This is a genomic window from Rosettibacter primus, assembly GCF_036860675.1.
Lineage (GTDB): Bacteria > Bacteroidota > Ignavibacteria > Ignavibacteriales > Melioribacteraceae > Rosettibacter > Rosettibacter primus.
Genome location: NZ_JAYKGK010000007.1, coordinates 57672 through 115342, shown reverse-complemented (window position 1 = coordinate 115342; position 57671 = coordinate 57672). Strand labels below are relative to the sequence as shown.

Annotated in this window: 43 protein-coding genes (2 of these 43 cut by a window edge); 19 read left to right on the top strand and 24 right to left on the bottom strand. The window is 30.8% G+C overall.

Annotated features, from left to right (window positions below; genetic code table 11):
* The 5 genes from VJY32_RS10175 to VJY32_RS10155 all read left to right on the top strand — a co-directional run.
* Positions 1-102: the final stretch of a TPM domain-containing protein gene (locus tag VJY32_RS10175; protein ID WP_353677804.1), read on the top strand. 363 nt of this gene lie to the left of the window's left edge; only the last 102 of its 465 coding nucleotides appear in the window; the start codon falls outside the window, past its left edge; its stop codon occupies positions 100-102.
* Positions 103-172: 70 nt separating this feature from the next.
* Positions 173-1120 carry an MBL fold metallo-hydrolase gene (locus VJY32_RS10170; RefSeq protein WP_353677803.1) on the top strand — a complete coding sequence of 316 codons (948 nt, stop codon included), beginning with the start codon at positions 173-175 and terminating at the stop codon, positions 1118-1120.
* Positions 1121-1230: 110 nt separating this feature from the next.
* Positions 1231-2067, top strand: a complete 837-nt coding sequence (locus tag VJY32_RS10165; RefSeq protein ID WP_353677802.1) for a glycoside hydrolase family 16 protein — start codon at positions 1231-1233, stop codon at positions 2065-2067.
* A gap of 5 nt (positions 2068-2072) precedes the next feature.
* Positions 2073-3983, top strand: coding sequence for a CotH kinase family protein (locus VJY32_RS10160; RefSeq protein WP_353677801.1), 1911 nt, complete (start codon positions 2073-2075; stop codon positions 3981-3983).
* 21 nt (positions 3984-4004) lie between these two features.
* Positions 4005-4658: a DNA alkylation repair protein gene (locus VJY32_RS10155; protein ID WP_353677800.1), complete on the top strand. Its 654-nt coding sequence runs from the start codon at positions 4005-4007 to the stop codon at positions 4656-4658.
* A 44-nt stretch (positions 4659-4702) separates the two neighbouring features.
* Here the strand turns inward: VJY32_RS10155 and VJY32_RS10150 are convergent, their stop codons facing one another.
* The 8 genes from VJY32_RS10150 to VJY32_RS10115 form a co-directional block, all read right to left on the bottom strand.
* A complete protein-coding gene (locus VJY32_RS10150) occupies positions 4703-7039 on the bottom strand; it encodes a spermidine synthase family protein (RefSeq protein ID WP_353677799.1) in 2337 nt (778 codons plus the stop codon).
* A gap of 59 nt (positions 7040-7098) precedes the next feature.
* Complete coding sequence (locus tag VJY32_RS10145; protein ID WP_353677798.1) at positions 7099-9648, bottom strand: glycoside hydrolase family 9 protein; 2550 nt, start codon at positions 9646-9648, stop codon at positions 7099-7101.
* Between the two features lie 44 nt (positions 9649-9692).
* The gene (locus tag VJY32_RS10140) at positions 9693-11459 is read right to left on the bottom strand and encodes a peptidylprolyl isomerase (RefSeq protein ID WP_353677797.1); all 1767 of its coding nucleotides are present in this window, start codon (positions 11457-11459) and stop codon (positions 9693-9695) included.
* Between the two features lie 38 nt (positions 11460-11497).
* Complete coding sequence (locus VJY32_RS10135; protein WP_353677796.1) at positions 11498-13027, bottom strand: T9SS type A sorting domain-containing protein; 1530 nt, start codon at positions 13025-13027, stop codon at positions 11498-11500.
* Between the two features lie 218 nt (positions 13028-13245).
* On the bottom strand, positions 13246-14985 hold the full coding sequence (locus VJY32_RS10130) for a T9SS type A sorting domain-containing protein (protein WP_353677795.1): 1740 nt from the start codon (positions 14983-14985) through the stop codon (positions 13246-13248).
* Between the two features lie 109 nt (positions 14986-15094).
* A complete protein-coding gene (locus tag VJY32_RS10125) occupies positions 15095-18088 on the bottom strand; it encodes a TonB-dependent receptor (RefSeq protein WP_353677794.1) in 2994 nt (997 codons plus the stop codon).
* A gap of 385 nt (positions 18089-18473) precedes the next feature.
* Entirely contained in the window at positions 18474-19046 is a 573-nt protein-coding gene (locus VJY32_RS10120; RefSeq protein ID WP_353677793.1) for an MvaI/BcnI family restriction endonuclease, read from the bottom strand.
* A 1-nt stretch (position 19047) separates the two neighbouring features.
* Positions 19048-20346, bottom strand: a complete 1299-nt coding sequence (locus tag VJY32_RS10115; RefSeq protein WP_353677792.1) for a DNA methyltransferase — start codon at positions 20344-20346, stop codon at positions 19048-19050.
* Between the two features lie 380 nt (positions 20347-20726).
* Here VJY32_RS10115 and VJY32_RS10110 point away from each other — a divergent pair, with 380 nt between their 5' ends.
* Positions 20727-22049, top strand: coding sequence for a TrpB-like pyridoxal phosphate-dependent enzyme (locus tag VJY32_RS10110; protein ID WP_353677791.1), 1323 nt, complete (start codon positions 20727-20729; stop codon positions 22047-22049).
* Between the two features lie 96 nt (positions 22050-22145).
* Here VJY32_RS10110 and argH read toward each other — a convergent pair whose 3' ends face one another.
* Genes argH through argC form a run of 6 tightly spaced genes read right to left on the bottom strand, consistent with a single transcriptional unit; the run spans position 22146 to position 28308 of the window.
* On the bottom strand, positions 22146-23516 hold the full coding sequence (gene argH / locus VJY32_RS10105) for an argininosuccinate lyase (RefSeq protein ID WP_434968537.1): 1371 nt from the start codon (positions 23514-23516) through the stop codon (positions 22146-22148).
* Entirely contained in the window at positions 23517-24743 is a 1227-nt protein-coding gene (locus VJY32_RS10100) for an argininosuccinate synthase (protein ID WP_353677789.1), read from the bottom strand.
* Position 24744: 1 nt separating this feature from the next.
* Positions 24745-25206 (bottom strand): arginine repressor, encoded by a 462-nt coding sequence (gene argR / locus VJY32_RS10095; protein WP_353677788.1) that lies wholly within the window; start codon positions 25204-25206, stop codon positions 24745-24747.
* Positions 25207-25226: 20 nt separating this feature from the next.
* Positions 25227-26075: an acetylglutamate kinase gene (argB, locus tag VJY32_RS10090; RefSeq protein ID WP_353677787.1), complete on the bottom strand. Its 849-nt coding sequence runs from the start codon at positions 26073-26075 to the stop codon at positions 25227-25229.
* Positions 26072-27295, bottom strand: a complete 1224-nt coding sequence (gene argJ / locus VJY32_RS10085) for a bifunctional glutamate N-acetyltransferase/amino-acid acetyltransferase ArgJ (RefSeq protein ID WP_353677786.1) — start codon at positions 27293-27295, stop codon at positions 26072-26074. The genes argB and argJ overlap by 4 nt, the downstream gene beginning before the upstream one ends.
* Positions 27262-28308: an N-acetyl-gamma-glutamyl-phosphate reductase gene (argC, locus tag VJY32_RS10080; protein WP_353677785.1), complete on the bottom strand. Its 1047-nt coding sequence runs from the start codon at positions 28306-28308 to the stop codon at positions 27262-27264. Before argC ends, argJ begins: the two co-directional genes overlap by 34 nt.
* A gap of 239 nt (positions 28309-28547) precedes the next feature.
* Between argC and VJY32_RS10075 the strand changes: the two genes are divergently transcribed.
* The 12 genes from VJY32_RS10075 to VJY32_RS10020 all read left to right on the top strand — a co-directional run bounded on the left by VJY32_RS10075 (position 28548) and on the right by VJY32_RS10020 (position 46217).
* Entirely contained in the window at positions 28548-31766 is a 3219-nt protein-coding gene (locus VJY32_RS10075; RefSeq protein ID WP_353677784.1) for a ligand-binding sensor domain-containing protein, read from the top strand.
* Positions 31767-31768: 2 nt separating this feature from the next.
* Complete coding sequence (locus VJY32_RS10070; protein WP_353677783.1) at positions 31769-32131, top strand: response regulator; 363 nt, start codon at positions 31769-31771, stop codon at positions 32129-32131.
* Positions 32132-32389: 258 nt separating this feature from the next.
* Positions 32390-32773, top strand: coding sequence for a hypothetical protein (locus VJY32_RS10065; protein ID WP_353677782.1), 384 nt, complete (start codon positions 32390-32392; stop codon positions 32771-32773).
* A 156-nt stretch (positions 32774-32929) separates the two neighbouring features.
* Positions 32930-33328, top strand: a complete 399-nt coding sequence (locus tag VJY32_RS10060; RefSeq protein ID WP_353677781.1) for a hypothetical protein — start codon at positions 32930-32932, stop codon at positions 33326-33328.
* 336 nt (positions 33329-33664) lie between these two features.
* A complete protein-coding gene (locus VJY32_RS10055) occupies positions 33665-35008 on the top strand; it encodes a type II secretion system F family protein (RefSeq protein ID WP_353677780.1) in 1344 nt (447 codons plus the stop codon).
* Between the two features lie 70 nt (positions 35009-35078).
* Positions 35079-36863 (top strand): GspE/PulE family protein, encoded by a 1785-nt coding sequence (locus VJY32_RS10050; RefSeq protein WP_353677779.1) that lies wholly within the window; start codon positions 35079-35081, stop codon positions 36861-36863.
* Positions 36864-37034: 171 nt separating this feature from the next.
* Positions 37035-38261, top strand: coding sequence for a type IV pilus twitching motility protein PilT (locus VJY32_RS10045; protein ID WP_353677778.1), 1227 nt, complete (start codon positions 37035-37037; stop codon positions 38259-38261).
* 1 nt (position 38262) lies between these two features.
* Positions 38263-39819, top strand: coding sequence for a hypothetical protein (locus VJY32_RS10040; RefSeq protein ID WP_353677777.1), 1557 nt, complete (start codon positions 38263-38265; stop codon positions 39817-39819).
* Positions 39816-40703 (top strand): hypothetical protein, encoded by an 888-nt coding sequence (locus VJY32_RS10035; protein WP_353677776.1) that lies wholly within the window; start codon positions 39816-39818, stop codon positions 40701-40703. Before VJY32_RS10040 ends, VJY32_RS10035 begins: the two co-directional genes overlap by 4 nt.
* A gap of 1 nt (position 40704) precedes the next feature.
* Positions 40705-41949 (top strand): type II secretion system protein GspD, encoded by a 1245-nt coding sequence (locus VJY32_RS10030; RefSeq protein WP_353677775.1) that lies wholly within the window; start codon positions 40705-40707, stop codon positions 41947-41949.
* A gap of 61 nt (positions 41950-42010) precedes the next feature.
* Positions 42011-45526 (top strand): response regulator, encoded by a 3516-nt coding sequence (locus VJY32_RS10025; protein WP_353677774.1) that lies wholly within the window; start codon positions 42011-42013, stop codon positions 45524-45526.
* A gap of 4 nt (positions 45527-45530) precedes the next feature.
* Complete coding sequence (locus tag VJY32_RS10020) at positions 45531-46217, top strand: response regulator transcription factor (RefSeq protein ID WP_353677773.1); 687 nt, start codon at positions 45531-45533, stop codon at positions 46215-46217.
* A 21-nt stretch (positions 46218-46238) separates the two neighbouring features.
* Here VJY32_RS10020 and menE read toward each other — a convergent pair whose 3' ends face one another.
* From menE to VJY32_RS09985, 7 genes are read right to left on the bottom strand one after another with little or no spacing between them, the layout of a single operon-like run.
* Entirely contained in the window at positions 46239-47699 is a 1461-nt protein-coding gene (gene menE, locus VJY32_RS10015; protein ID WP_353677772.1) for an o-succinylbenzoate--CoA ligase, read from the bottom strand.
* Complete coding sequence (gene menC, locus VJY32_RS10010) at positions 47696-48757, bottom strand: o-succinylbenzoate synthase (RefSeq protein WP_353677771.1); 1062 nt, start codon at positions 48755-48757, stop codon at positions 47696-47698. Before menC ends, menE begins: the two co-directional genes overlap by 4 nt.
* Positions 48754-49653, bottom strand: coding sequence for a 1,4-dihydroxy-2-naphthoate polyprenyltransferase (locus VJY32_RS10005; RefSeq protein WP_353677770.1), 900 nt, complete (start codon positions 49651-49653; stop codon positions 48754-48756). The genes menC and VJY32_RS10005 overlap by 4 nt, the downstream gene beginning before the upstream one ends.
* 5 nt (positions 49654-49658) lie before the next feature.
* A complete protein-coding gene (gene menB, locus VJY32_RS10000; protein WP_353677769.1) occupies positions 49659-50492 on the bottom strand; it encodes a 1,4-dihydroxy-2-naphthoyl-CoA synthase in 834 nt (277 codons plus the stop codon).
* Entirely contained in the window at positions 50482-51321 is an 840-nt protein-coding gene (gene menH / locus VJY32_RS09995; RefSeq protein WP_353677768.1) for a 2-succinyl-6-hydroxy-2,4-cyclohexadiene-1-carboxylate synthase, read from the bottom strand. The genes menB and menH overlap by 11 nt, the downstream gene beginning before the upstream one ends.
* The gene (gene menD / locus VJY32_RS09990; protein ID WP_353677767.1) at positions 51296-53080 is read right to left on the bottom strand and encodes a 2-succinyl-5-enolpyruvyl-6-hydroxy-3-cyclohexene-1-carboxylic-acid synthase; all 1785 of its coding nucleotides are present in this window, start codon (positions 53078-53080) and stop codon (positions 51296-51298) included. Before menD ends, menH begins: the two co-directional genes overlap by 26 nt.
* A complete protein-coding gene (locus VJY32_RS09985) occupies positions 53064-54503 on the bottom strand; it encodes an isochorismate synthase (RefSeq protein WP_353677766.1) in 1440 nt (479 codons plus the stop codon). The genes menD and VJY32_RS09985 overlap by 17 nt, the downstream gene beginning before the upstream one ends.
* A 118-nt stretch (positions 54504-54621) precedes the next feature.
* Here VJY32_RS09985 and VJY32_RS09980 point away from each other — a divergent pair, with 118 nt between their 5' ends.
* Positions 54622-55053, top strand: a complete 432-nt coding sequence (locus VJY32_RS09980) for a MarR family winged helix-turn-helix transcriptional regulator (RefSeq protein WP_353677765.1) — start codon at positions 54622-54624, stop codon at positions 55051-55053.
* Here VJY32_RS09980 and prmA read toward each other — a convergent pair.
* The 3 genes in view from prmA to VJY32_RS09965 are tightly spaced (at most 9 nt apart) and all read right to left on the bottom strand, a layout consistent with a single transcriptional unit that may run on beyond the window.
* Positions 55050-55901 (bottom strand): 50S ribosomal protein L11 methyltransferase, encoded by an 852-nt coding sequence (gene prmA / locus VJY32_RS09975; RefSeq protein WP_353677764.1) that lies wholly within the window; start codon positions 55899-55901, stop codon positions 55050-55052. The two genes, VJY32_RS09980 and prmA, sit on opposite strands and share 4 nt — an antisense overlap.
* 9 nt (positions 55902-55910) lie before the next feature.
* A complete protein-coding gene (gene dacB, locus VJY32_RS09970; protein WP_353677763.1) occupies positions 55911-57338 on the bottom strand; it encodes a D-alanyl-D-alanine carboxypeptidase/D-alanyl-D-alanine endopeptidase in 1428 nt (475 codons plus the stop codon).
* A protein-coding gene (locus VJY32_RS09965; protein ID WP_353677762.1) for a TatD family hydrolase crosses the window boundary here: on the bottom strand, positions 57339-57671 show its 3' end. Its footprint extends 1029 nt past the window's final position; 333 of the gene's 1362 nt are visible here — the last part of the coding sequence; its start codon lies off the right edge, out of view; its stop codon occupies positions 57339-57341.

Sequence of the window (57671 nt, the reverse complement as noted above, 5' to 3'; positions counted from 1 at the left end):
ATCATTTATTGTATAGAACAGGTTGGAAAAATTCTAAGCAAACATTTTCCCATAAAACCTGATGATACAAATGAACTTTCGAACAAAATCATAATAAGTTGACCATTAACTTATTGAATTTTTCAAGCTGCATTTATGTTTTAGATTGTAGAAATTTTAAAAAATCACTTCAATGAAGATTTCAAGAAAAAAATTTATACAACAAATATCATTAATCTTAAGTGGTTCATTTGTATTTTCTCATTTTACAAGTTCAAAAACAAAAGCCAGTCCATACTTAAAACTAAATTATAAACCAGAGCCTTCCTCGTGGAACAACGACTCTATAACTCTTTCCTGGATTGGGCATTCGACAGTATTAATAAATTTTTTTGGCAAATGGATTTTAACAGACCCCGTGCTGTTCGAACGAGTAGGAATTTATATCTTGGGTACAAGTTATGGCCCTTCGAGAATAACTCCTCCAGCATTAAATGTAGATGAGATACCTAAACCAGATATAATTTTACTTTCACATGCACATATGGACCACATGGACTATCCAACATTAAAATACATTGCAAAAAAATTTCCACATAATATTGATGTAATTACTGCATATCTTACAAAAGATGTTATTGAAGATTTACCATGGCACTCAATAAACGTACTTGACTGGAACGACGAGATTAATTTGCATGGAATTCGTTTTAAAGCACTTGAAGTAAAACATTTTGGCTGGAGATTTCCATGGGAAAAAGACCGCTCAAGAGGATTTTTTAAAGACGGCAGAAGTTATAATGCTTACATAATAGAATATCGCGGGAAAAAAATTTTATTTGGCGGAGATACAGCATATACCACAAAACTAAATAAGGTTAAAGAAGAAAATATTGATATTGCAATAATGCCTATCGGCGCTTATCACCCCTGGCGCAGAAATCACTGCAATCCAGAAGAAGCTCTAAAAATGGCAGCTGATATGAATGCTAAATATTTTATACCTATTCACACAAAAACATTTAAACAAGGAATGGAACCAATTAATGAACCAATAGAGTGGCTTAAAAATTCAGCTCCAAATTATCCCTTAATAATTGGACTGGATGAAATTGGAAAAACATTTCAACTTTTAAGCTGATTTATTTTCATTAACCGAATTATCTTCACAAGAACTCTCCTTAAAATAACACTGATAATTTCAAAAAATAATTTTAACTTAACATTAAAGAATAAACTAAAAGGGTAGCCATGAAAAATATTTTCCATTATTATCTCGCATTAAGTTTTTTATTAATATTCTGCAGTTGTAAATCAGGTGCAACAGAACCAGATGATAAAGATTCAACTTCAATCCCTGGATGGGAATTGGTCTGGTCTGATGAATTTAATTATGAAGGTTATCCAAATCCACAAAAATGGGGATATGATATTGGAGACAGCGGCTGGGGTAACAACGAAAAACAATATTATTCTGCAAGACTTGAAAATGCAAGAGTAGAAAATGGAAAATTAATTATTGAGGCGCGCAGAGATAACTGGAACGGAAAAGAATATACATCTGCAAGAATTGTAACAAGAGGTAAAGGAGACTGGACATATGGCCGTTTTGAAATTCGTGCTAAACTTCCAAAAGGACGAGGAACCTGGCCTGCAATCTGGATGCTTCCAACTGTGTGGAATCTTGGAAACGGAAGCTGGCCTGATAACGGCGAAATAGATATTATGGAACATGTGGGTTATGATCCAGGGGTTATTCATGGTTCAATTCATTGTAATAAATATTACTGGAGAATCGGAACCCAAAAAACTGCAACCATAAAAATTCCTGATTGCTCTGATGCATTTCACAATTATGTTCTTGAATGGAATAATGAAGAAATAAAAATTTTTGTTGATGATAAACAATATTTTATTTTCAAAAATGAAGGTAAGGGCTGGGAATATTGGCCATTCTTTAAAGATTTTCATTTGATATTAAATATTGCAATTGGTGGCGATTGGGGTGGTGCTCAAGGAATTGATAATTCAATATTTCCTCAAAAAATGGAAGTTGAATATGTAAGAGTCTATAAAAAAATTGAATAAAGCTTATGAACATTATTAAAAATATTTTCATAAACTTATTAATTATTACTTCAATAGTCTTTTCTCAGGTCAAACTTACTTCTTCTAATCTGCCAATAATTGTTATTGATACTGAGGGGAAAAACATTGTTGATGAACCCAAAATTGATGCTCACATGGGAATCATCGATAACGGAGAAGGAAAACTTAACTATATAACCGACCCTTTCAATGGTTATAATGGAAGAATTGGTATTGAAATCAGAGGTCAAAGTTCACAGCAATTTGACAAAAAACAATATGCGATTGAAACACGCGATACACTTGGAAATGATATTGATGTTTCACTACTTGGTTTACCAAAAGAAAGTGACTGGGTATTAAATGCTTCTTACATAGATAAATCTCTTTTAAGAAATGTTTTAGCATTCAAGATTTTCAACGATATGGGAAGGTATGCATCACGAACTAAATTTTGTGAACTAATTATTAATGGAGAATATCGAGGAATTTACATACTTCAAGAAAAAATTAAGAGGGATAAAAACAGAGTAAATATTTCAAAACTTGAAACCGCAGATACCGGGGGAGATATAATCACAGGAGGATATATTATCAAAATAGACAAAGTTGATTTTGGTGATAAAACATGGACTTCACCTTATCCGCCTTTTCAAGGATCAACTCAAAAAATAGTTTATGTTTATTATTACCCTGATGCAGAGGAGATTAATTCTGTTCAAGCCGAATACATCAAAAATTATGTTACTAACTTCGAAAAAGTAATGAATGCATCTAATTACAATGATCCATTTTATGGTTACTTAAATTACATTGATTTAGATTCATTCGTAGATATGTTTTTAATCTTTGAATTATCAAAAAATGTTGATTCATATAGATTGAGTACTTTTTTCTACAAAGATAGAAATAAAAAACTTTGTGCAGGTCCAATCTGGGATTTTGATTTATCATTTGGTTTGCCTGATTATTATGATGGCTGGTTAACTGATGGATGGCAATATAAAGTTCCTCTTTTTAACGACTACTGGCAAAATCCTTTCTGGGTTTCTAAGCTTTATAATGACCCAATCTTCAAAAATAAATTTGCCAAAAGATGGAACGAACTTAAAAACAACATCCTAAGTTTTGAAACAATCTCAAAATTTATAGATGATTGTGTCAATAAAATTTCTGATGCAAAAACAAGAAACTTTGAAAAATGGAATCAGTGTTTTGATGGCAAAACTTACATCTGGCCAAATAAAAATAAATTCACATCTTATAATACTGAAATTAATTATCTCAAAAACTGGATAAAGCAAAGATTGGATTGGCTGGATAAAAATATTCCCGCCGAATATTCAAATATTGATTGGATTGAAAAAAATGATAAGCTCTATATTAGATATGATGGAAATCTTACAGAAAATATTTTCTATCTAAATGACTTCATAAATTCAGTTCACAATATTGATTCTGTAACATTCGTAGCTAACAATTCCAATATAAAAATAAAATTATTAGATGATAAAATATTTGCTTATGTCAATAGTTCAGAAGAATTTACTGTTTATGGCCTGGGCTGGAAAAATAATCAGGTTGTTTCAATATCCCCTAAATATGTTTTTAGTTCTTTATCAAGTTATGCAAAAGATGAATTTCAAAAAGAGAATGAATTTGTTCTTTATCAGAATTATCCCAACCCCTTCAATCCAGAAACAATAATTAGTTTTCAGTTAAAATTTAATTCCTGGGTTAAGTTAAATGTTTATGATGTTCTTGGTAATAAAGTAGCAACATTGATAAATGAAGAAAAGTCCGCAGGAAAGCACTATGTAAAGTTTAATGGAAAAAATTTAGCAAGCGGTATTTATGTATATAAACTTATTAGTCCACATGTAAGCTTAAGCAAAAAGATGATGTTGATGAAATAAAAGAGTATCCAAAACAAAATTATGACCGTAAAAGAAATAATACTTGAATTAAAAAAACATGGCTGCAAGAAAAATTGCGAAGGTATGGCTCGTTTTGGAATTAATACCGAAAAAGCTTTTGGAGTAAATATTCCTGTCATTCGAAGAATTGCAAAGAAAATTGGAAAGGACCACTATCTTGCCTTAAAACTATGGGATACCGAATATCATGAAGCAAGAATATTAGCCTCTATGATTGAAAAACCTGAATTAGTCACAAAATCTCAAATGGATAAATGGGCAAAAGATTTTAACTCTTGGGATTTATGCGACCAAACCTGCATGAATCTTTTCTGCAGAACTCAATTTGCAAACGAAAAAATTTTTAAGTGGTCAAAAAGTAGAAATGAATTTCTTAAACGAGCTGCTTTTACTTTAATTGCATGTCTTGCAGTTTATGAAAAAAATCTCGAAGATTCAGAGTTTATTAAATATTTTGATATAATTAAAACTCACTCTACCGATGAACGCAACTATGTTAAAAAAGCTGTTAACTGGTCATTAAGGCAAATTGGAAAACGAAACCAGACTCTTAGAAAAGAAGCACTAAAGTTATCACAGGAAATACTGATACTTAATTCTAAAAGTGCAAAATGGATTGCCAAAGATGCAATAAGAGAATTAAATAATTTTTAATTGCAGATTATTTATTGAGAAGTTTCCTCTGCGAACTTATAATTTCAAAGCAATAATGTTCTTTTTGAATTGACCAGCACAGCAAAAACAAAATAAAACAATAGACCAAACACAAAAGCTACTGTAAAACCAGTTAACATTGACAATGAATAAGCAGCTACCGAACCAAGAACTGAAGTTACAGCATTAATTCCATACATCCATGGAATATATTTATCAAGATTATTTTTTTTCAATAAACTGATAAGACTCGGGAAAAGAAAACCGAGTAAAACACCAAGTGGCAGGATTAACAATATCATCATAGTTATAACAAAATATTGATTAAACAATAATAAGTATCTAAATAAGTATTGACCGAAAAAGAAAACAACAAAACCGTATAGAATAATCAACGCACAAATAATTTTCAGTCTTTGATAATTTTCTATTTCGAAAATTTTTTCTCTAAATCTGCTCCCTAATCCCATTCCGGTTAACACTGCAAATAATAATATTGAAAGTGATATAGTTGGAGAACCTACATACAAAATTAACTTTTGAAACAAAGAAATTTCTATAATCATGAATCCAATTCCTATCAAAGCAAACAACAATAAAATTTTTCTAAGTCTTCTTATTTTTATAAAATTTTTTTCACGCTTGAAAGATGAATAAGCAGCAAAAAACAGGGCAATGTTTATAGCAAGAATACTAATTAAAACCCATTTAATTTCATCTGGCAACAACTTTGATATTTTGTAAAAAAATGGTCTGTCATCTACAACAGGATTGATATCAAAGGGATGATTATTAATAAAATTTTTCAAATCAATATTATTATTTGAAAGATTTATTAAAAACTCATTAATAAAAGAATTATTAACATTCACATTTTCATCATAAGGTAAAAATGTAATTTGCGGAAAATTCTTAGGAAAGTTTTTCAATTTATTTTTTAAATCATTAATCTCATTAATTGTAAATGGTAATTTTTTTATCACAACAGTTGGGGCATATTCATCTTCCAGAACAATAATATGTTTGACGGCATCAATATTTGATATTCCAATTCTTTCAAACGTTTTGACTGCAGTTACTATTAATCTTAGCAGTTCCCATTTATTATGTAATGTTAAAATTAACATTCCTTCATTTGTCATAATATTCATGTAATCATATAATGCTTCTGATGTTAACAAATAGTTTTCACTCATTGCCAGCGCATCAATATTTTGAAGCTGTTCGGTTGAAGGTAGTGCCATTAAAATTATATCAAATTTTTTATTTGATTGTTTTACGTAATGTCTTCCTTCCTTTACAATTATTTCAACATTTGAAAAATTATTGTAGATACCACCATTAAATTTACTATGACTTTTTACTATGTCAACAAAATCTGGATTGATTTCAACTCCTATTATCTTGCGAATACCAGAAAGTAAGCTTATTAATACTTCTTTTCCTCCTCCGGGACCAATTATCAATATTGAATCTTTCTGATTCTCATTTAAAAACAAAAATGGAATTGTAGTTGAATGACTAAATAAAAGTCTTAGCAAAGTTCTGTCTGGATTTTTAGTATCCCCATTAAAGCGATACATTTGTGTTCCAGCTGCCCCATCAATAAATAATTGTCTTACAATATCCTGATGACTATATTGAACCAAATCTGCTCTTCCAAAAATACTCCATCGGCTATCAATGATATTTGCTTTAACATTTAAATCAGGGTACACATAATAAAAATCTTTTTCGGGGAAATTACCTATTGGCACTTTACCTAAAAATTCATTCTTCCCATTTACAAATAATATCAACAAAGCTACAAATGGAATTAACTCTATTTTCTTTGTGCTTTTGTTATATTTGAATAAAAGTGACAACAATAACATTAACAGTGAAAGAAATAAAACACTGTTTGTAGCACCAAAAAATTTTATAAGAAAAATAGGGATAAAAGCCCCAAAGGCAGCACCTATTAAATCTGCAGCATATAGTCTGGAGATGATTTCAGAGTAGTATTCGAAAAAGACAGAATATAAAATTCCTGCAAAGAAAAATGGAATAATTAACAGTACGAAAAAAACAAAATGATTTGTAATTGAAAATAAGATCACTAAAATAATAAAGCCTGCTAATGAGAATGTGTAATAAAGTAATATTCTAAAAACTATTTCATTAAGATTGTCTTTTTCTTTAATCTTAATTTTATAAAAAGAATAAATTCCCCCGCATCCTAAACCAAGAATGGCAAAAGATAATATTATAAATGCATAATTATAAACAAAAATTACCGAAGAAATTCTTGTAGATATTATTTCAAAAGATACAATTGTTAAAGATAATATGAATAAAGAAAGATAGACTAATTTATAATTATGACTATTAATTGCCTGCAATATATTCCCTGTTATATCATTTAAGAATACATAAAATTTTGTAAAAGCAAATTATATAATTAATTCGAATTAACAATTTCATTAACAGCATTAGCTAAGAAAATATAGGAAGCAGCAATACTTATTGTATATTCATTTTCTCCCCATAAAAACGGCCAATCTTCTTTGTTTTCCGGAAAATCTGGTTTCAAAATCAATAACCCAGGAACAACACCTCCAGCTATAAAAGTGAAATCTGCTCTGTTACTTCCATAAGCTGTCTTTTTCGAGTGAACACCTACACCAGAAACAAAAGAAATATTTGAATATGGATGACAACCAAAAATATAATTTAATCCTTTGAAAACATATTCGGGATCAATTAATTCCGGGAACGATTTATATAAGAAGTAATTAGTTGTAGCCCAGTTAATTATAATATGATTTGAACCCCAACCTCTTGTTTCCAATGGAACTCCATATGGGTTCGCTTTATTGAGGGCTTCAAGTGAACTTTTATATTTTTCAACATATGGTTTTAATCTGTTTTTGTAATCAATATCCATACTATTCAACGCTCTTGATGCTATGGACATATTCCATACAATTGTTGTATCATTTAGACTCTTCCACAATTTTTTTAGAAAGTAATTTTTATAAACTGTATCACCAGTTGATTTATATAATTCTAAAGCTGCAAGCAAATCGGTATTCTGTCTGAAGAATTCATCCTGTCTTTCGAATTTGTGAAGTGAATCAGATTGTTCAAATTCCCATGCTTTAATTGCCTGTTTTAATGCATCTTCTGCAAGTTCTTTATTATAATCTTTCAGCGCGCGATAAGCTGCAGATAAAGCTGCAGCAGAATAATAATTCAACCAGGGCATTCTAATTGTAAAGACCCACCTGTCGTCCATAGTACCACTTGAATGTTCATCCCTTTCATAGGGTTTTAATGATGGATTGTAAGGTAAATTATCAGTTATTGTAGATGCATCTCCAAGATGATGATATTGGTGCAAGTTGCCTACAATTATTCCACGAACTGCATGTCCTACATTTTTTTGTTGTGCAACTAATTGCAAAGTACCATGTTCAATTTGCTGCAATAAATCAGGTACACCATCAGGTCTTCGTATATCGACATATTTTGTTTTTTTATCAACAAAAGTTTGGTCATAAGTTAATTTAAATGATTCCCATGTATCTACCAGACTGAGAACAACACTACAATGAGAACGAGTTTCAATATCAAAATCTCCAGCATCAAACCAGCCACCAACTGCTAATCCAGGAATTCTTTCAAATGGTTTGTATTTCGTATAAGTAGATGAATCCATATTATAAAGGTCAAAATGAACATAGTTTGTAGGAGCTTGAAGAGCATCATCCTGATATGGTAATCCATGCCAAACTCGATAAGCTTCGTTAACAAACATATGGTCCATTTGAACAGGGAAAAATTGGCCAAGTGTTAAGTGCCATACATCATTATATATTCTTTTATTAATTGAAATTGGTTTGGTTAATTGTTCTCCATATTTAATAACATATAAACCTGTATCACGAACTGAACTAAAATCAAATATACCATACTGATAACGAAGAAACTTACCCCATGATCTTACAGGACTATTAAGAACCTCAATTAACTGTCCTGTAGGTAATAATTTGTAAAGGGAAACAGATTTCTGAAATTTATCATTCTTATCAAGTTCAATAATTGCATATTTTTTTTGAGAGGGATGATATCCCACTTGAGAATAAGTTATGTTTGGTTTTCGAATCCAATTTTGAATTGTTGATGCTTTAATGTTCCACTCTACTACTTTGCCTTTAGTATTTGATGGAATTAAACTTCTAACAACAAACCATCCATTTTGAGCAACATTGCGGCCATCAAACAGCATTAGTTTCCCAAGCAATGAACTTATTTGAATTCGGCGTTCAGCATCTTCTGGAGCTAACACTATCTCAGAGCCTTCAGCAATTGGCTCTGGTTCTACAAATTCATTACGTCCTCTGTCATCAAAAGTATTGTGTCCTGCAAACTGTGGAATCTTTTCTTTAATTGGTTTAACTTCTACTGGTCCAGATGGATACAATGGAAATATTCCAACTCTATTATCAACCAAATAAGTTTTTTCAAAATAAGCAGAAGGCAAAAACTCAATATTAAATCCCGCATGTCCTTCCAGTTCTTTAGGCAAAGGATTATCAAGAAAAACACTAATGTTTAATCCATCATTTGTTCCTTTGACTAAAATCTTTGAGTCAAAATTATAATCTTTATATCTGAGAGTAATTTCTACACTGTTATTTTTTTTATCAACTTTTCTTTCATGAAGCATAGGAACTAAATCCCATTGTTCTGGAGTATGTCTTAATCTCACTCCTCCTCCAGTTGCTGTGCGGACTCCATGATGAATAAATTCAATACCAGCCGTTTTTTCATCAAAGAAAAATCCTGTGTATTGATTACTGAAAACAAAAACATCAAATCCTCTCGATTCAAAATAGTCTAAATCATTAAGAGTTAATTTTTGCGAAAATACTTTTGAAGAAAAAACAACTATTAAGAAACATACCAATAGAACAAAATAATTGGATTTTACATTAGTGTTCTTCATAACTATCACCTTTATAGCTTTATTTATTGATAATGTATATAAAATTAATTTAATACTATACCCAATGACAATAATTTCGTTTTCAAAATATCATCATAAATTTTTACACCATACTTATTTCTTAATTGATTGATGAGTTCTTTCGAAATTTGTTCTTTGTAATAATTTATAAAATCATTTTTAATTTTATCTTTCACATCATCAAAGGTTAATTGTTTTTCATCTCTTTTGTAAACACATTTAATTAAAGCATACTTTGTTTCGTTTTCATTTTCACGATATTCAATTGGCCCTAACACTTCATCCTGATTCATATTAAATGCTGCTTCACTTAGCAAAGGTTTTTCATTTGTATTTTCAGAAACTATTTCACCTGTTTTTTTACGAATAAATCTTTTCACAAAAACTCTTTTGTCTAACTTTTCAAAAGGGACTCCATTTTTATAATCTTCTTTGAATTTATTTATTGTAACCGTATCATCTGAAACTATCAGGTAGATATTAACTTTTGCTAATTGATAATAAAGTGAATCCTTATTGCTTTCATAAAATTTTTTCAAGGCATTCTCATTCGGTTCTGGAATTTGTTTATCAATTACTTCCTTATCATACAGTTTTACAATTTCATCTACCATGAAATTACTTTTCAGATAAGGATTCATAACTTTTTTCTCGAGTCCAAGTTGTTTTGCCTTTTTTGCAACAGCTTCTATCTTAAGTGCTTCTATAATAAAATTCTTCACATCTTGATCTTTTATAATTGATGACCGTCCCATTATTAAAACATCTTCTAAAATTTGTAAAAATTTTTTCAAATCTACTCTGTATTTAGGAGCCGTTAAAATTGTAAAATTTTTCCCTTTCGAAATAGCGGTCACAATTGTGTCTTTATATGCACTCTCGTAAAAGTGGGGAGTTTTCGACCACTTGACAATTTGTTCAACTGCAGATTCATTCCATTTTATTTTGTTTTCATCAATTAATTTTTTTTGTTCTTCTTCAAAATCTTTTATACTGAGATAAGAAAAAGCCTGTCTAAGAGCAGTTCGTATTTCATCTTTTACTTTTTCGAGTGGTTCTACTTCTATTTTCTTTATTTCATAAACTTTGATAATGTAAAAAGATTGCGATGTTTCAATTATTCTAATCGAGCCTTCTGGAAGATGAAAAACAATATTATTTATTTCTGACATTAAACTTTTTTTCCAGTCAATTGGAGCGGCAATACCACCATTTTTATTTGTTAGTTCATCATCCGAATAAATTTCTGCAAGTTTTCCAAAATCTTCTCCTTCTTCTAATTTCTTTTTCAGTAAATAAGCTAAATTTCTTAAAGAATCTATCAATGTTTGCGGCATATCATAAGTTTTATTAAGAAGAATATTTCTGTAATTGACTATCCTATCCATCATTCGATAAACTTTGTGTATAGCAGAATCTGTAACATATTTATCTGCATATTTCAAATTATAATATTCATTATATAACTCTTCATTAATAGCTCGATTAATATTTTTCAGTAAATTTTTTTCTTTATGTAGATTCCTTTCAAAAAAATCAAATACTTTTAATCTGTTATTCACAATACGATTTAATGCAGGAATATAGCCTTTTGATTTTTCATTCAAGAAAATTTTATTATAGAAATATTCAAGAACATAATTATGCAGGTCTGAAAAACTTATTACAAAATTTTCCCCCACTTTTGCTACAATGCTATTAGTGTCACTTACTTGTGCAATTAATTTTGATGACAAGAAGAATAGCACAACAAATATTTTAAAACTTTTAATAAACTTAAGTTTATTCATTAGGAGACTCACTAATTTAATTCTACAAAATAATGGTATTACTTCATATAAATCATTTTCTTACTTACAACACCGTAGTCAGTATATAACTGGTAGAATAAAGTTCCCGATGATATTGTAGGGGGAGTATAATCAATTGAATATTCTCCTGGATTTTTTTCTTCATTGATTAAAGTATCAATAATTCGTCCAAGAATATCGTAAACTTTCAATGTTACTTTTGAACTCTTAAGAATTCTAAATGAGATTTTTGTACTTGGATTGAATGGATTGGGATAGTTTTGAACAAGTTCAAATTTATCTATAACATTATTCATTTCATCTACAGAAGTTGGAGAAGTAAAAGAAAGTTGCGGTGTAGTCCATGTAATCCATTTAGACAAATCTGGATTATAAGGACTGCGTTCAATGTTTGTATTAACATCTTTTTTATCAAGTAAAAACTTTTCTACAAAAGCAACAACTTCAGGTCTTTGAATTTCCGGCAATTGGCAATGATTATGACCTCCAATCTTGGAAAAACCAAATCTATCAGGAACCCCAAGTGCTTTCCAGACTTCATGAGCAGCTTTACAAGCTACATGACCAGATTCTTCTGCCAGCCACTCATAATCAGGATTTCCGAGAACAAATAAGGCTCTTGGAGCAATCATAGCCATTAACTCGTGATGGTCGAATGGTAATTTATTTACTGCATTGTTGAATAAACGCAGGTCTTGGTGATACCATGGTGCTCCTTGAGCATTACGAAGAGTTTCTCTGCTTCCACTCAAAGTTTCTGTTACACGCCATGCTGCATCGCCACCTCCGCCAGGTTCCTGAGCAATTGTCAATGCTATACGTTCATCGAATGCAGAAGAAAATAGAGCAATTTTGCCTGCAAATGAACAGCCTGTAATTGCCAGTCGTTTTAAATTAATTTTTGAAGCAAGTGTTTTTTCTAACCCATCAATAATTCTACTAACACCCCATGCCCAGGCTGTAAAGAATCCAACTTTTGAATCTGGAAAAAGTTTGTAAAATCCCCCTGTTCCTCTCTTAACATCAAAGCCCCATGGAGCTAATTCCCAGAATCTATATTGAATTGTAGCAATTCCTCGGGTTGTGAAAATATCTGAGGGTAAACTTCCTGTGCCAAATCCAATACCAATCACAGCTGGGAAAGGACCTTCTCCTTTTGGAAATGTAATTTTAGATGTTAAAACAAGTGTATCGCCATTTTGAATTATTGTAACAATTAAAGTACTGTCAGCAGAAAATTCAGCCAATAAAGTATCAGGCGGAGCTGGTTTTAAGCCAGTTTCATAATATTGAATTTGAGCCCCAATTTCTGCTCTTCTGCAGCGCCAATCTTCAAAACTCTTAATCCTGCCTTTTGAGCTATCAGACCACATAAAGGGGTCAGGCAAAGTTTTAATTACAGGAAGTTCATTAAAAGAAGGCAATGGAGGAAGCGAACAATTTTTCCCTGTGTTTTCCACTTCATAAGATAAAGGCAATTCCTGTGAATAATTATTACAAAAAAATATTATTGTCAAAAAAAACATCAAGAAAATTATTCTCTTCATTTTTATATCTTTTACATAATTATTAAAAATAATGAATTATAGCATTAATAACTTTGCAGCTTATGTGGTTAGCATATAAATCATATAATAGAATGTATAATTTGAAGTCAACCAAAACACATTGAAATTCATGTAAGCAGAAATTTTTCATAAAAAATTAGTGGAAGCATTCTATTCGAACACTTCCACTTAAAAAGTATAGATAAAGAATAATTAGATTACTTCATGAGAATCATCTTTTTCGAAATAGTATTATTTCCGAATTGTACAGAATAGACATAAACACCACTTGAGAGGCTGCTTGCATCAAATTTAACTTTATGATTTCCTGCCTGCTGGAATCCATTATACAAAGTAGCTACTTCCTTACCAAGGAGATTATATACTTTAATAATTACATTACCAGATTTTGGCAAATCATAAGAAATTGTTGTTGTAGGGTTAAATGGATTTGGATAATTCTGATAAACATTGAAATCAGTTGGTATAATTTCAGCTGTTTCAACATTAGTTGGTAATTGACCTTTGTTCAAGGCATTTTTCAATGTTGCAATTTCAGCATCTCTTTGTGCAAGCCACTGAGCTTTCTTCTCTGGGAACCAATTTAAGTCTCCAAGTGGGAAACCACCCAAACCAGCTGTTAACAATGTTGCATTTGTATATGATAAATCAATCGGAATTGGCCAGTCAGAAACATGAGGATATTCAGCTTCACTATAAACTTTTCTCCATAAATTCAATACTGCAGTACTATTAGTTGTATCAACTGTGTTCAAGCAGAATTCTCTTATTTCTGATTTTATAGCTGCACTGAACAAATCGTTTGGGTTGTTAAATTGTGGGTCAACCGAATACCAGTTACCTTCTACTAAGTAAGGATATTTTTGATTATCATCGAACATAGCCTGAGTGCGTGCATTCATTCTAATCATTTGAGAAAACCATTGGTCGGTGTTATTTGTCTTTCTCTGTGCAAGAACCTGATGCATATCAGCAAAATAGCTATCCCAGTAAGCATTATTATTTGTAACCAATACTTTTCTATCAACCTGTTCATAATCTGCTGGCAAATCTCTAACATTAATTAATCCTGTTGGTTGCAAATCTAGGTCGGTTTCGCTAAGGTCTAATGATGGACAATATGGTTGCATGTTGCTATTAACAAAGATATTGTTAGCAATAATCATATTGCTTACATAACCCTGATTTTCGAAAACAATTCCTGCACAATTAACAAATGTATTATGATTAACAAAGACTTCTTTTACAGGATAGTTTCTAAATTTATACAACATTCCTTGACCCATAACATGAGTACTATTTTCTACCCAGATTACATCAGTGTTGTGTTCAACATTATCATAAACACCGCCATTACGTCTGCAGGGCTGTCCGCTCATATTAACAAAGTAGCAGCCATTGATATACAATTTAGTACCTTCTACTTGATTTGAAGCAACAAAGACCCATCTGGTTCTTTCAAACAAACAATTTTCCAAAGTAACAGTGCAACCCTCTTTAGAACCCCAGAAGAATGTCCATCCAAGATTATTTGTAGCTGAAGCAGGAATCATATTCACATTTTTTACAGTAACATCACCGCCAAAATTGATACCACCTGTATTTGTTCCAGAACCGCAAATTACAGGTGGATGAGACTCAGCATCTTTATTAGTTACAAGTGGTCTATTGTCCTCGCCGATAATTCTCGTGTGTATCTGGTCGCTTGTTGTAGGATTGCTTGCCAAACTATAAACTTCGTTCTTTTTCAAAAGATAAACTCTTCCTGCTGGGGGAGCACTATCATATACAATTGCACCATATAGTGTATTATCCCCCGGTTTTACAACCGCAGTATCTCCTCTAAATTCTTCAATATAATCACTTAGGTTTTGTGCTATCGAAGTTCCTGTAATAAAGAGAATTAAGACAAGTATAAATTTTACAAAGTTCTTCATGGTTACCTCCTATTATTTTGTTATTAAGTTAATTTGTTGTTACAGTGTAAGAATTAGATCAAATATTTTATAGCATTCCTCCTCCGCTTATTATTTAATAATAAATTATTTACAAACTATATCTTAGAGAAATTTCATAAAAAGTTGGACTGTAAGTAGTTGAAGCTAAATTCGATATAATTTCAGTTGTATTTGGTCTGCGAAAATCTCTGTAAGTTTTTATTGGTTTACGGAATAAATTAATACCATTAAATGCAATACTTAATCCATCTATAGGAAGTTTTTGTTGCAAAGTTAAATCCCATTTATGAATAGCAGTTGTCAGCTGATCTTCTTCGGGTCTAACACCAACATAAGATGTTACAGCATCTTTCAAATTATAAGATATTCTTCCTGAAAAACCTTTGTAATCAACACCGATAGCAATATTAAGAATATGGTCTGCCTGATGGAGTAATCTGCCTGAATAAATTCTTGATTTTGTTAGATAAAAATGACGCTGTTTTATACCGCTGCCAGCAACAGAATCAATATTTTCTATAATCAGATAATCCATCTTAGACCATGTTCTTGTATAATTAATATTTAAAACCAGAGAGTTAAATGGCTTTGGCAGATACCAGAAGTTTGTTTGCCATTCAATTTCAAATCCTCTTAGATAGCCAGGGTTTGGATTATTCACATAAGAAGAAACAAGTTGAGACCTGTTAGGTGCTTGAACATTCAAATTTTTCCAGAGTGCGGAATCCGGGAACCAAACGTTCCATGCTTTTATATTTTGATAATAAAATTGTGTATTGAAAAATACATCCTTCAGCTTTTTATAAAATCCAGTTACTGTAAAGAGTCCAATTTTGTTACTATAGAGATATAATGCCAAATCATAATTTGTAGTTACAGTAGGTTTAAGATTTGGGTTACCAGCCGAAGCACCACCGCCTGGCTCAAAATAAATATTGGGCAATATAGCTAAATAATCTGGCCGTGAAATTGACTTTGTGTAAGCTGCTCTTAAATCTGCCCAATCAGTAATTTTGTATCTAAGTTGCAAATTCGGGAAGAAGTTTTCATCATTACGATTAGAGGTATTCAATGTATCAAAGAGAACACCATCACCATCAACTACGTGAGTTACATAGAAAAAGTTGGCTTTATAGTTCATATTAAAATGTTCATATCTTGCACCAAGAATTAAGTTAAATCTATTACCAATATTAAATTCGCCCATAAGATAAGCAGCTTTAAATGTTTCTTTTCCATCAAAATCGTCTCGTTCGGATTGTGCTCTGTGTCTTGATTTTAACCATCCGCTTGCAGATTTGGGCAGGAAAGAATCCATTATACTCTTATCAATAACATAATCGAATTTGTAAGTGCCATCAAGAAAATAATTGCCTCTATCATAATTGTTATTCCTTACATAATCAAACATAAGGGGAGATGAATTACTAAGGACTTTATCAGAGAAAAAGTTGCTCACATTATTATAAAAGTCGGGATCTCCAACCCTGTGATAGCTTACTTCAGTATTATTATTTCTTTTTGAATAATCATATTTACCACCAAGTTTAATTTTTCCAGAAAGGATTTTGCCAAGACTCATCGGAATAGTAAAATCGAGTTTCGCTGTATACAAATTTTGTTTGAAAGCTTCTGTACGCAAGACTGCCCATCCATAAATAGGACTACGCTTCCAGGCATCTGGGTCAAGTTTAATTTTATAAACATCATCAGGAGTCATATAATCTCTAGCTTTGACGTAATTAACATAAACCATATTTCCATCGACATAATCCACAAAAGGTTGACCAGATTTTTCGCGGAAACCAAATTCCGTCCCAGGGTCACCATATCTAACATCAGTATTTTTATCTGAATAGGAATGTGATAGACTCAATTCGGCTTTAATATTTCCCAAATTATACTCTGTCTGAAGGGCGTTAATAAGGAGTTCTTTATTGTGTTTATCTCTATTTAATGTAAAGAACAAACTGTTTTCAGCAAAATCGAATTCTGTACGATATCTGGCCATATCATTTAAAGTATGAGCCAATGTATTTTGTAAAACAACTTTACCATTTGGCAGTTGATAATCAAGAATAACGCTTCCGCCAATATTACTTATTATATTTTCTTCATCTTGAAAAGCGAAATCAATCATTCTATATTCAGCAAAACCATATCCTAAATTATCAACCCCTTTTTGATATCCGGCATTTGTGAAATCGTTACCTGCATTTGTGCGGTCCGCATTTCCCTGCACAAAAACACCTAGTTTATTATTCAAAAATCTATTACTTGCACTTACCCAGAATTTATAATTATCGTAAGTTCTATCCTGTCTGTTATAAGTTCCTTGAGACAAAACATCAAAACGGAAATTTTCCGGGGCTTCCATAATTCTTAAGTTTACTACACCCCCAATAGCATTTGCATCCATATCAGGTGTAAGAACTTTAATTACTTCAATTCCAGATAACATATTCGAAGAAATGAATCCAAGGTTTACAGAACGGTCATTCATACTTGTAGAAGGAAGTTGAATTCCATTCATTAATATTACATTTTGTTTTGCTTGAATTCCTCTAACAACAATTTTATCTCCATCCATAAGAGACATACCAGGCAATCTGCTCAAAGCTGCAGCAGCACTTTCATCGGGTAGTTCGCGAATTCTTTCCGCCGAAACAACATTTTTTATAGTATTTGATGTTAATTGTTGATTAATTGCTTCTCGTTGACCCTTTGCCTGTGCTGTAACTTCTACCTCAAATTCAAAAGTTGTAGGAGTAAGTGGTACATCCCCCAAAGAGAGATGTTTTGTGGTTACTTCAATATCTAATTTTTCAGTTTGATAACCAATATATGAAATTTGTAAAGTTCTCTTTCCAACTGGTATATGATGTATTGTAAATTTGCCATCATAATCTGTTGCTGCACCAAGACTGGTATTAACAATCATTACATTAGCACCAATTAATGGTTCTCCAGTTCCTTTATCAACTATCCTCCCACTAACACTTCCGCTCCCCTGTGCAAAAATTGTTTGTAATGGGAAAGATATAATTATAACGAGAAGAAAAATGTAAATCTTTTTTTGCATGGTACCTCCCTCACATATAAAATTATTGTTTACAAACTAAATTGTAGTTTTAAATAAATCAAATGAAAAAATTCAGTATAATATAAACCGATATTGTATTAATAAAAACGTTTCAAAATAACATAAGATTATTTTCTTGTCAAGCAAAATTTTTCGAAAATTTTTCTCGGAACCACTTTAACAAAAAAAGAAGGGACTAAATTTGTGGTAAAAATTTATATTAATAGTTCGATAAGGTTTTCGCTTTATTAAAATATTACATCAACTTTTTTATCTTCGAATATAAACTAACAAGATTTTTTTCTGAAATTCTAAAACCTGTCCCATGGTTTCTAATTCCACCAGACTGTTTGATATGCATTCGTATATCAACCATTAACTCGTTTCATTCAAATGCATCTAAAAATTTTTCTGGTGTCGGATTTTCAAGTAAATATGCTTCATTAAAATGGAAGTATTCTGAATCATTTTCAAATTTACTATCAGCAAATATCAATAACAATCTATCAAGTTTTGTCATGAATTTACCTGCAATTACATAAGTACTCCATTCTGCAATGTTTTCTTTTTCATTTATATTTTTCAATATAATTAAATGTTTTTCTTTGTCTGGAATTAAATAAAATCCTTGAGTATTTGGTGTTTTGACATTTACAATATTGTAAAGTGCTTGTCTATTTTGTTCATCTTTATATCCATACTTAATAATTAAATCTTTCTGTTTTATTTTCCATACACCTCTGTTAAATGTAAATAAAGTAATTAAAGAATTTGCCGTTCTTCTTGTAGCTTTTAATTCAAGTCTCCCTCCAATATCGGGAACTGCTATGTTTGTTTCTGAAAGTCCAAGCTCATTTTCGAGAAGATGTCCTATCCCTGTGGGACCTTTTCTCAAAGCTTTTATAAATCCTTTTTGTTTCAAATTTTCTAAACGTGTGATTAACTCTTTCAACTGCATATTAATTTTTCTGACATATTACTATGAATTCATTTCTCATAGTCGTTGATGTTTCGCCTATTATATTTGTGGGACTATTTTTTAACGGCATTCTTTTATTGGGAATATTTCTAACAATTGTTTCGATGTGAGTAAAACCATTTGATTCAAATAATTCTGCTGTAATTTCATCGGTAGGAATATTTACACCTTTTACTGTTCTATTGCCTACAACATAACAAACAAATCCACTTGGTTTTACTGTTGCAGAAATATTATTAATTGATTTTTCATAATCTTCATAAAAAGAAATTACATCTCTTGCACGCTCTTTATCTTTTTTCTGAATTTCATTAATTACATCATTTAATATATCACTCTTAAAAATATGAGCATTTTTTCTTTTCTCACCGCCCATCAACATTTTATCAATTTGATTTGCTTTGTTAAAACCAAGCCATTCATTTGAAAAACGAGAATATTGCCCATATGCAACTGTTGTCCTTGAATCTCCATACGGCGGTGATGTAACAATAATATCAATGCTGTTAGATTTAATTATGTCTTCTGGAATTTTATAAACTGTATTAAAATCGTAAACTTCTGTAAACGAGTTGTTTTTATGTGCATTAATAAACTCCAAAAGACCTGTTTTATTTCTTGTAAGTTTTGCAATCATTGTCCCAAAAACATCTTTATCATCATTTTCTTTTAGATTTTTGTCTTTTACTAACTTAAATTCTCCTTGTTTAACAAATGAAGTTTCTCGAACTGTTTCACTAAAAGCAACTTTGAAAAAGTTTTGAATTTTTGCATCACTTATATTCTCAATAAATCCAAGGATAATTCCTAATTTTAGTTGAACATTTTTTGAAAACCAATAATCCATATTCTTAACTTGAGGGATGATAACGGACTTAACTCTTTCTGCACCAAAATTAATAGAAAAAATATAATCAGTGAAATCATTAATAATTGAGTCTAATTCATTAATATTAATTACAGTTGTTTTGGTTTTTGCTATTAATCTTGCTAATGGATTAATATCAGTACCAATTGCATTGATACCAAAAAGATTTGCTTCAACCAAAGATGTTCCCGTCCCACAGTAAGGGTCAAATAAAACTTTAGCATTTTTGCCAAAATTTTCTATAAGTCGTCGTGCTACTTGAGGAATCATCATTGCCGGATATGCGTGAAAGCAGTGAGTGTATTCTTTTGTATTTGCTTTTTTGAAGTCCCAACTTTCATCAATTATTTTATTTTTTCTATCTAAGTTGGCTTCTACCTCACTAACAATTTTAGAGCAAGATACTATCATTTTACAATAACCTAATCATTTATAAAATTTCATATGCTAAATTTTCTACAATACAATCTAATATTTTGATAAACTTAATATCAAGATTATATTTTATGAAAACAAAATACTAATTATTCTTATTCACTTAATAGGAATATAAAATTAATCAGCTATATAAATTTTTTCTTGACAAAACAAAATTCAAAAATTACTTTTGAACCATGAAATTTAAGAACATAAATATTGCAAATAACTGGTGGTGGAGAAGTTTTTCTCTACCGTCCTAGGACTATAAATTTTTTGAAGAAGAGCCGTGGATGGTAGAACCGTTCACGGCTTTTTTGTTTTAAAATTTTTTAAATTAATTGACAAGTTATAAAAATCAAGGAGGTTAAAAAATGTCAGAAAACAAAATTGTTTTTCTTGAACAATCCCAAATGCCAACCCATTATTACAATATTTTAGCTGACTTACCCGTTCCAATGGAGCCGCCATTAAATCCTGCAACAAAACAACCTGCAACTCCACAAGAACTTTCTGCAATTTTCCCGATGGATTTAATTCTGCAAGAAGTGTCTCAGGAAAGATTTATTGAAATACCCGACGAAGTACGAGATTTATATCGATTAAGCCGCCCGACCCCTTTAATCAGAGCTGCAAATTTAGAAAATGAACTTAAAACTCCAGCAAAAATTTATTTCAAATATGAAGGTGCTAATCCAACTGGAAGCCATAAAACTAACACATCATACGCACAAGCATATTACAACAAAAAAGCAGGTATCAAAAAACTCGTAACTGAAACTGGAGCAGGTCAATGGGGGAGTGCACTTGCAATGGCTTGTAAACATTTTGGATTGGAATGTGAAGTATTCATGGTTAAAGTAAGCTACAATCAAAAACCTTATCGAAAAACTTTTATGAGATTATTTGGCGCAACTGTGCACGCAAGCCCAACTGACTTAACAAATGCAGGAAGAAAAGTTCTTGAAAAAGATCCGGATTCACCAGGTTCACTTGGTATTGCAATAAGCGAAGCAATTGAAGTTGCAGTTCAAAGAGATGATACAAATTACAGCCTCGGCAGTGTATTAAATCATGTGTTGTTACATCAAACAATTATTGGTGAAGAAGCACGCATACAAATGGAAATGATTGACGAATACCCTGACATTGTAATTGGATGTGTAGGCGGGGGAAGTAATTTTGCAGGAATAGCTTTTCCATTTCTTCGCGATAAATTAAATGGTTCGAAAAAGAATCTTGAAGTAATTGCTGTTGAACCAGCTTCATGTCCATCTCTTACAAAAGGAAAATTTGATTACGATTTTGGTGACGAAGCAGGATTAACACCGCTTATTAAAATGTACACACTTGGACATGATTTTATTCCTCCTAAAATTCATGCTGGTGGCTTACGCTATCACGGAATGGCTCCTTCAATTTCATTACTTTATAATATTGGTGCAATCAGTGCTAAAGCTTATGAACAACAAGAAGTTTTCAAAGCTGCACAATTGTTTGCTCAATGTGAAGGGATTGTTCCAGCTCCTGAAAGTTCACATGCTGTAAAAGAAGCAATTGAACAGGCATTAAAGTGTAAAGAAACAGGAGAAGCAAAAACAATTTTGTTCAATCTTTCTGGTAATGGATTTTTAGATTTGGGAGCTTATGAACTTTATCTTGATAACCTTCTTGAAAATGGGAATAATAATAAATAAAATATTTCAATTAGTTTATTTAATATGTCATTCCTGTGAAATGAGAATCTAAAATGTTAAAAACAGATTCCTGTTTTCATGGGAATGACATATCAATTACAATACTTTTTTCCAATTCTTTATCTGTTTTTCAATTTCTTTTGGGGAAGTGCTTCCAGCAGATTTTTTGTTATTAATACTTGTTCGTGGATTGAACAAATTATAAATATCATTTTCAAACTTTGGATGGATTTTTTTATAATCTTTTAAAGATAAATGATGAAGCTTAATATTTTCTTCTACACATTTTGAAATAATTTTTCCAACAATGTGATGGGCTTTTCTAAATGGAACCTCTTTTTTTACTAAATAATCAACAAGGTCTGTGGCTAAAGATAAATCTCCAACTAATTCCTCATCAAATCTGTTTTTATTAAAATTTGTATGCGTGAGTAATTCTGACATTATCTTCAAACAATCTTTAGTAGTTTCTACAGCATTAAAAAGATGAAATTTATCTTCCTGCATATCTCGATTATAAGCAAGCGGAAGTGCTTTCATAATTGTCAATAAACCAATTAATGAGCCATAAACTCTTCCTGTTTTTCCGCGTATTAATTCTGCAAAGTCTGGATTTTTTTTCTGCGGCATTAGACTGCTGCCCGTTGCATATTCATCATCAAAAGATGCAAAAGAAAACTCCTGCGAACTCCATAAAATTAATTCTTCGCTCAATCTGCTCAAGTGCATCATTATTATTGAACAAGCAGAAATGAATTCAATTAAAGTATCTCTGTCGCTTACAGCATCAATACTGTTTTCAACTATTCCATCCATTTTCAAAAGTTTTGCAGAAAAATTTCTATCAATATTAATTGAAGTTCCTGCAAATGCAGCAGCCCCAAGCGGTGATTTGTTTACTCTTTTTAACAAATCATTAAGTCGTTCTTTATCTCTCTGGAACATTTCAATATATGCCAGCAGATGATGTGCAAATAAAATTGGCTGAGCTCTTTGAAGATGAGTATAACCTGGAATAACAGTTGATTTATGTTCTTCTGCTAATTTTAATAATACTTTCTGTAGGGACAGAACAACTTTCACTAAATCAAGAATTTCTTTTCTCATGTATAATCTTTCGTCGAGAGCAATCTGGTCATTGCGGCTTCTCGCAGTGTGAAGCCGCTTCCCAGTTTCACCGATTTTCTCAACAAGTCTTTCTTCAATCGCAGAATGAATATCTTCTTTTTTCCAATCCAGCTTTAGCTTGCCGTTAATAATTTCTTTTCTTATTTCATCAAGTGCATTTATGATTTTCTTTTCATCGGTCTTAGAAATAATTTTTTGCTTTGAAAGCATTTTAACATGAGCTATGCTTCCATCAATATCTTCATTGAATAATTTTCCATCAATATCAATTGATGAAGAAAATTTTAGAGCCGATTCTGCAAGCTGTTTTTTAAATCTACTGTTCCAGAGAGCCATCAATCATACCGATAACTTATTTTCAGCTTCAACTTTTTGCATAACTCTGTTAATAGTTTTATACGGCAATCCATAAATTTTTATAAATCCTTCCGAAGCTGAATGGTCAAACTGGTCTTCAACAGTATATGTAGCAAGTGCAGGGTCATAAAGTGAATAAGGAGATGTTCTTCCTGATATTCTGATTGTGCCTTTGTATAGTTTTAGTTTAACAAGCCCTGTTACTTTCTCCTGTGTTTTATCTACAAAAGCTTGAAGAGCTTCTCTTAATGGTGTAAACCAGAGACCATTGTAAATTAAATTAGCATATTCCTGAGAGATTAAAGTTTTATAGTGCATTACAGATTTTTCAAGTGTAATTCTCTCAAGTTCTTTATGTGCATAATGAAGAATTGTTGCTGCTGGAGCTTCATAAACTTCTCTTGATTTTATTCCAACTAATCTATTTTCAATCATATCAATTCTTCCTATAGCATTTCTTCCACCAATTTCATTTAATAACTTGACAAGTGAAACACTATCAAGTTCTTTTCCATTAACACTTTTTGGGATGCCTGTTTCAAATTCAATTGTAACTAACTCTGGTTCATCAGGTGCATTTTCTGGTGAAACTGTATGTAAAAATGCATCCTCTGGAGGTTCTACCATTGGGTCTTCAAGAACACCGCATTCAATTGCTGTTCCCCAGATATTATCATCAATAGAATATGGATTGCTTTTGGTTGCAGCGACAGGAATATTATTTGCAATTGCATAGTCGATTTCCTCTTCTCTGGATTTAAATTCCCATGTTCTTAGTGGTGCAATGCATTTAATATCGGGGGCTAGAGCACCTACTGAAACTTCAAATCGAACCTGGTCATTTCCTTTGCCTGTGCAGCCGTGTGCTACCATAGCAGCATTTTCTTTCTTTGCTATTTCAACAAGAGCTTTAGCTAAAAGCGGCCTACCGAGTGAAGTAGCCATTGGATAAGCTCCTTCATAAAGAGCTCCAGCTTTTAATGCCGGGAATGCATATTCTTCAACAAATTCTTTTGTTAAATCTTCAATATATACCTTAGAAGCTCCTGACTTAAGAGCTTTTTCTTCAAGTCCTTCTAATTCTTTTGATTGACCAAGATTACCTGTAAATGTAATTATTTCGGCATCATAATTTTTTTTAAGCCAGTGAACCATTACAGATGTATCAAGTCCACCCGAATAAGCTACAACTATTTTTTGCTTGCTCATATTACTTTATCCCTAATATTATTTTTAATTGTTCTATTACTTTTTTAATATTTTTTATTGACTTAGGAATTACTAAAATTGTATCATCACCTGCTATTGTGCCAAGAATTTCGGGTTCATTTTGTTTGTCAATATAAACTGCAACGCCCTGAGCCCTTCCTAAAAATGTTTTAACAAGAACAACACATTCATTAGATTCAATAGAAATTATTTCTTCTGCAATTCTGGATTTAAGTGCACCATCACCACCTTCGGTGCCAAGTCTATAGACAAGACCTTCGGAAGTTGGAACCCTTACAACACCAAGGTCGGTTAAATCCCGTGATAATGTTGCCTGTGTAACTTTGATTCCTTTTTGTCTCAGAATTTTTACAAGTTGTGTTTGATTATAAATATTCTGAGAAGAAATCAAAGATTTAATCAATGCATGGCGTTTTTGAATATCTTCAAGTTTTCTGCTCATAATTCACCTTTTATTAAATTTTAATCTGATACTATCTCCGTTCCTACACCTTCTTTAGTAAATATTTCAAGCAAAAGTGCATGTTGTATTCTTCCATCAATTATATGAACTTTTTGGACCCCGGCATCAAGAGCAGACAAAGCAGAATTTACTTTTGGAATCATACCACCACTTATAGTTCCATCTTTCATATATTTTTCAGCATCACTTTTTGTAAGATGTGAAATCAATGTATCACCTGCTTTAACTCCTTCGATATCTGTCATATAAACAAGTTTAGTTGCATTTAATGCGCCGGCTATATTACCTGCAGCAATATCTGCATTAACATTATAAATAGTTCCTTCTTCGTCGACACCAATTGGAGCAATAACAGGAAGATATCCATCTTTCAATAAATTTCTAATAAATGTTTCGTTGACATTTGTAATTTCTCCGACCAGACCTAAATCCTCTTTGTTATATTTTTTAACATTAACCAGACCTGCATCAATTCCACTTATTCCAACTGCTCTTCCACCGTAGATATTAATTCTTCTTACAATATCTTTATTTATTAATCCGGCAAGCACCATTTGAACAACATCACGGGTTTGTTCATCAGTATATCGTTGACCGTTAACAAATGTGGTTTTTAGATTTAACTTTTCTGAAAGTGATGTAATTTCTTTACCTCCTCCATGAACCACAACCACATTAATCCCAATTTTTCTTAAAAGTGTTACATCCTGAGCAACCATTTGTTTTAATGATTCATCATGCATTACTGCTCCGCCATATTTAATTACAAAGACAGCATTTTCAAATTGCTGAATGTAAGGCAGAGCTTCTACAAGAACATCTTCCTTTCTGTAATTGGGTTGTGTCAAGTTCTGTAACTCCCATTAATTTTAACATACTCTTCTGAAAAATCGCATGTCCAGCATGTAGCTTTTCCGCTGCCAATGTTTAATTTTAATAAAATGTTAATTTCTTTTGGTTTTAGAGTTTTATTTGCTTCTTTTGCAGGAAGTGTGACATAGTAATTCTGTAATAGAATAGGAACTTCATTAATTATTATTTCAAACTTCGCCGGGTCAAAATCTATTCCTGAATAACCAACAGCAGCAATAATTCTTCCCCAGTTTGCATCTTCACCATGAATTGCAGTTTTAACAAGTGGTGAAAGGGCTACTGTCTTTGCAGCTTTCAGAGCTTCTTCATCATTCTTTGCTCCTTCTACATTAATCTCAACTAATTTTGTCGCTCCTTCACCATCTTTCACAATATCAATTGATAATTTTTTCAAAACTTCGAAAAGATTATCATAAAAAATTTCATATGCTTCTGTATTTTCAGTAATTGTATTGATGCCCGACATACCATTTGCAAGAGCAATTACCATATCATTTGTACTCGTATCTCCATCAACTACAATTCTATTAAAAGTTTTATCTGTAATATCTTTTAACATTGTTTGAAATACATTTTTTTCAATTGCTGCATCTGTTGTAATAAAAGCAAGCATGGTTGCCATGTTTGGATGAATCATTCCCGAGCCTTTTGCGATTCCGCCAATTGTTACAATATTACCATTAATATCAAAACTTCTTGAAAAAGTTTTTATAAAAGTATCTGTTGTTAAGATTGCTTCTGCTGCAGTGTTATTATCATCGTCACTTAAATAATGAACAATTTTTTTTATACCGGCAGAAATTTTTTCCATTGGAAGAGGTTCGCCAATGACACCAGTTGATGAAACAAAAACTTCTTCTGGACGAATATTTAATTCTTTTGCAGTAATTTCAGCCATCATAACAGCATCTTTATAACCTCTTTCACCGGTGCATGCATTAGCATTTCCACTGTTTATTATAATAGCGCGGAATTTTTCATTTTCATTAAGATATTTTTTAGAAAGTAAAACCGGCGCTGCCTGAACTTTATTTTGAGTAAAAACACCTGCTGCTACTGCAGGAACATCAGATACAATAAGAGCTAAATCTTTTTTGAATCTCTTAACTCCACAATGAATTCCTGCTGCTTTAAATCCTTTAGGTGCAGTTACTCCAATTTTCATTTCAATTGCAACTTCATATTCTTGTTCCATTTCAACAATCCTGTTTCTTGTGGTAAATCAAATAAAATATTCATGTTTTGAACCGCCTGGCCTGCGGCTCCTTTTACCAAATTATCAATTGTAGAAAAAACTGTTATTGTATGGTTTTCATTAATTACAAATCCAATATCACAAAAGTTTGTGTATGCAACATCTTTCATTTCAGGAATTGAATTTTCTAAAAATCTAATAAATGGCTTTGAAGAATATGTTGTTAAATAAACTTCTTTAATTAGTTTATCATCCACACCTTTTTTCATTTGAGCATTAATTGTAGTATAAATTCCACGTGTTGCTGGAAGCAAATGTGGCACAAAAGAAAAATTCACAGATTTATTCCCAAAAGATTCAAGATAATATTTTATTTCAGGAATATGCTGGTGATTACCAACTTTGTATGCTCTGACATTTTCATTAACTTCGCTAAAAATCATATTCTGCACTGCCGACTTACCAGCTCCTGAAGTTCCGCTGTAAGATACAATGCTAACAAATGAATTATCTATTAAATCATTCTTAAGCAAAGGAAGAAGAGCCAGCAATATACTTGTTGGATAACAGCCCGGATTAGAAACAATCTTAGCTTTTGAAATTGCATTTTCGTTCCATTCGCTTAAGCCATAAACAGAATTTTCAATTAATTCCTGTGCTTTGTGTTCATGTTTATAATATTTTTTGTAGTCATCCATATTCTTTAATCTAAAGTCTCCGCCAATATCGATAACCTTCACATTGTTATTGTAAGCTGCTTTCACAAATTCAAAAGCCTGACCCGAAGGAAGCGCAACAAAAATTACATCAAGTTCATTCAATGATTCCTCGGAAAAATTTTCTATCTGCAGAGAAATTAAATTTCTTAAGCAAGTATGCACTTCATCAATTCGCAGACCTGCGGTGGATTGACCATATAATTTTTTTATTTCTGCTTCTGGATGATTCAAAAGAAGCTTAATTAGTTCTACTCCAGAATATCCAGCAGCACCAACTATACCGATATTTATCATTTGAATAATTTATTAAATTTATGATTATAATTATACATAATTATGCATAATTATGCAAATTATTCATTGCCTTAAAAAATTTTTAGCTTTAGTAAAATCCCTCGGCAAGTACAAAATATTACAAGATTAATTATATTAGTTACAAATTAAATAGCTAATACTAATACAAAAAATTCGGGGTAATATTTAAGTTATACCTTTAAATGCTTATTTTGGTAAAAAGAAAATTTTATCAAAAAATGATTAACAAAAAACAGCCTCTTTTAATCATTATTCTAATATTGACAATAAAAGTACAACTGTTATCTCAAAGCACTGAATTTTATTTTTCTCATATAACTGCTGAAGACGGCCTTTCTACGAACGGTGTAACAAAGATTTTTCAAGACAGCAGAGGTTTCATATGGTTTGGTACTTATAATGGATTAAACCGATATGATGGATATAATTTTAAGATATTTTTGCCAGAACCAGACAATCCTGCAAGTATTTCCAACCACTCAATTTCTTCAATTGTTGAAGACAAAGAGGGAAACCTATGGATTGCTACAATTGACGGCTTAAACAAATATAAAAGAAAAACCGAAGAATTTGTTGTATACAAAAATAATCCTGATGACCCAAACAGTATAAGCAGTAATAATGTAATCACTCTCTTTATTGATAGAGAAGGCACAATATGGGTTGGGACACTTAATGGATTAAACAAATACAATAAAGAAAAAGATAATTTTACTGTTATCAAAAAAGTAAGTGATAGACTTAATCCCGATTCATTAAATAGTGTTGTTTGTATTGAGGAAGACCGTAAAGGTAACCTATGGCTTGGAACATGGAATGGATTAACCTGCATGACAAAAGAGGGAAAAGTAATCAAACAAATATTTGCTCAGCCGCCAGATTATAAATATTTTGATTATAGAATAGTTTCTTCATTACTAATTGATAATTCAAATAACTTATGGATTGGCTTAACTAATAAAGGCATTGCAAAATATAATTTATTGAATGAAAAAATAAAATTTTATAAATCCATTAAAAATAATTCATCAACTCTTACAGATGACCATGTTAATACAATTTTCAAAGATAGAGAAAATAATATATGGATTGGCACCAAGAACGGATTAAATAAATATTTACCTTTAAGCGACAATTTTATTAGAATTTTACATGACCCCAATAAAACTTATTCTATAATTGACAATAATATACTTTCTTTAGAACAAGATAATACAGGAATTATATGGGTAGGAACTGGAGGAGGTGTAAGTAAAACCTTTCTTCCAAAAAATAATTTTCATTTTATAAGTAACAACATAAGCAATAGATTAACATCTATTTTTATAAATAAAAATAACGATATCTGGCTTGGTTCACTTGATGGCTTATACAAATTAGAAAAATCAGGAATAACTCATTTACAAAATAATCCAGATAATACCAACAGCATTAGTAATAATTTTATAATGTCTGTTTATGAAAGTAGTGATGGATATATCTGGATAGGCACAAATTATAGTGGATTAAATAGATATGACCCCAGAACCAAAAAATTCAAATTATACACTTATGATATTAACGACAATACATCAATAAGTAATAATGGGATTACCTCCATTTGCGAAGATAAACATGGCAATTTATGGTTTGCTACATGGTGGGGTCTAAATAAGTTTGATAAGAAAACAGAAAAATTTTATAGATATCTTCATGATAATGATAATCCCAATAGTTTACCTCACGATTTAGTTTGGGTTGTTTATGAGGATTCAAGAGGAATGATATGGGTTGGGACTGATGGAGGTGGAGCCGGCATGCTCAATCCCAAGACAAATAAATTTATAAACTTTACAAAGTCATCTCCAGAGTCATTAAAAATTAGTGAAAACAGAGTATTTGCAATCTTTGAATCAAGTGATGGAATAATATGGTTCGGAACTAGCGATGGATTAAGCTTTTATGATTATAAAACCAACAAAACAAAAATTTACAAAACTAAAGATGGATTACCTGGAAATATTATAAATGGAATAATCGAAGATAACAATGGAAACATCTGGGTTACTTCAGATAAAGGCTTAGCAAAATTTGATAGAAAAACTAAAATTTTCTATAACTACACAAAAAGAAATGGATTACCAGCTCAGGAATTTTCTCAAAATTTTACTGCTAAATCTAAAGATGGATATCTTTATTTTTCCTGCGGAGGCGGTTTATTATACTTTAATCCTGATAATATTAAAGAACAATATCTCAATGCACCAATAGTTTTTACTGATTTAAAGATATATAATAAGTCTGTTCCAATTGGAAAAAATAATTCCATTCTCAAAGAATCAATAACTGAAGCAAAAAGTATTACAATCCCTCCGGGCAACGATGTTATTACAATTGAATTTGCACTGCTGGATTTTTACAATGTAAAAAAGAACAGATACTTATATAAGCTCGAGGGATTTGATATGAACTGGAACGATGTTGGAAATAGAAATTCTGCTACATATACAAATTTACCACCGGGAGAATATAAGTTTATTGTTAAAGCATATAATATTGATGGCATCCGAGATGCAATACAGGCAACATTAACTATTATAATTTTACCTGCTTTTTATCAAACAGTATGGTTTAAATTGTTGTCTGCAGCTGCATTAATCTTAATGGTAGCTTTATATATAAACTTTAGAACAAGAAATGTGCGGAAACAAAATAAAATTCTTGAAGAGAAAATTTTAGAACGAACAAAAGACCTTGACGAAACAATAAAAAAATTAAGCAATGAAATCGAAGAAAGAATTAAAGCCGAAGAAAAAGTAAAAATATCACTTCAGGAAAAAGAAATATTGCTTAAAGAAATTCATCATCGTGTCAAAAATAACCTGCAGGTAGTTTCAAGTTTGTTATTTCTTCAATCAATTAATTTAAAGGATGAAAGTGTAATAAATGCGTTCAAGGAGAGTCGCGATAGAATTAAATGTATGGCTTTAATTCACGAGAAATTATACCGCTCAGAAAATTTATCGATGATTAGTTTTGAAGATTATATAAAAAGTCTGGTTGACGAACTAAAAAAATCTTTTGTAAGAAAAGACAAAAACATTATTATAGTTATAGAAGCAAAAGGTATTAATTTAAGTCTTGATACTGCTTTATCCTGCGGATTGATTGTTAACGAAGCTGTAACAAATTCATTTAAATATGCTTTCCCCGATTCATTCATTAAGGATAATGATGAATTGAAAATAGAAATAAAAGTCAACAAGATTAACTCTAACAAATACTTAATGATTATAAAAGATAATGGAGTTGGTCTGCCGAAAGATTTCGAAATCGAAAAATCAGATTCTCTGGGGATGAAATTAATAAGTTCTATTGTAAACCAGCTTAATGGAAATATTGAAATTAAATCAGAAAAAGGGGCGGAATTTAAGATTGTAATAGAGGACATAAAATAAAAATGCAAAAAAGAAAAATTCTTATTGTCGAAGACGAAGCAATTGTTGCATTAGAAATTAAATATAGATTAACATCATTAAATTATGAAGTTGTAGGAACTGCTTCTACGGGTGAAAAAGCTTTAGCACTTGCAGAAGAAACAAGACCAGATTTAGTACTTATGGATTTAAAACTAAAAGGTAAAATGAATGGACTGGAAACGGCTCATGAATTAAAAAACAAATTTTCTATTCCATCAATCTTTATTACAGCATATTCTGATGATACTACATTAAACGAAATCCAGGAAAATGGTTTTATAATACTTCAAAAACCTTTTACTCCCGAAGAATTACAAAATGTTATTGAAAATGTTTTAAAATAACGAGATTCTTGATTCAATTACACATCAAAAATTTGAAAATTCTTTCTTTTCTTACATGTAATTTTTACAACACCTGGACTTTTTAACTTATTAATTAACAAATATCATTTGCTTTCTTTTATTCCTTTCTTATATTCCAGAGTAAATTAAAACAGTTTTGTTAATTTATTCCACTGGTTCAATATTTGTAAGTTCTCTAAGAGCTATATTAAAGTAATTGAACTGGAAAATTTTACTTAATCAAAATTTGGTAAAATTGTGGGACAGCAACAGTTATTATTAATATTACTTGGAATTGTTATTGTAGGCATAGCAATATTTATGGGGATTAATTTATTCAGAGCAAATGCAATTGAGTCTAAAAGGAATATAGTAACAAATGAACTTGTAAATTTAGCAGCGATGGCACAAAAATATTATTTGAGTCCAAAAGCTCTTGGCGGAGGCGGAAGATCATTTATTGGATGGGATGTTCCACCCGAATTAAGAGTAACTGCTACAGGTAGTTATAGACGTGAAAGTGTGAGTGATGATAGCTTAACAATTATGGGGGTTGGTAACGAAATTGTAACAAACGATGACTCAATAAGAGTGAAAATAGTTGTTAAGCCAACCATTTATAGAGTAGAAATTATTAATTAAGTTCTTTTTATGATTGTACAGCAGGATTTATTTGTATTAGAATGACTCTTAAAAAATAATTTTTAGATGGTATATAAATTGATAAATATCTTTAATAAATACAGTTTCACTGTTTATTAATTAACATATTTACTCACAAAATAAAAGGAGTTAACTATGGGTCAACAACAATTATTACTTATCGTTCTCGGCGTTATAATCGTCGGTATTGCTGTAGTAGTAGGTATTAATGTATTTACGGCAAGCAGCTATCAAGCAAACAGAGACGCTCTAACAGCAGATTTAACAAATTTAGCTGCAATGGCACAACAATATTACCGTAAACCAACTGCATTGGGAGGTGGAGGTAATTCCTTTGTAGGTTGGAGCAGGGTCCTTAATCCTAATTTAATGCAGACAGCAAATATGGGTGCACCAATAGATACGGGTTCAGCTACACAAGATGAGGTAACAATTATAGCTACTGGTACAGAAAAAAATGATCAAGGTAACCCAATTAAATTGCAATGTGTTGTTAAACCTAATAATTTTACTATAACCGAAGTTCAACAATAATTTATACTTCCATACACACAAAAAATATTAAGGCTGGTAAAACATTGATTTGCCAGCCTTTTTATTTCTATAAATTTATTAACTCTTTAGAAAATAGATAACACTAACACATAGTTTAACAGTATTTTTCAGATTCTATAATTGAAAAACTGCTTTTTAATCATGTCTAAATGGCTCAATTATTGTAATTTACTATCGATAATCAAATAAATAATAACTCATTAGAAATTTATTCTAATAAATAAGTGACTACAGTTAATTAGTAATTACTTTTGTTTTTATTTTTCTTAAATTTAATATGCGTTACTTATTAAATGACTTTAATAAGGGGTTTTAATGATTGAAGTAAGATTTAATGCTATTAAACCAGGCGGACAAACAATCACTGGAACGCTTAATGAACCTACTTTCAGCGAAGCTAAAAAGAAGATTTACAAATTAGCTCAAAAAAACAACCTCAAAATCCATTCAATCCAGAAAAAAAGCACATATATTTATAAGATACGACGCGGCAACGAAAAACCAATTATTGGCGAACAAAGAGCTTTCAGTAAAGAAGAAGTTGTAAATGCTCTTAGAAAACTTGGTTATGAAGTTATTTCTGTCAATAAAAAATATTTTGAGTTCAACTTAAAGCCGCCTCAGCAGGACATTGTTTCTTATGTAAAAATTAGTGCTGAACTGCTCGAGCAAAAACTTCCTTATAGCGAAATTCTAACATTACTGATAAATGATATTCAAAACAAAACATTGCGTGAAACTTTAAGACAAATTAATAACGAACTCAAAAAAGGAGCTGACAGCGAAGCTACATTTCTTCGATACCAATCTGTATTTGGAAAATTTACTGCATATATGCTTGGACTAGCATCCAAAAGTGGTAACATGGCAGAAATCTACAAAGCAACAGCAAAATTTCTCGAGCGTCAGCAGGAATTTAAAAAGAATTTAAGAAGTGCTTTAATTACACCATTAGTTACTTTGTTCGTATTGTTTCTTGCTGTAATATTTTATGTTGGTTATATATTTCCCGAAACAGCTAAATTGTTTATCAAATTTAAAATTGATTTACCACCGCTCACTGCTGCCACACTAAAAATTAGTGATTTCTTAATTGGAAATATTCTCTGGGTATCATTAGCTATTATAATTCCTCCAATATTTTTAATTCAATTTGCTAAAACCAAAAAAGGAAAATTGGTAATTGATAGACTTATGTATAAAATTCCAATAATTGGAAATCTAATTCACAAAACAAACATTGAAGTTTTTTGCCGTGTATTTTATACACTCTATACAGGTTCTGCTGAAAGCATTGAACCTATTAGAATTGCAGCCGAAGCTACTGGCAATAGTTATTTTGAAAATCAAATTAAAAATGTTGCCATCCCATTAATGATTAAAAAAGGGATTGGAATTACTGAAGCTTTTCAGGCAAGCGGTGTATTTACAGATACTGCTTTATCAAGATTTCACTCAGGGGAAGAAACTGGAACAATTAAGAATACTGCTCTTCAACTTGCTAATTATTATGAAAGTGAAACTGTATTTAGATTAAAAAATGTGATTGAAATGGTTCAACTTGCAATAGCTATGATTATTATGATTGTTATGATTGCATTAACTTTAATTTCAGCAGAAACTGCAACTATAAGTCCTAAATCACCATTAGCACAATGATAATTATTAAATTATGTTGCCATAAACTTAAATTGACATAAATGCAAGTTAAAAGAAAAGGAGTAAAGTTATGTTGGATACACACTTGGAAATGGCAGATAAAATTGGCTACCTATTATTAAAAAAAGGAATAATTGATTCAAAAATTTTAGAACAAGCATTAAAAGCAAAAGAGGCAGACCAGACAAATAAAAAACGAAATCTTGCTCAAATACTAGTTGAAGAATTTGGTTTTGAACACGATGTTATATTCCGTGAAGTTGCAATTCTCTATGCTTTCAAAGAACTAAATATTCGTCCTGAAGAACTACCAGAAGAAAGAATCAATGAAATAAAAAATTTAATTAATCGTCAGCCTCAAGAAGTTAAACAAATGCTTCTTGAACATCGCATCATTCCATTTAAGTATGATGACAAAGTAAAAGATAAATTAATACTTGCTGCTGTTGACCCAACAGACAGAGCAATTGCAAAAGTAGCGTATGCATTAAATGCAAAAAAGTATGAAATAAACTATCTGCGTAAAAAAGATTATGATAAACTTATAAACATGATAATTTCTTCCGAGAATGTTTATTTAAAAATGATTGAAGAAGCCGGCGAAGAACTTCATGTTGTTCAAGAAGAAACAATTGACGAAGAAGAATTAGATGCTGAAATAAATAAAAGTGCTTTAATTAACTTAATTGAAGCAGCTCTTGTAGAAGCAGTGCGTAAAGGTGTAAGTGATATTCATATAATTCCGAAAGGGGCAATGAAAACTGAGATTCACTTTAGAATAGATGGTAAACTGCAATTATGGCATGTTCAGGAAAATACAATGCCAGAAGCTGTTATGGCAGTTGTTAAAGACCGCTCAAAAGGTCTGGATAGATTTGAAAGAGAAAAGGCTCAGGATGGTTTTATTCAAAGGGAAATTGATGGACACATAATTCGCTTTAGAGTTTCAGTTTTACCTATGGTTGGAACAGAATTAAAAAATAAATTTGAAAGTATTGTCATAAGAGTTCTTGATGATAGAAAAGTAATAAAAGATTTGAACAAACTTGGACTTACGGGTTACGCTCATCAAGCTTTTGTAAAAGCAATCAATCAACCTCAGGGGATGATAATTTTAACCGGGCCTACAGGAAGTGGTAAATCAACTACTTTAATTGCTGCTTTGTATCAGGTTATCCATCCATCTAAAAATGTTCTAACAATTGAAGACCCTGTAGAATATGTTATTGAAGGTGCACGCCAGCTTAAAATTGGTTATAAAATGAATTTTGAGCAGGCAATAAGAGCAATATTACGACACGACCCAGACATTGTCCTCGTCGGTGAAATGCGCGATAAAGAAACAGCCGAAACCGCAATTAAACTTGCTAACACTGGTCACTTAACATTTTCAACACTTCACACTAATGATGCACCAAGTGCTGTTGCTCGCCTATATAAAATGGGCGTTGAACCTTTCTTAATTGCTTATGCAATTAATATTATTGTAGCTCAAAGATTAATTAGAAAATTATGTGAACACTGCAAAAGAAAAGTAACAAATCTGGAAGAACATATTTTATCTGCAGGACTTAAGTTAGAGGACTGGCATGGTTATGATATTTATGAAGCAGTGGGCTGCGATAAATGTAACAATACCGGTTATAAAGGAAGAATGGCAATACACGAAGCTCTCTACTTTACAAAAGAAATAAGAAGAATAATTGTTCGTTCAGGTGATGAAGTTGACGAAGAAGCTATTCGTGAACAGGCAAGAAAGGATGGAACCATTAGCTTAAGAGAATCTGGATTCGAAAAAGTTAAAATGGGTCTAACTTCTATTCAGGAAGTAATAGCTGCTACTATGGAAGATTAATAATATTTCAATAAAAAACTCGGCATTAATTCTCGATAATAAAATTGTTATTGGAAATTTATAAGGAATTATTGTTTTTAATACAAATAAATTTATTTCTTTGATTTTAAAATCAATTAAACTATGTTAAATAAAAAAATAAAACTAATTTGAAAAATCTCGTTTATCAATATGATTGAAGAAGCAAAACAAATATTGACTAAGTTTGCAAATAAAATTCCTCCTACTGTTTTTGGCCCAGAGCGAGTAAAATTTATTGCTGATAATATTGAACAGCTTACCGACAATGAAAAACTCCAAATCATTCAATTTGCAAATCATATTTTGAGTTTAATGATTGAACGTCAAGCATCCGATGTTGAAATTGGTGGATTCGGCACTCAAGGTTATGTTTGGTTTAGAATTTATGGAAAGAAAGAACGGGTTAAAGATTTACCAACAATGAATACGGATGAAGCTGCTGTCTTAATAATTTCTCTTCTTAATAAAAATCAGAGAAATTATTTACTTGAACAAAGAAATTTGGATTTCAGTTATTCATTTTTCTATCCAAAACAAAATACAAATGTTCGCTTTCGTGCCGATGCATATTTCGACCTTGATACCTTAGCTCTAAATATGAGAGCAATTCAGGCTAAAATTCGTCCGATTGAATCACTTGAATTCCATCCCCTTGCAATAAAAACAATGAGCCACAATTATATAAAGTTCGGTTTATCGCTTGTAACTGGAATTACTGGTTCAGGTAAATCGACAACTCTTGATGCAATTATTGATTACCATAATCAATTTGACCCATGCCATATAGTTATAATTGCATCACCAGTTGAATATGTTCATACTTCAAAAGTTTCAATTATAAAACATAGAGAAGTTGGAAGAGATGTTTTATCCTTCAAAGATGGTGTAATTCAATCATTAAGACAGGACCCAGATATAATTGTAATTGGAGAAATGAGAGACCCGGATACAATAATGGCTGCTCTGGAGGTAACTGATACAGGTCATAAGGTATTTTCTACATTACACACATCATCTGCAGTTGAATCTATTGACCGCATAATTGCAGAAGTTCACCCTGTTGAACAGGAAAGAGTTAGAAACCGATTAGCTGATGTTCTAATTTCTGTTGTATCTCAAAAATTAGTTCCAAGTCTAGACGGCAAACGAGTTCTTGCAAAAGAAGTGCTGATTGTAACTCCAAGTGTTAGAGCAGCAATAAAAAATAACAATACAAGCGAAATTTATATGATGATTAATCAGGGTGGCCCACAAGGAATGATTACTATGGAACAGGATTTGCTGCGTCTTTATACTGAAAGAAAAATTTCAAAGGAGAATGCTATTGCTTATGCAAATAATAAAACACGTATTATGCAACTACTAAAAGCCGTGTAATATGAAACAAATCGTTTGCATATATAATGAAGGTAATGATGTAAAACTCACTGTCATGTCTAAAAACAATGAGACTGTATCGGTAAACCGTGTCGTCTCGATTACAATGACAACAGCATTACAAAGCTCATCAAGGCAGGAATCATTAGCTGAACTTGAGTCCATTGATTCTGTTAGTGAAATTTCATTTGATAATATAGAAAAAATAGATTTAGGAACTGAACAATCGGTTGATACCTCAGATATTGGACAGATTCAAGCTTCGTTATCGGGACTGAATTTAAAATCACTTCAATTCATCCCTATTGTTAGTGAACCAATTGTCAGTTACCACTTCTACGAAGGTCCAAAAGAAGAAAACAAAAAAAAGTTATTACAATCAATAATAGCAGATATTGAAAACACAAAAGGAATTACAGTTCCTCTTGATATGATTGATGTTGTTGAATTTAGCGAAAAAGCAATGTTGAGTGTTTTCATTGAAGGAGAAATTGCCGGAGCTACTATTGTTAATCAACTTGCAAGTTACAATAAAAGACGTTATTACAAAATTCCCACTGTTAAACCCGCTGAGTTATCACTTGCCTACTATGTTGGCAAAACTCATAAATTTTTCCCCGAAGATTATACATTAATTATTCATATTGGAAAGGAATACAGCAAGCTTATTTTCTTAGAAGGACAAAAATTAAAACACATTGGTGCAACCTTAGATATTGGTACAAAAAATCTTCATACTTATGATGTTTATTTTTCAAAAATTCTTCTTGAAATGGAAAATGGTGGAATTCCAAAGTTAGACAACATAATTCTTTGTGGAGAAGACCGTTCAGAAAATTTAATTCTTTCATTCTATGGAACATTCCCCGAAGCAAATGTTTTTGAACTTAAATTTGAAGGTCTGGATACTTCCTTCTTAACCGAGAATGAAATAAAAAATCTTGCTCTTTATGCAATTCCGATTTCTGTAGGTGTAGAATATTTTGATGAACTTGATAAAATTTATTCTGGGATCAACTTCCTCCCAAGATATATTCAGGAGAATCAGAGGTTTTTACAATTTGGATGGCATAGTTATGCAATGCTTCCACTCTTGTTTGGTGCTACTTTCTTCTTTACACTCAAGATTTTATCTAGCTATGAACAAATAAAAGAACTTGATTTAGAAATAGAACGATTAACTCAACGACAAATTCAAAATCAAGCTCTTGTGCAGGAAATCACTCCTCTTGATAATCGAATAAATAACTTTGATGCAACTCAGGCAATTCTTGATTCAGCATCAGCAGGAGCTGGAATCTGGAATAAAAATATTACAAAGATTTCAGACTTTATAGAACGAAGAAGAAATTTCTGGTTAAGTCGACTTGAAACTGTTTCACCATCTGAAATTAAAATAAGCGGTTATTCTTTATCAAGAAGTGTACTGACAGAATTTGCAGAAAGTATGCCTTCAGCTGTAATTAAAAATATCAATTACGAAGCTATAAGAGATAAAAGTGCTTTTTCATATATAATTAATTTCAAACTGCAAGAAGATACTTTGAAAACAAAATGAACAGCAAACTAAAAAATACAATTATTATTTCCGTTATTCTTATTGCCATCATTTTGATTGGCGGGCTGTTCAATTATGTTTATCTTAAAGGAAAAATAAAAGACAGAGAAAAAAAGATAAAAGATTTAACACTTTATCAACTCGACACCGAAGCATTAACACAACAATTGAATTATTTGAGAAAGCGAGTTGCACAACTTGATTCAATACTTGCCAATAGACAATACAATGTTCCCTATAATCTCTCTCAATCAAGTTTTTATGATTTTGTAAATCAAGTTACTTATTCATTTTCTCCTTATTCTTATGTCAACATAGAATTTGAGCAAACCGAGCAGGGAAAACCATTGAGTATTTATCGTTATACATTAAGTGGAACTGCGGAATTCAATGATTTAAACCATTTAATTTTTGCAATTGAAGAAAGTAAAATGCTCAAGAAAATTTCTAATGTCGAGATGACAAACAATGTTAAAGTTGATGAAGATGGAATGCCTCATTATCTTGTCACTTTCAAATTCAAAGTTGCAGTTTACTTTTCAAACGACGATAGATTTTATGTCAAAGATTTTACAGAAAACAGACTTCAACCAAATCCTGTTTATGATATTTTCTATCCATTAATTAGAAATGAAATACCGCCAAACAAAGAAGGATTGCTTGATGTTCAAAATGCAAAACTGCTTGCATTAATTCCAGACGGTGCATTTTTAGCCGATGCCAGTGGAAACACATTTTTATTATGGGAGGGTGATAAAGTTTATCTCGGTTATCTGACAAATATAAATTACGATAAAAATGAAGTAAGCTTTGTATTGAACAAAGGCGGGATAATTGAAACAGTAACATTAAAACTCGATAAAGAAATTAAGAAGAGTAAATAAAATGAAAAAGTTAATTTTTCTTTTGCTAATATTTGTATTGAGCAGAGTTGATGCTCAAATTGATTTGCAGGAAAAGCTAAAGGGATATGTTAATCCCGAAGAACTTGTTACTCTTTCTGAAAATATTCCTTTTAATCAAGCAATAGAAGTGCTTAGTGCAGTAAGCCAAAAAGTTAGTGGGAAAAAAATTGTATCAACGGTAAATATAACTTCTCCAATTGGAGTTGAGCTAAATAAAATTCAATATAAGAAAGCACTTTTCATAATTGTTCAATATAATAATTTAACACTGGAAGAAACTGAATCAACCATAATTGTTAAGAAAAAAGAAGAAGCAAAAACTCAGCTTGCCAAAGATGTTTATGCACCTGTAGATGAAAGAGAAGTTAGAATATCAGCACTACTTTTCGAAGCAAATGTAGCCGAAATGAGAGAACGAGGAATTAACTGGGAATTTTTACTCTCCAGAAGCGGATTGTCAATTGGCGGAAAACTTGTTACACTCCAAGAACAAACACAGCAACAGGGAGGAACCACAACTCAAACCCAGCAAAAACCCCCAGAATTCAGTGTTAATACAGAATCAAAATTTACAATGGGTAAGTTTGAAGGCGACGCTACTTCACTATTCAGATTTTTTGAAACAGAAAATCTTGGCAAAATTATTTCAAGACCTACAATCAGCACAGTAAATGGAGTTAAAGGCAGAACTCAAGTTGGTTCAGACATTTCAATTAAAGAAAGAGACTTTGCAGGCAACTTAATAGATAGATTTTACTCAACAGGAACAATCATCGAAGTAACACCTTACATTTACAATGAAGATGGAATTGATTATGTCTATATGAAATTAAAAGTCGAAAGAAGTTCTGCAATACCAGGAACAATTACAACAGAAATTAGAAAGACTGCTGCAGAAACAAATGTTTTGCTTCTCGATGGCGAAGAAACTGCAATTGGCGGATTATTCCTTAATGAAGAAAGTTTTGACAGACGCGGCGTTCCAATCTTAAAAGATTTGCCATGGTGGTTCTTGGGTTTAAAATATATCTTCGGTTACGACCAAAAAACTATTACAACAAAAGAGATAATTATACTCATTAAAGCAGAAATTCTGCCCCCGCTTAAAGAAAGAATATCTACAAAGAAAGAAGGCGGTATATTAAAACAGGAGTTAAAGAAAAATATCGAAGCAATGGATAACTATAAAAAAGAAACTGAAATTAAAAAAGAAGACGAAAAGTAATTATAAACCTGATTTTTATTCATACGAATAAAGCAGCCATAATTTATGACTTTAAGAAATTATGAAACTGAATACAAAACTGATATTATTTTCATTTATTATTGTTGTTATAACTTCTGCCGCTTCTGCAATAATTTATTATTCACTTACAGATAGCCTTCTCACAAGATATCAATCGCAATCAATATCAAATTCAACAAACAACTTTATTTTTGTTTTTGAAGCATCACTTCAACAAGTCGAATATGACATAAAAAAAATTTCACCATCGACAAAAAACTTTAACAGGATAAATTTAGATTCAACCAGCATAGATTTTCTTTTTACTTTAGAAAATGATTCTTTGATTAATATAAACCAATTCAAAAAAAATAAAAATGTCAGTCTTAACTTGGCTTCAAGGTCAATCAAAAAATTTTTTGAAGTAAATCCAAATGTTGTTTTAAGTTTTTCAAGGATAGACAACAACGAGATAATTTATTACGGAAAAGTTCTTGATTCTAATTTTCTCAGCAAAATTTCTGAAAAAATTAGAGCTGACGTTGCATTAATAATAGATAATCAACTATACGATATTTCCAATCCTGATAAAAATCAGAAATTTATTCCTGCGTTAAATCATTCCATCCAGAATTTAAAATTCAAAAATAACTATGACATTTATAATGAAGAGATTGATAATGCTGACTTTAAAGCTTCGCTCTATGTACCAAGACAAATTTTAGCTCCTGCAGGAAAATTAAACTTTATAATTTTCACATCTTTTGAAGAAACTGCAGATTTCAGAAATACCTTAAGAAATGTTGTTATCCTGATTGTTGCTGCTGGAAGTGCTCTCACATTTATATTTGTTCTTCTATTCACTTATAAATTTAGAAAGCAGCTTACATTATTAAGTGAAGCAACTGAAATTACAACTAAAGGAAATCTTGAACACCGTGTTACTATAATTTCAAAAGATGAAATAGGAAATCTTGGAGAAGCATTCAACAAAATGCTTGATGTAATTAAAAAGAAAGAAGACATTGAAAAAGAATATACTGAATTCATAAAACTCATTAATCAAAATCCCACACTAAAACAAGTATCTGAGGCTGCACTTACAAAAATTATAAAAGCAACAGGCTGTTCATTTGGTTTGCTCTATATAATAGAAAATAAAAACTTAAGATTAACTTCTTCCTATGGAATAAATCAAGATTCAGTTAACACAAATTTTAACTCAGATTTTTATTCTAATGTGATTGATAAAAAAGAAAGTGTTGAATTTATTTTTGAAAACAACTTCCCTGAAATTAAAACTGGCCTTGCATCAATCAAATTAAAATATCTTTTGATTTATCCAATCTTATATAACAAAGAACCAATTGCAATACTTGAACTTGCATCTGAAACTATTCCACAAAATGAGGTTAAAAATTATCTTGATAATATTCAAGAACATTTAGCAATTGGGTTGGTAAATGCCGTTTCACTTGAACAACTTGAAAATTACATTTCAGAATTAAAAAGATTAAACGAGGAATATCAGAAACAGAACAAACAAATAATTCAGCAGAACGAACAACTAAAGGAACTTCATAATCAACTAAGAGAAAAAGCTGAGGAACTCGAAAAACAAAGACTCAAAGCAGTAGAATTAACAAAAGTGAAGTCACAATTCCTTGCAAGTATGTCGCACGAATTGAGAACGCCATTAATTTCAATTCTTGGTTTAACCGAGCTTTTGTTAAAAGATTCTTATTCCAATCCAAAGTTTAATGAAAAACTGAACATTGTCTACCGCAACGGAAAAAAATTATTGAGATTAATTACAAACATACTGGAATTCTCAAGACTTGAATCCGGAAAAATTGAAGTCAAAAAAGAAAAATTTTTGTTAAGCGAACTAATTGAAGAAGTAAAACAAAACTTCGAAATTCCTGCAGAAGACAAGAAATTGAAATTTTCTATTGAAGCCCCAAGAAGAAAAAATATTTTACTGGATACAGATAAAAATAAACTCGACCACATACTTTCAAATCTTCTGATGAATGCAATTAAATTCACCGAGAAAGGAGAAGTAAAATTATCTATCGAATTGATTGATAATAATTCAATTAAATTTTCTGTTATTGACACTGGAATTGGCATCCCAGAAGAAAAAAAAGAATTAATTTTTGCAGAGTTCAAACAAATCGAAATGGGTAATTCAAAACATTTTGGCGGGGCTGGCCTTGGACTTGCAATTTGTAAAAGATATGTTGAACTGCTTGGAGGAAAATTATCACTTGAAAGTCGTGTGAACCAAGGAACAAAATTTTCATTTATACTAAATGATGCAATAGTAGAAATTATAGAAACTGATGATGATAATTTTTTAAAAGTAAAAGAAGATTATGAAGAATCTAAAAATTTTTCTGCTTTGATAATTGGAAGCAGTGAAAATGTAAATAAACTTGTAAAAGATTATTTAATTACTTACAATTATCAAATTACAATCTGTGAAAGCGGCAAACAAAGTCTCGAAACAATCAACAAACAAAAGTTCAGTTCAATAATTATTAATTCTTATTTGAATGATTACAACATCTGGCAGCTGATTGCAGATATAAGAAAAAATCCTGCTGCACAGGAAACTCCCATAATAATTTATAATGTTATTGAAAATGAAAAAGTGGGCTGGGCTCCAAATGTATTTAACTTTTTAATTAAACCTGTAACAGAAAACACTTTGAAAAATTTAATTAACCAGATTAAATTATTCACTAATAAAAGCATCGACAAAATAATTTATACCAGTTACAAGAAAGAAGAATATGAAATTATCAAAGACACTTTTCTGAAAACCATAGACTTTGATTACAGAAACTCACTTGAATCTGCCATGGCATTGATTGATTACAGCAAAGTGCAGGTATTTTTAATTGATGTAGAGTCATTCAAATCAGATGCACTTTTATTCTGCTCGTTATTAAGACAGAACAAGTTTACAAAAAACACGCATCTTGTTTTTCTTACCCAGCAGAACTTTTCGGAAGATGAACTAACAGATTTAACAAAAACTTTCAACGCAATAACACTCAGAGAAAAAAATCATCCTCTTGATATTCTAAAATTCATTAAAGACAGATTGCAAATAGACGACAGTGAAGCAAATAAAAGACTTAATTTGATGATTGAATCTTCACCTCGAAAACGAGAATCAATTCATGATTCACTAAAACCTACCATCATGATAGTTGATGACGATGAAGATACATTATTTACAATTGGAGAATTGCTTAAAGAATTAAACTGCAGTCCGGTTTATGCTCATAATGGAATGGAATGTTTATTAATGCTAAATCATATTTTACCTGATTTAATTTTTTTAGATATAATGATGCCAACAATGGATGGATTTGAAACTATTAAAAGAATTCGTGCAAGCAGCAGAACTGCTAATATTCCTGTAATTGCTCTTACTGCTTATGCAATGCTTGAAAATAAAGAAGTAATCGAAAAAAATGGATTTAACGATTTGGTTACAAAACCTGTTGATTCTTCAACGATATCTTCAAAGATTAATAGTTATCTCAAAGTAAGAGTTTTTTAACAATATGAAGAAAATTTTAGTTATTGACGATTATCCAGATAATGTATTTTTAATTCAGGATAGACTTGAACAGGAAGGTTTTGAAGTAATCAAAGCTTATGACGGTCACATGGGAATTCAAAAAGCTATCGAAGAAAAACCTGATTTAATTCTTCTTGACATTATGATGCCGGGGATATCAGGTTACGATGTTTGCAGAATCCTTACTTCGCGAGAAGATACAAAACAAATCCCAATAATTCTCCTAACAGCACTTACAGAAGCAGAAAACTTAAAAGAAGGTTTACAGGCAGGAGCATTTGATTACATCAAAAAACCTTTCAACAAAACTGAATTAATTGCAAGGATAAAATCTGCTCTGCGTTTTAGTGAAACAAATAAATTCTTAATAGAAATCGAGAAAATAAAAACATTTGCAGCTACTGTAACAACAGCCAATCATGAAATTAAACAACCGCTTACTTTAATTAATCTTTCAACAGCTGCAATCAAAAGAGAACTTTCAAAAGAAAGTTTTTCGAAGGAGGCAGTTTTAAAAAGAATAGAGTTTATAGAAAAAGCAGCAAGTGATATTGTAAAAGTTCTTGAAAAACTTGGTTCAATCAAAAAGCCTGTTTTAACACCTTATGTAAATGACCTGCATCTTATTGACCTTGAAGCAGAAAAGGACAAAGAGACAGGCAGCAATTAAAAATTGTTAAATCAACCAAGTCTATTGCTCTTTAATCAACTTTATAAGTTTTTCTTTATCAATCTTTCCTAATTCTGTTCTCGGAATCTTTTCTACAAAATAAAATCGCTTGGGAATTTTGTATGATGCAATATAAGAAATCAATTCTCTTTTAATTTCTGACAGAGTTTTTTCATTGTTCAAAACTATAGCTGCAGAAATTAATTGTCCCCATTCTTTATCTTTTTCAGGAAATACATAAACATCTTCGACTTCGTTTAACTGTTTAATTGCATTTTCTACTTCTTTTATGCTTACATTTTCGCCGCCTGTAATAATAATATCTTCTCTTCGAGAGTCAATATAAAGATAACCATCTTCATCGAGCCAACCGTAATCGCCAGTTAAAAAATACTCATCAACATTTCTTCCCCTATTTTCTGAAGAGAGATATTCTCTGAACAATGTTTTACTTTTGATTGCAATTTCTCCCTTTTCATGTGTATTAAGAAATTCACCTTTACTCCCTATTATTTTTATATCAACATTTTTAAGTGGCTTTCCTGTTGATTTAGGTTTTAAGATATAATCTTTGCTTATTAATGCAGTAACCATTGAACATGTTTCTGTTGAACCATAAACTTTTACAATATTCCACCCTTCTTTAATTGCGTTATCACATAAAGAAGTATCTAAAGGTCCGCCGCCAAGAAATACATATTTTATATTTTTCTTTGGTTTAAATTTTTCTTCGATTAATCTATAAAGTGTGGTCGAGACAAATGAAATATGTGTTGGTTCAAACTTTTGAATTGCTGTTCTAATGTCATCATAGTTTAATGAATTAGGAATTGCAATTTTACTTTTCGAAATTAATGAGCGGCAAAAAATCATAAAACCGCCAATATGATAAAAAGGAAGCGATGCAAGCCAGATATCATCACCTGTTAAATTTATAAATTCATCCAGAACTGAGGTGCTTTCATAAATGCTTTCAAAAGTATGAACCACTGCTTTTGATTTCCCTGTGCTGCCAGATGTAAACATTATAAGTGCATCACGATTAATATCAAAATCATGAATAAAATAATTTTCAGAAGTATACTTTAATTGATTTAATCTTGATAACAAAACTATCTTGCCAGGTATTTCTTTTTTGAAATTGTAAAGTTTATCATCAATTACAAGAAATGATATTCCAATTTTTTCTATCTGGTGTAATAATTCGTTTTCAGTTAACCTAATATTCAAAGGAACAGCTACAGCTCCGCAAAACCAGATTGCATTTACCATAAACAAAAACTCTTTTGAATTATTAAAAAGAATTCCAACCCTATCATTTTTCCTAACTCCTATATCATATAATCGACAGAAAAATTGAAATGATTTTTCGAAATATTGTATGTAGTTAATTCTTTCAGATGCGGTAATTATTGCTAATAATTCCGATGCTGACTTGCTCTGTTCAATAAGCCAGTGTTCTTTGTTTGTAATTGCAATCATATCTGTAAATCATAACTGGGAGGAAAATCTTTTATTTCGAAATTTATATTGCCATTTTTAATGGCATATTGATCAAAACAAATATTATATTCAAAAAAATCTGAAGTATCCAATCCATGAGCATATGAATGAGAAGCACAGGAAGTAATAAACACCAATGCGCTTTTACCAATCGAACTTTCAAAAGCTGATGAAACAATTATACACTTATTCTTTGTCTCTGCATAATTAATTAATTCTATTGAATCAAATACACTCCCATAAATCATTGGTTTCACAACTATAAAATTAATCTGGCTTTCATCAATAATATTTTTTGCATCATTAATATTTTTCACACATTCATCAAGAGCTATTTCAACTTTAGATTCTTTAGCCAATTCTAAATTGCACATCAATTCAGCGCAGGGTTCTTCAATAAATTCTATTTTGAATTTTTCTAACTCTTTAAGATAACTTTTTGCTTTTTCATAACTCCATTTTCCATTAGCATCAAGACGAACAATTATTTTATTTAAAAACTTTTTATAAACCAATTCCAATAAAGAAAAATCATCTGCAAAATTTTCTCTTCCTATCTTTATCTTAAAAGTTCTATATCCTTGATTATATTTTTTTTGAATTTCACCGATAACAAATTCAGGCTCCGAAATATCCAGAACAGTATTTATGTAAATTTCTTTTTTTAGACATCTATTCGAAAAAAATTTTTTTTGTTCATATTTTCTGATAAATAACAAATTCAGCAATATCTGTTCAAAAGCAAATCTCAATGAATTCAAGTTTGACAAATTTTTTATTTGAACTCTTGCATTTTCAATATCATCATCTAAAAAAATTTCATTCTGTGAAATTAATTTTATTTCTTCTTCAAGTTCCTTTAAGGATTCACTACTAAAACCTAAAAGCGGTGATGCTTCACCGTATGTAACATTGCTTTCTTCATCAATAGCTTTTATGATGATTCCTTCTCGTTTATCAAACGCACTATATGAATTTTTAAATTCAGTTTTTAATGGGAGTGAGAAAAGAAAATATTTAATTACTTTTAATATCATAAAAGAATACCAGCTGCAAACAGCAATCCATAAATTGCCGAAAGCTTTGCAGTAAGTTCGAGAGTTTTATTTAATTCTTTTCCCTTAAGAGTATAAATCATTTTTATCAATTTAATTGCAATTGGCAAAGAAAGAATTGGAAGAAAAACAAATAAGCTTTTTTTGAATGTAAAGTAAACAATAAATAAAATTAAATATGATAATATCATAAAGCAGACATATTGAAGACGGGAAAATTTTTCTCCAAAAATGACTGCAAGCGTATTTTTACCACTTAGTTTATCCTCTTCTCTATCGCGATAATTATTTACAACAAGAATATTTGTAATCAAAGCTCCAACTGGAACAGAAGCCCAGAATATCAGCGGTGTTACTTCTTTTGCCTGAACATAGTAAGTTCCAATTGTTCCAACAAAGCCAAAGAACAGAAAGACTGCTATATCTCCAAGCGCATGATATGCAAGCGGAAAAGGACCCGCTGTGTAAACAACTGCAGTAATTATAGAAAGAACACCAATTAGAAAAATTAACCAGCCGCCAAGATAAACAAGATATAAACCAAGCAAAAAACTTAAACCAAAGACTATTATTATTCCAAATTTCATTTCACGAACAGAAATTAATCCTGATGCTACAGCTCTTTGAGGTCCTGTTCTTTCCTTTTTATCAGTTCCATGAAGATAATCAAAAAGGTCGTTAACAAAATTAGCTCCTATCTGAAACAATAAAGAACAAAGCAATGCTATTAATGATGCAATTAAATCAAATTTGTTATAATAAATTGCAATTGATGAACCAACTACAACAGGTACAACTGCTGCGGGTAATGTTTTAGGTCGTGCAGCTAAAATCCATATGTAAAATTTTTTTGTTGATGTAATTGAAACAGAATTCATAAAAATTATGGCACTCTTGGAAATTTAGAAAAGTCTGGTTTCCTTTTTTCAATATATGCATTTTTTCCTTCTTGAGCTTCCTCTGTCATGTAATAAAGCAATGTAGCATTTCCAGCGAGTTCTTGAATTCCTGCCTGACCATCAAGTTCTGCATTGAAAGCTGATTTTAATAGTCGAATTGCAAGAGGACTTTTTTCAAGAATTTCCTTTGCCCATTTAATTCCTTCTTCCTCGAGCTGTTCTACAGGAACTACTTTATTGACAAGACCCATCTCAAGTGCTTCCTGTGCATTATATTGACGACAGAGATACCAGATTTCGCGTGCTTTCTTTTGTCCTACAATTCTTGCAAGATAACTTGCACCAAATCCGCCATCAAAACTTCCTACTTTAGGTCCGGTCTGACCAAATATAGCATTATCTGCTGCTATTGTTAAATCACAAACAACATGCAAAACATGTCCGCCACCTATTGCATATCCAGCAACAAGAGCAATTACTGGTTTTGGAATACTTCTTATTTGTTTTTGTACATCAAGAATATTTAATCTTGGAACCCCATCTTTTCCAACATAACCTTTATCACCACGAACAGATTGGTCACCTCCGGAACAAAATGCATATTTGCCATCTTTTGCTGGACCTTTTCCTGTTAATAAAATTACACCAATATTTGTATCCTCTCGTGCATCATTAAATGCATCGTATAATTCGGATACGGTTTCTGGACGGAATGCATTTCTCTTTTCTGGTCGATTAATAGTTATCTTTGCAATTCCATCCATCTTCTCATAAATAATGTCCTGATAATCTTTTGCTTTTATCCAATTATAACTCATAATATTTCCTTTCAAGATTATTTAAGAAATTCAAAACAAAATTAATAAAAACATCGGGTTTTTCTAAGTGAACATTATGACCACAATTTTCTGCTATTTTATGTTCTGAATTCTGAAATCTAATCTTCATCTTTTCTGCAATTGCTGTATATTTTTCATCCAGACCACCAGTAATCAAGAGCACAGGAAATTTAAGCAAGTTTAATTTATTCCAGTAGTTTGGCATTAAACCTGTACTAAAACCAAGCAATGAATTCGACAATCCTATAACGCTGTTTTGATATTTTTTGTTCTTAATTAAATCATAACTTGAAATTTTTTTTTGAGATTCAAAGAGCGGGAGATTCATCCAGTATTCAATAAAATTTTCTATGCCATCTTTTCGAATTTTTTCTGCCATTATAAAATCAGAAATAACCCGCTCCTTTTTTAATTCAAAATCTTCAATCCCAGCTGTTGTACTTTCAAATATAGCAGCAATTAATTTTTCAGGAAAATGCAAACAATAAGAAAGTGCAGCTCTCCCACCCATTGAATAACCACAGATAATAAGTTTATCAATTTTCAAATAATCAAATATACTGCTGAGTTGATTGATTATTGCAGTACAAGTGTAATAGCATGAATCATCGGGAGATTCAGTTAATCCATGTCCAATTAAATCTATTGCGATAGGAAAATATTTGTCGGGAAGTTTATCAAATATAAAATGCCAATCTTCTGCGCTGCCTGTAAATCCATGTAAAAATACAATTGGAATTTTTTCTCCGCTTCTTTTGCTTTCATCAATTAGAATATTAAATTCAATTTGATTTACTATTATCTTCATCTAATTTCAAATTAATTGAGGAAGTTATAGACTCCCAAATTTTTTCACGAATTAATTTCGACTTCTTAGAATCTGTTTTTATCTCAAGAACTGCGAATTTTTTACTATTTATTGACGACAATAGTTTCTTTTTTAATTCAGAAAAGTTTTTTATTAAAAAATATTCACCGCCATAAGCTTTAACAAATTTTGAAAAATCAATATTCAGCGGTGTAACAAAATTTTGAATATAAGTTTTGCCATACCGCGATATTGGTAGTGACTCAAATATTCCACCGCCATTATTGTTGATTAAAATTACTGTTAATGGTATTTTGAATTTAATAGCATTGTGAAGACCATTCATGTCATGATAGAATGCTAAATCGCCTGTTATTAAAATAGTTGGTTGTTTAGATACAGCTGCTATTCCAAGCGCAGTTGAATTTATTCCATCAATTCCACTTGCGCCTCGATTGCAAAAAACATTAATTCGTTTTTGATTTGATGAAACAAAAAAATCTGCATCACGTATTGGAAGACTATTTGAAAGCATCACATTACACCTTGAGGGCAACAGATCGAAAACTTCATAAATAATTTTCCCTTCAAAATTAATCTTTTCTTCTTTTAGTTTATTTCGTTTGATTTCTTCTGCAATTTGATTTAATCGAATTATATTTTTTAGCCATTTGTTGTTTCTATTAAATTGTAAAGTCTTAATTTCTTCTAAGACAAGCCTGCAAAATTCGGCCGGATTAATTTTCAAAATTGTTTTTGCAGTTAATGATGGGTCATTTCTATCACCAAATTCATTTATCAAAATTTTCTCTGCTTTAGAATTTTTATAATAATTCAATATTACATTTGAAGTTGGAGAACCACCAAACTGCAAAATGATTTCAGGGTCATATTTTTTCAAATAATGTTTTGATTTTACAATCGATGTAAAATTCTCAATTATATTTTTCTTTGAATGATTTCCATGTCTTAATCCAGAAGATATATCAGCAAAAATTGGATACTTTAATTTTTCTGATAAAGCTACGCATAACTTTGCAAATTCTTCATCATAGCCATTGTATCCAACAATGATTAATCCTTTTTCATGATTAAATAGTTTTTTTATTGAATCATTTATTAAATACTTTTTCTTTTTTTCCTTAAAGTCAACAGAATCGATGGAGTTATAAATTTTATTCAGGAATTCAATATCTACCTTTTCTGTGTAACTATCGGGTTCAAATGGTTTTTCAAAAGGAAAATTCAAATGAACTGGACCAGGATTTTCTATCAAAGCAATTTTTAATGCTTCATCTGTATTTTTAATCAAACTTTTTAATTTTGCTAAATTAACTTCTGGCAAACCAACATCTGCAAAATATCTAATGTGATTTGCAAAAATGTTATCTTGATTAATAGTTTGATTGGCACCTGTATTTCTAAGGTAAGGCGGTCTATCTGCTGTGCAAATAATCAGAGGCACCCTTTGATAATATGCTTCAATAATTGCAGGATAAAGTTCTGCTACTGCAGTTCCGGATGTTGTTAACACAGCAACCGGTGTTTTTGATTTATTTGCCATTCCAAGTGCATAAAAAGCAGACGAACGCTCATCAACAATTTGAAATACTTTTATATTTTCATTTTGACTAAATGCTAAAGTTAATGGTGTGCTTCTCGAACCAGGTGAAATACACACATATTTCACTCCATATTCTACAAGTCTATTAACAAATAAATCACACCAGACTGTATTTCTATTAACTGATATTTTCATTTGTTAATCTCTCTCGAAAAAGTGAAAGCATTGGTTTTAATTTAAGCTCTGTTTCTTCAAATTCACTTTTTATTTCCGAACCTTCAACTATACCACAACCAGCAAAGGCATATAGAAAAGAATTTTTATAAAGAGCAGACCTAATTCCTATTACAAACTCTCCATTTCCTTCTACATTAAACCAGCCTAAAATACCTGCATACAAACCTCTGTCAAAATTTTCTAATTGTTCTATCTCTTCCAATGCTCTTTTATTTGGCAAACCACAAATTGCAGGTGTTGGGTAAATGCTTTTTATTAACGAAATGACAGAAACATCATTTCGAACAATTGCATTAATTGGGGTCCAAAGATGCTGTATATTCCTTAATTTTTTGACTTTTGTTTTATCATAATTCACACTTTCAGATAACTTCGACAAATTTTCAACAATAAATTTCAGTACAGATTTATGTTCGTGTATATTTTTGCTATCGTTTAATAATTCATTTTCAAGTATGAAATCTTCTTCTTCATTAATCCCTCGTTTAATTGAACCAGCAAGAGCATCAGTTTCAAATTTATTTTTTGAAATTCTTCCAAGTAATTCCGGTGAAGCTCCAAAAAAAACTGAATTATTATTTCTCCAGGCAAATACATAGCATTCAGGAAATTGGGTTTTAAGTTTATCGATTATCTCAGTAAAATTAATTTCTCCTCTGATACTAATTTTTTTAACTCTTGCAAGAACAACTTTTTCTAAATCTTTATATTTTATTTTATTTAACGCATCCGAAATCATAACACTCCAATCATCAAATTCTGTATCACTAATTTCATCATTTTTTTGATAATAAAATTTTTCTGAGCTGCTTAGAATTTTACTAATTTTTTTCTCAAGAACTTTTTCAGTTTTTTCATTCAACATATCATACATAAAATTGAAAGCAAAGTAACATTTATTTTTATATTTAATAAAAGATATTTCTGGAACGTACCAGATTTCTGACGGATAATCATTCCAGAGATTGGTTTTCTCTCTAACAGGAAATTTTATTCCACCAATAAACAAAGGATAAAAACTAAAATCAGATTCACCAAAATTGTGAATTTGTTTTAGTTGAGAAATATTTTTACATGAATTTTCATCAATTGAAAATATATTACCAAAGGAAAAAAATGAATAATTTCTATGGGGTAAATCCCAAAGAAAAAATTGCTTTTGATTTAAAAGTAAATTGTAAAATTCATTATAAATTTTATCATCTATTTCCTGAATGTAGGTATAAAATAAATTGGGGTTCTTGTGTTTAATATTTTTTTGTAATTTAAGAATATACTTTGTGAAGTTTTTATTATTTACTATCAAGATTAATTTATTTTTATATTTATTTGAATAAATTTCAGATGCAAAATAATAAAAAGCTTTGAAACAGCTTTTCAAAATGAATTTAATTTTATATGTTTATAATCCGAAGCACAATTTAATAGTTCTTTTAATACAAAGATTCAATTACGAGGGCTGGGGAAATGAAAATTAGTTACAAACAAGGAAGGAGAAAATGAAAATGCAACCAGAAAAAGGGGAAGCAGCACTCCAACTAATGGAGAAAGTAACAAAAGCAGGCGACAAATTCAGAAGGCTTCAAGCCAAATACATGTTTGAACAAAAACTTACAGCTCCTCAATTTGGAGTTTTAGAAATACTTTACAAAAATGGTCCTATGCCGCTTAAGAGAATAAGTGAAGAAATGCTTGTTACCGGTGCTAATATTACATGTGTTGTTGATAACCTAGAAAAAGAAGGTCTTGTTAAAAGAGTTCACTCAAAGGAAGACAGAAGAGTAATACTCGGTGAATTAACCCCTGCTGGAAAGGAAAAGCTTGATAAAATTATGCCTCAATATATAGAAAAAGTGGCTTCTGTTACTTCATCATTAACAGAGAGCGAACAAAAACAATTGATTGAGTTGCTGGAAAAATTAGCATTTTAATTTAATAACCGGAATGAAAGAGAAATCCATTCATCCATTTGCATTTTTTTTAGCAATCCAAATCCAATTGAACTATACTTTTTAACAATTTCTTCTTCATCAGAAATTAAAAGACCGGAAAGGATTAAGATTCCGGTCTTTTTTATCTTATTTTTAATTTCCTTTGCAATATCTAAAAGAACATTCTTGTTAATGTTTGCGGTTATTAAATCAAAATCTTTTTCAGAAATTTGATGAATTTCTGCAAGTCTAATTTCAACTTTATTATCTACATTGTTCATTTTAACATTTTCATTGCCATTTAAAAAACACCATTCATCATTATCAATTCCAAGTGCTTTATCTGCACCAAGAAATATTGAAGCAATTGCAAGAATGCCAGTGCCAGTTCCAACATCTAAAACTTTATCGCCATTTCGAATATACTTTTCTAAAAATTTCAAAACCATTTTTGTTGTTTGATGTTCTCCGGTTCCAAAAGACATTTTAGGGTCTATCGTAATTACTATTTGTCCCAATTTGGGTTGATATTCTTTAAAAGAAGGCTTTATGACTATTTTATCAGAAACCTCAATAACTTTTACATTTTTTTCATACTCTTCATTCCAGTTTTTATCTTCAAGTTCTTCTTCAATTAAATTATATGTCTCGATAAAATTATTTTTTTTAGCTTCATCAAGAATATTTTTAATATCACCAGCTAAAATATTTTTTGATTTATCTGCAAAAACTATTAGTTCATTTTCCATTTCATTTATTCCATCTAAATTTAACTGCCAAAGTAAGCCGCTAATTATTTCATTGTTCTGAGGCACAGTTCTGATTATAAATTGTTTGAACTTTTTCATTTAACTTACCTAATTGTTGTATATTATTTCACAAATTTTATCCTGGAAATCTCTTGCAATTTTAGGATTAGTTACAAAATTCTGCATGAATATCGAAAAAGCTATCAAATGATTTTTGTGATTAAACATATAACCGGCAAGATTACTTACACCGCTTAATGTCCCTGTTTTTGCTCTTACTTTTCTGTATGCAGCAGAATTAAGCATTCTATTTTTAAGTGTTCCATCATAACCTGAAATTGGAAATGTGTTATACAGTTTTACAAACAAATCCTCTTTTTCATAAAAAAAATATTTTAGTATTGAAGTTATTAGTTCGGCAGAAATTAGATTGTAAAAAGATAATCCAGAACCATCAACAATTTTGAATTTTTGTGGATTAAAATTAGCGAGGGTAATTAAACTATCAATTAAACGAATTCCATTTTTTGCATTAGCCGGCTTTTCAAAATAATTAAATGCAAGTGCACGCAAAATTAATTCTGCTCCTAAATTATAACTTACTTTGTTTGTATAAACTAAAATTGTATCAATATTTCTTTCGAATGAAAAAATTTTTTCTGCATTATTGGGAACATTTTTAAACTCAATATTACCGCTAAAATTAATACCATTTTCATTAAGCTTTTCAGCTAACAGCCTCAAAAAAAATTTTGCGGGGTTCACAACACTGAAACTTAATGTATCTTCTTTTGAATTGACTGAAAGATTACCGGACACAAAAATTTTATCCTGCTTATTCAATCTATTGCGTGTAATAACAAAATCAGAAGTATCTAAATTTGTAGTCAAAGATGAATTAACTACATCGAAATAATTTGTTCGGGGAATTATTTCTATTTGAACAGGTTCTCCAACATTTGAAGGTTTATAAACTATTTTGAAAGAATTGCCGTTGATTGACAGAGGTGATAGATAAGAAGCAAATGGATAAGGGTCATCGTCCCACATCCAGCCTTCGCCCCAGTACAAAGAATCAATCAATGAGATATCGCCATAAAGATTACCTGATATTTTTTTAATACCATATTTTTTAATTTCTCGAATCAGAGAATCTAAATCATTCAAAGAAAACAATGGGTCGCATCCTCCAAGGATGAATAAATTTCCTTTGCAAATAGAATCCTCAATTTCACCATCAAAATAAATACTGGTTTTGAATTTATAGTCATCTAAAAAAAGAAGTGCTGCTCCTGTAGTAAAAATTTTTTGAAGTGAAGCAGGATGTAAGAGCAATTTTTCATTTTTTGAATAAAGTCTTTTATTTTCTGTTAAATCATAAATATCAACTGCAACAATTGTTGAAGTAAAAAATTCATCTGTGAACAAACTATCAAGTGATTTTGAGAGATTAATTGATTCCGATTGTGCAAAAGAGAAGTTTTGCTTTACTGATATGAATATGATTAAAAATAGAAATAAAATTTTTTTGTTCATTTATGAAAAATATTCTCTTTCTCTGAACTCTACACCAAGTTCTTCAGCAACAAATTTTTTTGCTGCTAATGAATCAACCTCGCTTAGTCCTACAATTGTCATAACAACGCGAGAATACTTTTTTGCTTTTTTAGCAAAGTCAATCATCTCCGCATGCATAGATGGATCAACTCGCATTAATTTTCCATATTGAACCGGGTCAACAGAATTCAAGCTTATCGAAACAATATCAATTAATCCATCAAGTTCCGGAGTAATATCTCTTTTGTTAATATAATTTCCATGACCATCTGTATTTAATCTTGTTACACCACCATTTTCTTTAACATACTT

What these genes read in the sequence shown, in the direction of transcription:
- VJY32_RS10035 (WP_353677776.1), top strand. Translation starts at nt 39,816, where the DNA reads ATGAACAGCAAACTAAAAAATACAATTATTATTTCCGTTATTCTTATT.
- VJY32_RS10120 (WP_353677793.1), bottom strand. Translation starts at nt 19,046, where the DNA reads ATGCAGTTGAAAGAGTTAATCACACGTTTAGAAAATTTGAAACAAAAA.
- argC (WP_353677785.1), bottom strand. Translation starts at nt 28,308, where the DNA reads ATGATAAATATCGGTATAGTTGGTGCTGCTGGATATTCTGGAGTAGAA.
- VJY32_RS10045 (WP_353677778.1), top strand. Translation starts at nt 37,035, where the DNA reads ATGATTGAAGAAGCAAAACAAATATTGACTAAGTTTGCAAATAAAATT.
- menC (WP_353677771.1), bottom strand. Translation starts at nt 48,757, where the DNA reads ATGATATTAAAAGTAATTAAATATTTTCTTTTCTCACTCCCATTAAAA.
- menE (WP_353677772.1), bottom strand. Translation starts at nt 47,699, where the DNA reads ATGATTGCAATTACAAACAAAGAACACTGGCTTATTGAACAGAGCAAG.
- VJY32_RS10005 (WP_353677770.1), bottom strand. Translation starts at nt 49,653, where the DNA reads ATGAATTCTGTTTCAATTACATCAACAAAAAAATTTTACATATGGATT.
- VJY32_RS10020 (WP_353677773.1), top strand. Translation starts at nt 45,531, where the DNA reads ATGAAGAAAATTTTAGTTATTGACGATTATCCAGATAATGTATTTTTA.
- VJY32_RS10160 (WP_353677801.1), top strand. Translation starts at nt 2,073, where the DNA reads ATGAACATTATTAAAAATATTTTCATAAACTTATTAATTATTACTTCA.
- dacB (WP_353677763.1), bottom strand. Translation starts at nt 57,338, where the DNA reads ATGAACAAAAAAATTTTATTTCTATTTTTAATCATATTCATATCAGTA.
- menH (WP_353677768.1), bottom strand. Translation starts at nt 51,321, where the DNA reads ATGAAGATAATAGTAAATCAAATTGAATTTAATATTCTAATTGATGAA.
- VJY32_RS10075 (WP_353677784.1), top strand. Translation starts at nt 28,548, where the DNA reads ATGATTAACAAAAAACAGCCTCTTTTAATCATTATTCTAATATTGACA.
- VJY32_RS10165 (WP_353677802.1), top strand. Translation starts at nt 1,231, where the DNA reads ATGAAAAATATTTTCCATTATTATCTCGCATTAAGTTTTTTATTAATA.
- VJY32_RS10140 (WP_353677797.1), bottom strand. Translation starts at nt 11,459, where the DNA reads ATGAATAAACTTAAGTTTATTAAAAGTTTTAAAATATTTGTTGTGCTA.
- VJY32_RS10040 (WP_353677777.1), top strand. Translation starts at nt 38,263, where the DNA reads ATGAAACAAATCGTTTGCATATATAATGAAGGTAATGATGTAAAACTC.
- VJY32_RS10025 (WP_353677774.1), top strand. Translation starts at nt 42,011, where the DNA reads ATGAAACTGAATACAAAACTGATATTATTTTCATTTATTATTGTTGTT.
- prmA (WP_353677764.1), bottom strand. Translation starts at nt 55,901, where the DNA reads ATGAAAAAGTTCAAACAATTTATAATCAGAACTGTGCCTCAGAACAAT.
- VJY32_RS10100 (WP_353677789.1), bottom strand. Translation starts at nt 24,743, where the DNA reads ATGAGCAAGCAAAAAATAGTTGTAGCTTATTCGGGTGGACTTGATACA.
- VJY32_RS10110 (WP_353677791.1), top strand. Translation starts at nt 20,727, where the DNA reads ATGTCAGAAAACAAAATTGTTTTTCTTGAACAATCCCAAATGCCAACC.
- menD (WP_353677767.1), bottom strand. Translation starts at nt 53,080, where the DNA reads ATGAAAATATCAGTTAATAGAAATACAGTCTGGTGTGATTTATTTGTT.
- VJY32_RS09980 (WP_353677765.1), top strand. Translation starts at nt 54,622, where the DNA reads ATGAAAATGCAACCAGAAAAAGGGGAAGCAGCACTCCAACTAATGGAG.
- VJY32_RS10155 (WP_353677800.1), top strand. Translation starts at nt 4,005, where the DNA reads ATGACCGTAAAAGAAATAATACTTGAATTAAAAAAACATGGCTGCAAG.
- VJY32_RS10055 (WP_353677780.1), top strand. Translation starts at nt 33,665, where the DNA reads ATGATTGAAGTAAGATTTAATGCTATTAAACCAGGCGGACAAACAATC.
- VJY32_RS10125 (WP_353677794.1), bottom strand. Translation starts at nt 18,088, where the DNA reads ATGCAAAAAAAGATTTACATTTTTCTTCTCGTTATAATTATATCTTTC.
- VJY32_RS10070 (WP_353677783.1), top strand. Translation starts at nt 31,769, where the DNA reads ATGCAAAAAAGAAAAATTCTTATTGTCGAAGACGAAGCAATTGTTGCA.
- argJ (WP_353677786.1), bottom strand. Translation starts at nt 27,295, where the DNA reads ATGGAACAAGAATATGAAGTTGCAATTGAAATGAAAATTGGAGTAACT.
- VJY32_RS10050 (WP_353677779.1), top strand. Translation starts at nt 35,079, where the DNA reads ATGTTGGATACACACTTGGAAATGGCAGATAAAATTGGCTACCTATTA.
- argR (WP_353677788.1), bottom strand. Translation starts at nt 25,206, where the DNA reads ATGAGCAGAAAACTTGAAGATATTCAAAAACGCCATGCATTGATTAAA.
- VJY32_RS10030 (WP_353677775.1), top strand. Translation starts at nt 40,705, where the DNA reads ATGAAAAAGTTAATTTTTCTTTTGCTAATATTTGTATTGAGCAGAGTT.
- VJY32_RS10130 (WP_353677795.1), bottom strand. Translation starts at nt 14,985, where the DNA reads ATGAAGAACTTTGTAAAATTTATACTTGTCTTAATTCTCTTTATTACA.
- VJY32_RS10135 (WP_353677796.1), bottom strand. Translation starts at nt 13,027, where the DNA reads ATGAAGAGAATAATTTTCTTGATGTTTTTTTTGACAATAATATTTTTT.
- VJY32_RS10060 (WP_353677781.1), top strand. Translation starts at nt 32,930, where the DNA reads ATGGGTCAACAACAATTATTACTTATCGTTCTCGGCGTTATAATCGTC.
- VJY32_RS10145 (WP_353677798.1), bottom strand. Translation starts at nt 9,648, where the DNA reads ATGAAGAACACTAATGTAAAATCCAATTATTTTGTTCTATTGGTATGT.
- VJY32_RS10170 (WP_353677803.1), top strand. Translation starts at nt 173, where the DNA reads ATGAAGATTTCAAGAAAAAAATTTATACAACAAATATCATTAATCTTA.
- VJY32_RS10115 (WP_353677792.1), bottom strand. Translation starts at nt 20,346, where the DNA reads ATGATAGTATCTTGCTCTAAAATTGTTAGTGAGGTAGAAGCCAACTTA.
- menB (WP_353677769.1), bottom strand. Translation starts at nt 50,492, where the DNA reads ATGAGTTATAATTGGATAAAAGCAAAAGATTATCAGGACATTATTTAT.